Origin of the sequence: Mesorhizobium sp. M1A.F.Ca.IN.022.06.1.1, assembly GCF_003952605.1 — a bacterium.
GTDB lineage: Bacteria > Pseudomonadota > Alphaproteobacteria > Rhizobiales > Rhizobiaceae > Mesorhizobium.
Window position 1 is genome coordinate 1862198 of sequence record NZ_CP034455.1, and the last position, 57671, is coordinate 1919868.

General features: G+C 58.8%; 36 protein-coding genes and 10 pseudogenes (1 of these 46 cut by a window edge). 29 read left to right on the plus strand and 17 right to left on the minus strand.

The features are described 5' to 3' along the window. Both EJ078_RS09040 and EJ078_RS09045 read left to right on the plus strand, forming a co-directional pair. Positions 1-4, plus strand: the final stretch of a protein-coding gene (locus EJ078_RS09040) for an EscU/YscU/HrcU family type III secretion system export apparatus switch protein (RefSeq protein WP_029354843.1). The gene continues 1034 nt to the left of window position 1, outside the view; the window shows 4 of its 1038 coding nt (coding positions 1035-1038); its start codon lies beyond the left edge, outside the window; the stop codon is at positions 2-4. Between the two features lie 356 nt (positions 5-360). Then, positions 361-1161 carry an Effector protein NopP gene (locus EJ078_RS09045; protein WP_091595847.1) on the plus strand — a complete coding sequence of 267 codons (801 nt, stop codon included), beginning with the start codon at positions 361-363 and terminating at the stop codon, positions 1159-1161. A gap of 541 nt (positions 1162-1702) precedes the next feature. Here EJ078_RS09045 and EJ078_RS09050 read toward each other — a convergent pair. After that, the gene (locus tag EJ078_RS09050; RefSeq protein WP_236387762.1) at positions 1703-3817 is read right to left on the minus strand and encodes a hypothetical protein; all 2115 of its coding nucleotides are present in this window, start codon (positions 3815-3817) and stop codon (positions 1703-1705) included. 1342 nt (positions 3818-5159) lie between these two features. Between EJ078_RS09050 and EJ078_RS09055 the strand changes: the two genes are divergently transcribed. The 6 genes from EJ078_RS09055 to EJ078_RS09080 all read left to right on the plus strand — a co-directional run bounded on the left by EJ078_RS09055 (position 5160) and on the right by EJ078_RS09080 (position 11068). Further along, the gene (locus EJ078_RS09055) at positions 5160-5489 is read left to right on the plus strand and encodes a hypothetical protein (protein WP_091595908.1); all 330 of its coding nucleotides are present in this window, start codon (positions 5160-5162) and stop codon (positions 5487-5489) included. Positions 5490-5555: 66 nt separating this feature from the next. Continuing rightward, positions 5556-5804 carry a hypothetical protein gene (locus EJ078_RS30230; RefSeq protein ID WP_024505381.1) on the plus strand — a complete coding sequence of 83 codons (249 nt, stop codon included), beginning with the start codon at positions 5556-5558 and terminating at the stop codon, positions 5802-5804. 116 nt (positions 5805-5920) lie between these two features. Further along, complete coding sequence (locus tag EJ078_RS09065; RefSeq protein ID WP_029354836.1) at positions 5921-6811, plus strand: EscD/YscD/HrpQ family type III secretion system periplasmic domain-containing protein; 891 nt, start codon at positions 5921-5923, stop codon at positions 6809-6811. A gap of 232 nt (positions 6812-7043) precedes the next feature. After that, positions 7044-9107: a type III secretion system export apparatus subunit SctV gene (gene sctV, locus EJ078_RS09070; protein ID WP_208721214.1), complete on the plus strand. Its 2064-nt coding sequence runs from the start codon at positions 7044-7046 to the stop codon at positions 9105-9107. Positions 9108-9160: 53 nt separating this feature from the next. Beyond that, complete coding sequence (locus EJ078_RS09075; protein WP_082826568.1) at positions 9161-9703, plus strand: tetratricopeptide repeat protein; 543 nt, start codon at positions 9161-9163, stop codon at positions 9701-9703. Positions 9704-10597: 894 nt separating this feature from the next. Next, positions 10598-11068 (plus strand): MucR family transcriptional regulator, encoded by a 471-nt coding sequence (locus tag EJ078_RS09080; RefSeq protein ID WP_024505385.1) that lies wholly within the window; start codon positions 10598-10600, stop codon positions 11066-11068. Positions 11069-11296: 228 nt separating this feature from the next. On the opposite strand, the gene EJ078_RS09085 is transcribed toward EJ078_RS09080, so the two are convergent. Together EJ078_RS09085 and EJ078_RS09090 are read right to left on the minus strand one after the other, a co-directional pair. After that, positions 11297-11509 (minus strand): cold-shock protein, encoded by a 213-nt coding sequence (locus tag EJ078_RS09085; RefSeq protein ID WP_008874821.1) that lies wholly within the window; start codon positions 11507-11509, stop codon positions 11297-11299. 1543 nt (positions 11510-13052) lie between these two features. Next, a complete protein-coding gene (locus tag EJ078_RS09090; protein ID WP_245456829.1) occupies positions 13053-14168 on the minus strand; it encodes a DUF418 domain-containing protein in 1116 nt (371 codons plus the stop codon). A 757-nt stretch (positions 14169-14925) separates the two neighbouring features. Between EJ078_RS09090 and EJ078_RS09095 the strand changes: the two genes are divergently transcribed. The 7 genes and pseudogenes from EJ078_RS09095 to EJ078_RS09125 all read left to right on the plus strand — a co-directional run bounded on the left by EJ078_RS09095 (position 14926) and on the right by EJ078_RS09125 (position 25086). After that, the gene (locus tag EJ078_RS09095; protein WP_224570033.1) at positions 14926-15384 is read left to right on the plus strand and encodes a response regulator transcription factor; all 459 of its coding nucleotides are present in this window, start codon (positions 14926-14928) and stop codon (positions 15382-15384) included. A 244-nt stretch (positions 15385-15628) separates the two neighbouring features. After that, positions 15629-16061: pseudogene (locus EJ078_RS09100) on the plus strand (helix-turn-helix domain-containing protein); the annotation flags it as partial. 619 nt (positions 16062-16680) lie between these two features. Beyond that, positions 16681-17340 carry a response regulator transcription factor gene (locus EJ078_RS09105; protein WP_024505389.1) on the plus strand — a complete coding sequence of 220 codons (660 nt, stop codon included), beginning with the start codon at positions 16681-16683 and terminating at the stop codon, positions 17338-17340. Continuing rightward, positions 17337-18665 carry a HAMP domain-containing sensor histidine kinase gene (locus tag EJ078_RS09110; protein ID WP_208721216.1) on the plus strand — a complete coding sequence of 443 codons (1329 nt, stop codon included), beginning with the start codon at positions 17337-17339 and terminating at the stop codon, positions 18663-18665. Before EJ078_RS09105 ends, EJ078_RS09110 begins: the two co-directional genes overlap by 4 nt. A 1950-nt stretch (positions 18666-20615) precedes the next feature. Further along, a pseudogene (locus EJ078_RS09115) lies at positions 20616-21920 on the plus strand (pitrilysin family protein); the annotation flags it as partial. 549 nt (positions 21921-22469) lie between these two features. Further along, positions 22470-23195 (plus strand): annotated as a pseudogene (locus EJ078_RS30820) (pitrilysin family protein); the annotation flags it as partial. A gap of 415 nt (positions 23196-23610) precedes the next feature. Further along, positions 23611-25086, plus strand: coding sequence for an NAD-dependent succinate-semialdehyde dehydrogenase (locus EJ078_RS09125; protein ID WP_128292703.1), 1476 nt, complete (start codon positions 23611-23613; stop codon positions 25084-25086). Positions 25087-25870: 784 nt separating this feature from the next. Here EJ078_RS09125 and EJ078_RS09130 read toward each other — a convergent pair. Continuing rightward, entirely contained in the window at positions 25871-26386 is a 516-nt protein-coding gene (locus tag EJ078_RS09130) for a DUF2285 domain-containing protein (protein WP_224570032.1), read from the minus strand. Positions 26387-27179: 793 nt separating this feature from the next. On the opposite strand from EJ078_RS09130, the gene EJ078_RS09135 reads away from it, so the two are divergent. Both EJ078_RS09135 and EJ078_RS30675 read left to right on the plus strand, forming a co-directional pair. Next, the gene (locus EJ078_RS09135; RefSeq protein WP_256748481.1) at positions 27180-27635 is read left to right on the plus strand and encodes a transposase; all 456 of its coding nucleotides are present in this window, start codon (positions 27180-27182) and stop codon (positions 27633-27635) included. Positions 27636-28515: 880 nt separating this feature from the next. Further along, a complete protein-coding gene (locus EJ078_RS30675; RefSeq protein WP_135907184.1) occupies positions 28516-28644 on the plus strand; it encodes a hypothetical protein in 129 nt (42 codons plus the stop codon). Here EJ078_RS30675 and EJ078_RS09145 read toward each other — a convergent pair. The 3 genes and pseudogenes from EJ078_RS09145 to EJ078_RS30235 all read right to left on the minus strand — a co-directional run. Next, positions 28610-29239 (minus strand): hypothetical protein, encoded by a 630-nt coding sequence (locus tag EJ078_RS09145; protein ID WP_095486042.1) that lies wholly within the window; start codon positions 29237-29239, stop codon positions 28610-28612. The genes EJ078_RS30675 and EJ078_RS09145 overlap by 35 nt on opposite strands. Before the next feature lie 192 nt (positions 29240-29431). Continuing rightward, positions 29432-29745 (minus strand): annotated as a pseudogene (locus EJ078_RS09150) (ATP-binding protein); the annotation flags it as partial. Between the two features lie 10 nt (positions 29746-29755). Then, positions 29756-30289 (minus strand): annotated as a pseudogene (locus EJ078_RS30235) (IS21 family transposase); the annotation flags it as partial. A 516-nt stretch (positions 30290-30805) separates the two neighbouring features. Between EJ078_RS30235 and EJ078_RS09160 the strand changes: the two are divergent. Beyond that, positions 30806-31165: a hypothetical protein gene (locus tag EJ078_RS09160; RefSeq protein ID WP_126066776.1), complete on the plus strand. Its 360-nt coding sequence runs from the start codon at positions 30806-30808 to the stop codon at positions 31163-31165. A gap of 569 nt (positions 31166-31734) precedes the next feature. Here EJ078_RS09160 and EJ078_RS09165 read toward each other — a convergent pair. Beyond that, positions 31735-33051 carry a HipA domain-containing protein gene (locus tag EJ078_RS09165; RefSeq protein ID WP_063169281.1) on the minus strand — a complete coding sequence of 439 codons (1317 nt, stop codon included), beginning with the start codon at positions 33049-33051 and terminating at the stop codon, positions 31735-31737. After that, positions 33041-33340: a helix-turn-helix transcriptional regulator gene (locus EJ078_RS09170; RefSeq protein WP_210326673.1), complete on the minus strand. Its 300-nt coding sequence runs from the start codon at positions 33338-33340 to the stop codon at positions 33041-33043. Before EJ078_RS09170 ends, EJ078_RS09165 begins: the two co-directional genes overlap by 11 nt. A gap of 650 nt (positions 33341-33990) precedes the next feature. On the opposite strand from EJ078_RS09170, the pseudogene EJ078_RS09175 reads away from it, so the two are divergent. Then, positions 33991-34487: pseudogene (locus tag EJ078_RS09175) on the plus strand (aldehyde dehydrogenase family protein); the annotation flags it as partial. Between the two features lie 512 nt (positions 34488-34999). Here the strand turns inward: EJ078_RS09175 and EJ078_RS09180 are convergent. Next, positions 35000-35460, minus strand: a pseudogene (locus EJ078_RS09180) (OB-fold nucleic acid binding domain-containing protein); the annotation flags it as partial. 307 nt (positions 35461-35767) lie between these two features. Then, positions 35768-37699, minus strand: coding sequence for a potassium transporter Kup (locus tag EJ078_RS09185; RefSeq protein WP_063169287.1), 1932 nt, complete (start codon positions 37697-37699; stop codon positions 35768-35770). A gap of 973 nt (positions 37700-38672) precedes the next feature. Here EJ078_RS09185 and EJ078_RS09190 point away from each other — a divergent pair. The 5 genes and pseudogenes from EJ078_RS09190 (at position 38673) to EJ078_RS09205 (ending at position 45095) form a co-directional block, all read left to right on the plus strand. Then, the gene (locus EJ078_RS09190; protein WP_063169289.1) at positions 38673-38951 is read left to right on the plus strand and encodes an AlpA family phage regulatory protein; all 279 of its coding nucleotides are present in this window, start codon (positions 38673-38675) and stop codon (positions 38949-38951) included. Further along, the gene (locus tag EJ078_RS09195) at positions 38948-39580 is read left to right on the plus strand and encodes a hypothetical protein (protein WP_063169290.1); all 633 of its coding nucleotides are present in this window, start codon (positions 38948-38950) and stop codon (positions 39578-39580) included. The genes EJ078_RS09190 and EJ078_RS09195 overlap by 4 nt, the downstream gene beginning before the upstream one ends. 702 nt (positions 39581-40282) lie before the next feature. Continuing rightward, a complete protein-coding gene (locus EJ078_RS09200) occupies positions 40283-43816 on the plus strand; it encodes an autotransporter domain-containing protein (protein ID WP_082826570.1) in 3534 nt (1177 codons plus the stop codon). A gap of 243 nt (positions 43817-44059) precedes the next feature. Continuing rightward, a pseudogene (locus EJ078_RS30240) lies at positions 44060-44742 on the plus strand (integrase); the annotation flags it as partial. Positions 44743-44858: 116 nt separating this feature from the next. Then, positions 44859-45095, plus strand: coding sequence for a hypothetical protein (locus EJ078_RS09205; protein ID WP_063169293.1), 237 nt, complete (start codon positions 44859-44861; stop codon positions 45093-45095). A gap of 161 nt (positions 45096-45256) precedes the next feature. Here the strand turns inward: EJ078_RS09205 and EJ078_RS09210 are convergent. After that, positions 45257-45457 (minus strand): annotated as a pseudogene (locus EJ078_RS09210) (SMC-Scp complex subunit ScpB); the annotation flags it as partial. Positions 45458-45550: 93 nt separating this feature from the next. Further along, complete coding sequence (locus EJ078_RS09215) at positions 45551-45811, minus strand: hypothetical protein (RefSeq protein ID WP_095769041.1); 261 nt, start codon at positions 45809-45811, stop codon at positions 45551-45553. 217 nt (positions 45812-46028) lie between these two features. Between EJ078_RS09215 and EJ078_RS09220 the strand changes: the two genes are divergently transcribed. Further along, positions 46029-48191, plus strand: a complete 2163-nt coding sequence (locus EJ078_RS09220; RefSeq protein ID WP_208721218.1) for a prolyl oligopeptidase family serine peptidase — start codon at positions 46029-46031, stop codon at positions 48189-48191. 38 nt (positions 48192-48229) lie between these two features. Then, positions 48230-48928, plus strand: a complete 699-nt coding sequence (locus EJ078_RS09225; RefSeq protein WP_135929615.1) for an OmpW family protein — start codon at positions 48230-48232, stop codon at positions 48926-48928. A 741-nt stretch (positions 48929-49669) separates the two neighbouring features. Here the strand turns inward: EJ078_RS09225 and EJ078_RS09230 are convergent. Continuing rightward, a complete protein-coding gene (locus EJ078_RS09230) occupies positions 49670-49888 on the minus strand; it encodes a helix-turn-helix transcriptional regulator (RefSeq protein ID WP_029354714.1) in 219 nt (72 codons plus the stop codon). A gap of 109 nt (positions 49889-49997) precedes the next feature. Between EJ078_RS09230 and EJ078_RS09235 the strand changes: the two genes are divergently transcribed. After that, positions 49998-50264, plus strand: coding sequence for a DUF2285 domain-containing protein (locus EJ078_RS09235; protein WP_128261181.1), 267 nt, complete (start codon positions 49998-50000; stop codon positions 50262-50264). 478 nt (positions 50265-50742) lie between these two features. On the opposite strand, the gene EJ078_RS09240 is transcribed toward EJ078_RS09235, so the two are convergent. After that, positions 50743-50976 (minus strand): helix-turn-helix transcriptional regulator, encoded by a 234-nt coding sequence (locus EJ078_RS09240; RefSeq protein ID WP_029354710.1) that lies wholly within the window; start codon positions 50974-50976, stop codon positions 50743-50745. Positions 50977-51092: 116 nt separating this feature from the next. On the opposite strand from EJ078_RS09240, the gene EJ078_RS09245 reads away from it, so the two are divergent. Then, positions 51093-51374: a DUF2285 domain-containing protein gene (locus EJ078_RS09245; RefSeq protein WP_051695304.1), complete on the plus strand. Its 282-nt coding sequence runs from the start codon at positions 51093-51095 to the stop codon at positions 51372-51374. Between the two features lie 546 nt (positions 51375-51920). Here the strand turns inward: EJ078_RS09245 and EJ078_RS09250 are convergent. Then, entirely contained in the window at positions 51921-52658 is a 738-nt protein-coding gene (locus tag EJ078_RS09250) for a LuxR family transcriptional regulator (RefSeq protein ID WP_127313477.1), read from the minus strand. Between the two features lie 993 nt (positions 52659-53651). Then, a pseudogene (locus EJ078_RS30245) lies at positions 53652-54092 on the minus strand (IS481 family transposase); the annotation flags it as partial. A 723-nt stretch (positions 54093-54815) separates the two neighbouring features. Here EJ078_RS30245 and EJ078_RS09255 point away from each other — a divergent pair. Then, positions 54816-57260 (plus strand): FAD-dependent oxidoreductase, encoded by a 2445-nt coding sequence (locus EJ078_RS09255; protein ID WP_127313476.1) that lies wholly within the window; start codon positions 54816-54818, stop codon positions 57258-57260. The last annotated feature ends 411 nt before the right edge of the window (positions 57261-57671 follow it).

Genomic DNA, 57671 nt, shown 5'->3' on the forward strand with positions numbered 1-57671 from the left:
CTAGTCATTGGAAGTCCACGACTGCCCAGTTCAAAACTGACCTGGTTCCATGCTAGTGGCAAATGTCGGCTGGCCATCCGTGCCCCAGTGTCTCTGTCAGGCCAACCGCGCAACCGCGGGCCTGGGGCAATCACTCCCCTCGGATCTGCCACCCAGCAACTACGGCAAGTCCTCCGGGCATGACCTTTCAGCCTCTGCTGGCCGGTGCGTGGCGCAGTCCGAGGTTTTGAGGCCGGCAGTGCGGATTTGATTGGTGCAGCCGTTGGAATGCCCTCGTCAGCTAGTCGTCAACTAAGCGCCCTATGTTGAACAGCCGTGCTAACTTGAGCTCGGTTGCGAAACATAGGAGTACGAATCGTCATGTATGGTCGAATTGGCTCATCCGATAGTTACCGCGCGCATAATGCCGGCGAGCAATCGGATGCAGGAAGCGAAGGGTTCGCGGACACATTTGCCCGAATGCACTTATCCGGATCGGAAGGTAGCGGCGCCTCATCATCGGCGGCTCCCCAAGCATACTCCCTCAATTCCCGACCTCCTGTGGTGGAGATCAACAGGACTTCCTTCAGGAGACAGGTGAGGCAATTTCATGGTGATGAAATCACGCACATCGCCGACAATCCTCAAGAGTATTCGGAGTTCGTATCGTCACGAGCCAGGCGCACCGCGGACGTTGCTCAGCAATATGGCATCCGTCGAGATACGGAGCACGCGCGATATTTCAGTTACCAATTGGGAGACCGGAGTGCCGGACTGCTGAGAATGGAAGGCGGATTCAGCATGAACGAGTTCGAATCGGAAAGTTGGCGGGAACAATTTCCTGGTCGAACTGAGGTCACTTCCATAGTGGATCTTCAAGTCGCCCATCCGCTCGTCGAAAATGCGGGCGATATTCTGCTGGAGCATCAACTTCGGATAGACGGCGACCGACCGTTGCTGAATTGGCGTGCGGCTAATCCGGAAGCACAAGCGCGCGCGCAGACGATGGGGTTTGTTGAAGTGGATCATGGCGACCTGGTGCTTGACCCTACGCAGCATCCCGACAAATGGACGAAGAACAGTGCCGGTGAGTGGCAGCGTGCAGGCAAACCTCCACTCTATCTCCACAAAACCGAGGACAGCGACAGCAGCGATAGCGGGTCTGACGACGATTTCATGTGATTTGTCGACCCGCCGCCGAGCCTTGCAACTGGTGACGGTTGCAAGGCTGTTGGCAGTGAATGCTAATTGTCCGGCGACAGCCCCGCCTTAGCGCCAGCGCCGCCGAGCGATCCAGCCCATCTCCCAGACAATAAACTGCGGATGCGCATCGTGGGTGCTTGCGAGCGGATTGTATTCGGGCCGGAACTCCGCCTCTTGGATACGAGCTCTCCCGAATCCAATTTTCTCCACCACACCGTTGGGTCGTTGCGATGCGCCGATCCCGATCGGATCGGCTATGCCTGCTCCGCGCTCGCAGGAAGACCTTCCGCCTCGATCTTGGCGGCGCGATCTCGGCGATAAGTTGGATGGGAGGCAAGATACGCCGCCACGTCAACAGCAGGTAACGCGACATCGCAAATCGGCCCTGACGGTAGCCGATCGACTCCAATCGCCGGACCGCAACTCGCGCAGCGGCATCGCGGTTTGGCCAGGAGAAATGCTCGCTGACTCACAGCGTGGCCGGCCGCATTCTGCCCTAGACCCCAAAGTACGTGCCCTGTCATGCAGCCTGCGCCGACGGGAGCTCGGCACGCGAATGGCGTGGTTGGCGGCCAAGCCCCGAGGTCAACAAGGACTTACAGAAAGCGGGGGTGAGTTTGCCGCGATGAATTATGACCTTCTCGCGACCGGACCTAGCATCGGCTTCCTCTCGCTCTCGATTGTAGCCGCGCTGTTCGTTGGATTTAACGTGGCAAGCGGTGAATTCGGAATCAGCCAGCCCTTCCAAGTTTCTGGCCATGACGGGGCGACTCGTGTGGATGTGCACCCACATCGGGCTCGGCATCGCACCATTGACCAGCATCTTGGGCTGCAGCTTCATCTCAAACAGCTTTCCTGGCTCGCCACGCAGCGCGACCGGTGCCTCCGGCGGCATCAATTCGTCGGCATTGCACAAATGTTCCAGGTATTTTTGCGCCGGAAATGCGTAGGTCTTCATGCAATCAGTCGTAATGCCGGCTTTTCCTTCATTCAATGCGTTGGCCTGTCCCAGCACCATGTTCAGCAACCCTTTGAGCTGGTCTGTGCGTTCGTGCACTTTGGGTAGCTGGGTGGAGGTGAGTAGCAGGCGTACATTACGCCCCTGCAACCCGGCGAGACAGGTTTGCATCTCAATGGCCTGGGCTCGCAGGTACTGGGCCACATCGTCCACGACCTTACCGGCCTCCTCAGGCTTCATCTGGCGCACTTGGGAGACGACGCTTTGCTGACCGGCCAGATCGAACTGCAAAAGTTCGTCCAATCGTTTGAGCCGCTCCGTCAATACCTCCATTGACAACGCGGCGCCCCCGATTGTCGAGCCTGCCCCCGACGAACTCGCAGCCACCTCTTGCGCTCTCACCTGTGTACTCGCAACTTGATCCGAGCGCGCGAGAACCTTGGCTGCTGGCACTGTGCCGGCGTTCGCAGCGACTGGTGTTGATGGCTGCCCGGCGGCAGAAGTCCCGGCGCGAGCTGCCGACTTATGCTTTGACTTCCCTTTCCTTCGCGCTGTAGTGCCTTCTGACACTGCAGCCGTACCAGCAGTGTCAGCCGGTATCGCAGCGCCTGCCCTGGCCGGCATCGCAGCGCCCGCCTGGGCCTGTGGCGCCATGATGGCTGACGGCGGAGACTGCAGGTTCAACAAGTGCATGGCATCGTGCGCAGTGATCCATGCATCGTCCACGATCCGTTCGAACAGTTTCAATGGGAGGCCGGCATCTGGGTAGGTATGGCTTAGCTTGGTATGCACCTCGTGCAACGCCAATCCAAAATCCGAAAGCCGCTCCATGATTTTTTCTACAACCGCGCAATCATGAGCGTTGAGTGCTTTGCCATCATCCATTATGCCCTTCGCCAAAGAGAGGGCGCGAAGAGCTTCTTGAACGGCGCTTGCCATCAGCTGCACCACTCCATTTCGACCGACGAGGAGTTCCTTCAAATCTGGCTCGAACCTGCTCGCCCGCAGTTCAATCTTGGCCCGCGCAAGACCGATCCGCTCATGGACCAGCCAGATCCTGACACTCAGTACCGAGCCGGCACGCAGCCGCAGTGCGCACCGCTCGGCTTCCCGCATCACGGGCGTTCCACTGGATAGGCTAGCGGTGGCAGCGCAGGCGGATCGCTGCCGTTCGGAGCGCCATGCCTTTTTTTCCCACCACTTAATTGCCGCCGTATGGTGGTTCTCCACATTTAAAATCAACAGCTCCTGCCGGTCCGCCTGGGAGTAGGAGTAGAGTTTATCGACCATACCTGCCGCTTTCTTGGTCTTTTTGTCCAATTTCGTGATCGTCGACAGGCCAAGTTTGTCTACTTCATTCGCGGCGTCGCACACGATCTGGCAACATCTACGCACCTTGTCGTCTGGCATAATTGTCTGCGCCTCAGCCGCAGGCAGGCTAGCGCGGTACTCCAGAATTGCTGAGGCTGCATCGACGACCCGACTGATCAGCTCCACCGCCTCCTCGGGGACGTCGGTTTTCCTGGCCGCAGCCTCGCAATCAGTCAGTTGTTGAACAAGACTGTTCATTCTGAGCTGTGTCGGACTGATATCTTCATTTGACGATGAGCTGGTGCCTTCCACCTGCGCGGTTGATAGTTGGCTACCGACCGGCGCCATGGCTTCGCCCTCAGACATGGAGGGAGAACCGCGCCGCCTTGCGGCTGCGCCACGTGGCGCTACGGTTCCGCGTGGTGGCGCAGCGGCTCCACGTGGCGGTGCGTTCAGGATTTGATCTTCGCCAATCGAGGCGCCTGGCAGACTTTCGCGGGCATCGCCTGGACCGCGCGCAACTGGAAGGGAGGAGGGCCTCCTATCGGCGTCCCCAGAGCGCATCTGCTCCACAACGGAATCGAATGACTGTCCACCTTCTCCCGCAGCAAGACTTGATTGCGAAAGGGAACTGCTCGCCCGCCCCGCGCGGCTGGCTCCAGTTTCAGCCTGCGATTTCCGTGGTCGGCCAATGCCCTTCATATTGCGTCTCCGTAGTAGGCGAGAATGTGCTGCTATTGTGCTGGCGGCTGACGAGACCAGCGGCATCTTTCGGTTAACGTCACGGTCAGCCAGACCCGCGACGGCGTAATGTTCCCGCCAAAGTGCTTCTCAGTAGCAGGCCAAGATTGGCCCGAGCTCACAGGACTTTCGCATATCGATGTCCTGAGATTATCAGCGCTTCAGTCCGCCGATTTCCAGGAACAGCGAATGAAATCAGACCAACTCGGCTAGCTCCCCTTCCTAGACACGTGCCTGACGATTTTATTGAGGCGTCACTCCTCTCGTTCGCCACCGACAAAGTCACACATTTGCTTCAGAGAAGCGTGTGCGTTGCGTATCGCGCGGGAAACCATTTCGATCTATAGTTACAAAAAGTGTCGAGACGGGACCTTTGGATCCGAAGGTCAGGCACGGCCGGCCTAGATAGACCGCTTGGCTGACGATTAGCTGACGATGGGAGTTCTCACGAACAGGGCAAGAAAATCCGACCGCTTCAAGCTTTCGATATGGTGAGAAGAGGATCCGCACCGGCCTCCCAAAGCCGGCAGACCATCCCATGTTCGTACTCGCCGACCTTCTCGAAGCCAATGAGCTCACCGCGCCGGGCCGTGATGTGCAGGCGAGAGAATGGTGATGCAAAGACCGAGTTCCTGCTCGTTGCGTGCGCCCGTGGAGCCAGCAAGAATACGGTCATTGCGGTCATGCAGCACGTGGACCGTGTCTCCTGTTCGACACCACAGCATCGAGGATGCAAACGAGCTGCTGCGGCTGCCATTCGGTCGCGGCATGCGTGGACGGCGGGATTGCCCGAACAGCCGAGATCGTGGTCGACTGTTCGATGCGAGAGCAACATCCTGCAGAGCATACGTTTTTGCGCTGGCCGGTTTTTGTCAAAAGCCGTCAGGTTCTCGAAAGCTCCCGCCCTTAGCTTGATCGAGGTTAACCTTTAACACGTCGCCGCCAATGGCAAATGCCGGAGTACCTGATGATAGCAGCAATTGGGAGTGGAGTTGGCAACCTCGGGACTTCCTTGATCCGAAAGGGCCATGGGGATTCGAAATCCGAGCATTCTGGTGATGGCAAGCCGGCTGGTGGCAATGATGGCAAGCCAGCTGGTGGGAATGATGGCAAGCCAGCTGGCGGGAACGATCGGGCGGATAACCGGACCGTTTCAAATGATCAACTTCAAGACAACTCACAGTCTGCAGCACAAAGTGAAGCCTTCCAAAGTATCCTGCGATCGTTCGCGTTCCAATTCGCGAACGATGCGATGGCTGAGGCCGATGAAGCTTTGGATGACACAGAAGATGCCTGACGCGGGAAAATCCGGCGTGAGGTCATACAGGCCGTTATTGACGGCACAACTCCAACAGAAAAAGGAATGATCATGGCTGCAGTTGATAATAATAAGAAATCAGGCAATACCAATACCAGTAGCGCCGGCAATACCGATAAAACTAACAGTGGCACTCCCGGCAATACAAGCGGAGCTGATGCTACTGCTTTTCAGGCGCAAGTGCAAGAACTAACCAATGTTAGCTTGGAGGCGACGAAAAGGAGTGTCCAGTTGCGCACTCTAACGACCAATCTCCAGACCATCAAGAAGGCCGCCGACGAACGCGTTTCGTAATGTCGGAAGCGGCTTTTAGACTGCCCCTAGCGCGTCTCCTTATTGACGCGACGTAGTCCCGAAATGAGCCGCATGGCAATTGCCGTGCGGCTTCTATCCTGTTTGAGAGATGCTCTGTGGATGACGCCGTTTCCCTCCGTTTCGAAGTGCTTTCGGGGCTCTATTGCGGACTGACCGGCAAGACGGATCTTCAAACGTGTTTAATCGGCAGCGGCTTCGATGCCGATTTGGTCTTTGTCGAGCAAGGACTGGCACCGCATCATCTTCGTGTAACTCTTCTTGGCAAGTCGATCGAACTCGAGGCGCTTGCACCCGGACTCAGTATCGAGGGCAACCGGAATATCGCCGCAGGCCAGTCCGTTGTTGTGCCCCTTCCTGCCGTCCTGCTCGTAGGCGAGATGTCCATTGCTTGGTCCGTGCAGGATGCAGAGCCGCCTGGTTCGACCGGCATACCGCGCCTACCGATCGGTGTGCTCGCCATGGTCATAATCAGCTCACTCGGGATCGGCGCGCTTTCGGGCATGTTCTCCTATCTTGGCAATGCAAGTGGATCGAGCCCCAATTCACTTCGGGCTGAAGTCGCGTCCAGAACGATCAGTCACCGCGCTGACAATGAACTTACGGGGGCAGCGGCCAAAGAGCTGCAGGAGGAAGTCGATCGAGCGGGTCTTCTCGACGTCAAGATTGGCTCCGCAAAGGGTGTTGTGACCGCCGAGGGCACCGTCACGTCTGAATCGGTCATCAGCTGGCAGAAGCTTCAGCAATCGTTCGATCGTCGCACCAAGGGTACTCTAACACTGGTGAACGGAGTGCTCATCAAAGAGGAGAAGGCGCCATCCGCAATCGCGGTCGAAGCTGTGTGGCATGGGGCCCAACCGTATCTTGTCATCGACAGCGAGAAGTATTTTGTCGGGGCCATTTTAGCTGATGGATGGGTAGTCGATCGTATTGAGGACAGCCGTGTGCTGCTGAGCAGGAATGGCCGCATTGCTGCTCTCCCATATTGAAAGCTCGCAGGCCCCATCAAGCAGCACTCTATGGCCAGCCAAACATCCTGTGGCGCTCGGTGCTGACAAGCTGGCTGCGTTGGAAACATTTGCTGCCCAGCCATTTCGCGCCTGTTTGTGGCTCTCATGCAGGGTCACGCGCTGGCCAAGGCCGAGGCGCCTTCGGAGTTCGAAAGCTACGTTTCAGGGCGTAACAGCAGAGTAAGTCTCAACCGATTGCAAAGGTGTCTCGATGGCCAACGTCCTGCGTGACTTCATCAAGCGTGCGCCGGCCAGCCCGGATTTAATGGTTGCGTTGATGCTGCTTCTGGCTGTCGCGATGATGGTCATGCCTATCCCGGTCGTGGTGGTCGACGCACTGATAGGATTCAATATGGGGTTGGCCATACTGCTGATGATGGTTGCCCTGTATGTCAGTACTCCACTTGATTTTTCCTCTTTGCCCGGCGTTATTTTGATTTCCACTGTATTCCGTCTCGCGCTGACGGTCGCAACGACGCGACTGATCCTGGCCGAGGGGGAGGCCGGCAGCATTATTCATACCTTTGGCGATTTCGTCATCTCAGGCAATATCGTGGTGGGTTTCGTCATATTTCTGGTCGTCACCATGGTGCAATTCATGGTCCTCGCGAAGGGTGCCGAACGGGTGGCAGAAGTGGCGGCGCGTTTCACGCTGGATGCTCTGCCGGGCAAGCAAATGGCGGTCGACGCAGAGCTACGCAACGGCCACATCGATGCCAACGAATCCCGCCGGCGGCGCGCCGAATTGGAGAAGGAAAGCCAACTATATGGCGCGATGGACGGCGCGATGAAATTTGTGAAGGGCGATTCCATCGCCGGGCTGGTGGTTATCTGCATCAACATGCTGGGTGGAATTTCGATCGGTCTGCTCTCCAAGGGCATGTCCTTCGGCGAGGTGCTGCATCACTATACTCTGCTGACGATAGGCGATGCATTGATATCGCAGATTCCGGCCCTTCTGCTCTCCATTACTGCGGCGACCATCGTCACCCGTGTGACTGGGACGGCGAGGATCAACCTCGGTACCGAAATGGTCAGTCAGCTCACGGCCAGTACTCGAGCCTTGCGGCTGGCGGCCGGCGTCCTGGTCGTGATGGGGTTCGTTCCTGGGTTTCCCCTCCCCGTCTTTCTGATGCTGGCCGCAGTGTTCGCTGCGGTAAGCATTGTCAAGGCTGATGTGCTGGGCGCCGGCACTGCCGATGCGAAAGATGGAACTGCAGCGGAGCCTAAGCAAGCCGCGCCTGCGAAGGAATTCCCGATCGCATTTTTTTTAGCGCCAAATCTTATGCAGGCGATCGATCAAGCCGAATTGCAAAAACATATTGGGCGCGTTTCGCTCCTGGTCACAGCCGATCTGGGCATTATCGTTCCCCGCATCCCTGTCTTGGTTGACGAGCAGCTGCCTACATCGCAATTCCGGATAGATGTCGAGGGCGTGCCAGTCGAACAGGACGCGATAGATCCAAGCCAGATGACGCTCCGAGCCGATGTAGCGCACGTCGACTCGAGCGGTATCCCCCTTAGGCGTGAGCCGAAAACGGACAGACTCCCGGTTGAACATACCCCTGCAAAGGCCCTTACGGGCGCCGGCACGGAGCATAGGGCTCCCGGCGAACTCCTCGCCTTGCGCGTCCATGCAGCGTTGACCCGCTACGCACCGCGATTGGTGGGCATCCAAGAGACCCGACATTTCCTGGGCCGAATGGAGCAGGAATATTCTGAGCTTGTGAAAGAGGTGCTACGCACGACGCCGATTCCTCGGATTGCCGATGTTCTGCGCCGCCTCCTGGAGGAAGGTATCCCAATCCGCCACACCCGTCTCGTGTTGGAGGCATTGGCCGAATGGAGCGAGCGTGAGCAGAACGTTGCCCTGCTGACGGAATATGTCCGTTCTGGTTTGAAGCGACAGATCTGCCACCGCCATGCCAACACGGAGGGCATCGTGTCCGCCCTGGTCGTCGAGCGCGAGAGCGAGGATGTGATGCGTGGCGCGGTTCGAGATTCGGATGCAGGCCCCTATCTCGCACTGGAGGATCGGCAAAGCGAAGCGATGCTATCACAGATACGTCAGGTCCTTTCGAACGCAGAACCGGGTCAAACCCGCCCTATTCTGTTGACGTCGATGGATGTCCGACGTTTCGTCCGCGGCTTTCTGACGCGAAACGGGGTTGATCTCGCCGTGCTGTCTTATCAAGACCTCGCCTCCGACTTTACAATTCGCCCCGCAGGATCCGTCACACTCCCGCACGGATCGAACAGCGGATTGTTAGAGTAGTCCCACCTTTCCTAACTGAACGCCACGCGCCTCCCCGATAACTGAGAGATAACATGAATAGTAATACAGTTTCTCCATCGCCTATGTTTCTGCGCCGGAACTCACTTCTTTTTGCCGTACTCGCCATTCTGCCTTTGGGCGGTTGCGCCAGCTGGCAAAAGCCGGCTCTTTCCGTGCAGGAGACATCTTCCCCCGAGTTGCTCAGCGCCGATCAAATCGATCCGGCTATGCGCGAACGCATTTTGCGCGAAGTTGGTCAGGATGTTCAAGAGCGGGCTTTGCGGGATGAGGTGAAGCAGCACCCGGACAATGTTGATGCGGCGATACGACTTACAAATGCCTTGGTGGGCCAGAAGCGCCCGCACGAAGCGGTTGAGGTGCTCGACAGCGTCTTGGTTGCAGCCCCAGGAAACGTACGTGCATTGAATGCGAAGGGCGTGATTTTGGACATTGAGGGGCGGCATGACGCGGCACAGGCCCTGTATCGGCGAGCTCTCGAAAACGAGCCAGGCAATCAGATGGTGCAGCATAACTTCAATCTGTCGCTTGCCTTTAACGGCAAGTCCGAACAACCAAGGTTAGCACGATCGCAATAGGTGGGCACAGTGCATGCGCAGCCTGTTCCCCGGCTCGAACACGCGCTCGGCTCCCATCATAGATGGCCCCCTGAAGAGAGCCATATCTATGCAAAACAGTTGCTCCAGATCTGGCCGGCAGAGATCGGCAGGAGAGCCGGATGACATCACGCGGCCACCCGCAAGGCCACCCGCCTCGCTTCGTTGCCAGAGCGCCCTCTCCCTCGCCGGTCACCGTCTCGCAATGCGGCGACCTGGCTTAAGGCGGTCGACCGAGCGCCCGATGCAGTAGCCATGAATACGTAACGCAGCGATGGACCCGCCGGATCGTGTCGCGCTTGTGCTGGCCGTCCCTGCCATTACAGCACGGTGATTGTAGCTGGATCATATTCTAGAGGCATCGATGGTGTGGATGCCTTCGATCCAAACAATCGATTTGTTGAATTCGTCCGCCTGAGGAAATTAGCTGCGGCGATCCGACTTCCGACGCCTGCAGGCGCAAAACCAACAGCGTGAGCGCTGCGGGTCCGGAGGCAGGCTGCAAAGTGCAATCACCAGCGCTGATAAGCGGCAAGTGAAGAATGTATCGCTCGGGCAACTCCTGTGTTGTGCACGGTTGCCCCGCGAGGTGAACTGTAGCAGCTTGGCAGCTCAGCGTTCACGAAAGGAGAAAAGATTTGGGGCCAAGCAAAGACCGGCTTTTTTGATTGTCTTGCTGTATCGCTATGGTGGGGCGGGCGCGACCGCTCCCATAATTCAATACGCTGCCTTTAGCGATGGACGATGACGGGATGCGTCGCCGAGACTTCAATGGTGGAGGAGCAGCGCACCCGTCGATCCATTTGCTTTCAGCGGCAACCGCCACTATGAAGCGACACTTCGCCCAACTGTGTTTCAAGCTGCCCGGAGAAGTTTATGACAGAAGAACCCCACAAGACCGACATCCTCATCGAGCTCACTGCCGATGTTGTATCAGCCTACGTCTCCAACAACCCCGTCCCGGCGGGGGAGCTTCCTGCCCTGATCGCCCAAGTGCACGGGGCTCTAAACGGCACGGCTGGACTCATACCGGCAGAAGAGCCTGTGCCTGTAAAAAAACCTGCTGTCCCGATCAAAAAGTCGATCGAACCGGACTACATCATTAGCCTTGAAGACGGCAAGAAATTCAAATCGCTAAAGCGCCATCTGGCGACGCACTATGGTCTGACCCCAGACGAATATCGCGCCAAATGGGGTCTGCCGTCGGATTATCCCATGGTGGCGCCGAATTACGCCGCTGCGCGCTCCGCCTTGGCCAAGACCATGGGACTCGGCCGCAAACCGAAAGAGCCGGAAGCCCCAGCCACGGCGCCGGCGAAACGGACCCGCAAGAAGGTCGCAGCCTAAATCCGTATCAACAGTCGTTCGGACGCGCAGCAGCCGTTGGCCCAATCTGCGCGGAATCAAAGGGCGGGGATGAGCCCCGCCTTTCCCGTCCAAGAGCCTCATTTCCAGAGTAATTCATGATGGCTCCAGCAATCCCTGCCGCGGCATTAACTTGCATGCTCCGGCCCGGGTTTCGAGCCGTCAATGCGTTCCGGCGATGACGAACCTTGCCAAGGCTTTCCCGGACCGTTAGCCAGCCTTGCTGAGGCTGCCTGCAGAGGACTTTCCCGTGCGGCGATCCTGTTCCACCTCGTAGTTGATCTTCTGGCCCTCATTAAGGGTCGACAGGCCCGCTCGTTCAACAGCGGAAATGTGGACAAAGACATCCTGACCGCCGTTGTCAGGCTGAATAAAACCAAAACCCTTCGTGCTGTTGAACCACTTCACCGTTCCAGTCGCCATATCCATTCCTTTGTAATAAGTCGCAACTTAGGCAGGCCATTCACGCCAGCCTGATTTGTACACGAGACTTTAGGCGCATCAAAATCGGAAAATTGCAAGGCCCACTCGATCGCCTGATCTCCAGCAGCAACTGCAACATATGCGAGGCGCGTGCCAGACGAGGCGTATGCCAGACGTTTCGTCGTGCGCTGTCGCTCGAACGTTGACAGAAACAATGACACACCTTGCAAACTCGGCACATCTTGTGGACGTGCTCGGGTCGCTTCTCGACTGCGATACCCGCTCCTGACCGGGTATCGTCGGCCAAAATGAGAGTTTTTGTCATGTGCCGCCAGACCGAAAGATCAGGCGCGCAGCGACCTGCACATTCAAACCGGAACCCGCGAACCTCGATTAGCTTCTGCCTGCTCCGAAGGGCGGTAGCCTGCTCTGAGGCGGGCCACTGTCGGGTTGAAAACCAACTGTCGGGTTCGGAACCCCAGATTGTCGGCAAGGTACGCGCCGCCCACTGGTTGGCCAAAGGGGCACTGGCTCCTGATCCTGCCGCCATGCTCGCCCGATCTCAACCCGATCAAGACAGGTCTGCTCAAAACTCAAGGCGCGGCTGCGGAAGAAGGCGGCCAAAACTTTCGACGCTCTCTGCGGAACTCTCGGCGATATCTGCCAGCTGTAGGAGCCAAATCAAAAACCATTAATTGCGACAGGTGATTTTATGACATTCATTGCGAAGAGGCCAGAATGAACAGCGGAAGAGAGTAGCAGCTCTCTGGTCGCGGCGAGGTGGATCGTCGACACGATCGGCACCTGGCCCGTGCGGGGATCGCACCGCAGCCAGCACCAGAGCCAGACCTTGACCGCTTGCCTTGCTCAGGCGCCACAACAACGAGTGGCTGGAAGCAGATCCACGTGAACTCAGCGATATCGATCAGACGATGCTTACCCTCATGAAAGCCGATCCCGACGCTGTCCAGCGCCGCGAAATCCTGACCAGCATATGGCGCATCGGATGCCACCGCCTGCACACTCACCATCGACATGCCGGAACTCGGAACCAAAGGCCGCAAGCCTCGCCGGCCTCGGCAAAATGGAGCGGCCGCGCCTTCATCCGGGGCGGCCGGGCCAATGTTCGCCAGGCCCTCTACATGCCCGGCCCTTCGCCCTGCGCTTCAACCCCGACCTCAAGGCAAAATACCAGGCGCTAAAGGCGGCAGGCAAACCCGCAAAGGTCATCATCTTGTTGCGAAAGCTCCTCATCCTAGCAAACGCTCTCCTCAAGGCGCAGCGAAAATGGCCCCTAAAACCCTTGACCGAAACGGATACCTTAGCCTTTCAGGTGAGGCGGGCCGAGATAGACCAACCGCGGGTTTAACTTCGCGAGTTTAAGCTGATTATGCCGATGCAACTCTAGCGCCTGCGCGACCGTTTTAGCTTCCATCAACAAGGCGGCAGGCTGGGAGGAAGTACCCTCCCCTGCCGCGAACAAGCTTTGGACAAAGCCCCACCTTGTCCGTAATGTGATCGGGAGGCCGGGGCGCGGCGGTGCTCAGCGGATGTGACGCGCGAGATCTGCGACCCTACCCATCAGCACTTCCATCGGTCCTCGCTGGAAGATGCGCAGCCAAAGCACCGCAAAAGTGCTGATAACCACAACGAAGCCAAAGAGCGTGGACAGGCTCTCGTCTTTGAAAATGTTTATCTTCATAAGATAGGCTATTCCCGCAATGTGCAGCACATAGGCCGTCAAAGACATCGAGCCGACTGCGATTATTGGCCAGACCAGCTTTCGCAGACGCGGGAGCGCATCCACAGCGAGCATGCAAGCCGCCAAGATGATCATTGCGCAACCGGTGCTGCCCACGATCGAAAGCGTCGTTTCGCTATGAGGTGCGGCTATCCATGACGACTTGACTATAAATGACGACTTGGAAGGCTCAAAAGCGCCGTCAACGTCAGACCACCACAAGGAGGTTTCAGTCAAAGCGCGGGAACTCAGCGCGAGCAAGGATCCCCCATGGCCCAACACGGCCAGCGCGACCCCCGCCAGACCAAGGCGCCAATGCGCTGCTAGCGTATTAAGATTAAGGCGCGCGATGGCCATGCCAGCGATGAGGAAAGGAACCCAGGTCACCGCGGGATAGTAGCCGTTGACCATGAGGTTGAAGACCGGGTCGAGGAGGTTGGGGGCAACCGACAGAAGGGAGGAACGGACTTGCGGGAGAACTAATGCCGTAGCGGCAGCGATCAAGCCCAGCTGATATGCGCTGAGCCGATGGAGCGGCAATACCAACAAGAAGCAAATTCCGTAGTATTCTAGGATGACTTCGACCTGGGTACCGAGGCAGCCCAGGATTGAGCCAAGCGCGAGCAAAACAAGGGCACGAATTGCGACTCTGGCGATGGCCTGTCTACCGGCTATCCCCGACTTCGGCGCCTTGCGACCTGTAATCAGGAGGATTGAAAAACCGGCCAATACGGCAAACAGGGCCGACGGCCGCCCATGGGTTAGTTCCATCAGAAACCCGACTAGTCCTCCTTCGCCGGGGTCGGGACCGAGATGGGCGGCATACATCCCGAAGACAGCCAGGCCCCGAGCGAGGTCGATGCCGACCAGCCGATCTACTACCGACCCATTCCTAGCGTCGGCAACCGGTGCCTTCATTACCATGGTAGATTCCCTTGTTGGGTGTGTGGATCGCGGGAGCCGCGATAGGAGAGCCGGTCGGCTGCTGCCGTCGCCTCGTGAAAGGGTTCAAAACATCGCGCCATCTGGCGCATCGAGCCGGCGACAGAGCTGTTCAGCCATTAGCCTGGGGTAAGAACAACAGATCGGCTCACAAAGCCTGTGTCACGGACCTGAAAAGTGGTGTCGCGGAACCGTCGTTTTTTGCATGATGGCTAAGCCGAGAGATCCACTGCACCGACGAGAGACTCAGCGACGTTAGATATCCGATCAGTACGCCGCGGCTCCGCCGGTGACGATCACCCCGGGTGTCAAGGCCAGGGCGTAAACCTGCCATAATCTGTGGTAGTGCGCCCGCGACCAATCCGTTCGACAAAGCTCGGCGCATGGTCGAGCCAATCATATTCTTCCATGTGGCTGTTGCCTGAAAAACCGAAGACGCCGTTCGCTGGTCCAGCTCCAGACCTCGGCCTGCGTCGGTCATTAGAACCGGCGCGCCTGTTTCCCAAATCAATTTGCTGATGCAGCCGCCGGGGGTCACATTGAGCAAAAGTGCCGAGTTCAGGACGGGTTTCATAGGGGCTCTTCGTTTGGCTTTGTTAACGACCCCTTTCTTGCAAGTTGTAGCTGACAGCAGCCTGAAAGCTCCCCAAATAATTCGCTGCCGCCGGTTCAGCCTATTGTCAGCTTCGACCAATAAGATGGGAGCCTTGCCCTCATACCGGAGCTCGGCAGCATGATGCGAATACTGCTCACTGAAGACGATAAGGACCTTGGAAGTGCTATGCACGATCATTTGGTGGCTGGTGGCCACGCGGTCGACTGGGCCAAGAACCTGTCCGAAGCGCGCGATTATGCAGCTGTGGTCGGCTACGACCTTATTTTGCTCGACGTTCACCTGCCGGACGGCAATGGGATCGACTATCTGCGGGAGCTGATCAAGGAACTTGAATCGGCACCGGTCATCATTCTGACAGCCTGCGATCGGATTTCGCATCGCATCGAGGGCTTCAACGCTGGAGCCGACGACTATTTGGTCAAGCCGTTCGATCTGGGGGAACTCTCAGCGCGTATCCATGCAGTGGCACGTCGCCATGGGCATTTTCCGGAGCCGCAATTTTCGGTTGGGACGCTTTCCATACAGGCAGCCGAGCGACGCCTCTTCCGCGACGGGCAGGAGGTCTACCTGACTTGACGCGGATGGGCGGTGCTCGACTACCGTCTGCCCCAGCCCTGCACGGTCGTTTCAAAAGGGAAGATCGTGGACGCGCTTTTCGGCAGACGGCGCTGATTCATACTCTAAAAGAAAATTCGGCTTCCAGTTGCCTTGGCCATGACTTTCCTTCCCGAGAGATGGGTGACAGTTCATTCCGGATAGATGGGTTACACTTTCGGCCCTTTGCAAGGAGAGCAAGGTGCCTTGGAAGGAGTGTAACGTCATGGAAGAGCGGCTGAAGTTCGTCGCCCGGCTGCTGGACGCGAGAAGATGGCGGTGCTTTGCCGGGAGTTCGATATCTCGCGCAAGACCGGCTACAAGATCCTCACGCGCTACAACGACAGCGGCCTGGAGGGCTGACGGACCGATCGCGGCGGCCCTATCGCCACGCCAATCAGCTTCCGTTTCAAATCGAGAAGCTGATTGTGCGCCTCAAGCAAGACAAGCCGACATGGGGTGCGCCGAAGATACGCGAGCGGCTGGCCCGGCTGTATCCGGATGTGCACCGGCCCGCGATCTCGGCCGTGCATGCCGTGCTCGACCGCCACGGCATGGTCGAGCGCCGCAAGCGCAGGCGCAACAGGGCGACGGGGACACCACTTTCAAACGGCTGTCGCCCTAACGATCTTTGGTGTGCCGACTACAAGGGCGAGTTCGGCAGAGAACACGGCCGGGACAGGGGATCACAAACACTTGACCGTTCCAGACCCTGGCAGTGGCGCATCGATTGACCGTTGGCTCTGTTCGTGGGCACCGAAAATAGGGCCTTCTTGGTCCTCGGCAGAGAATATGGCCCGGACGGGGGATAACAAACACTTGACCGTTCCAGACTCTGGCAGTGGCGCATCGATTGACCGTCGACTCTGTTCGCGAGCGCCGAAAATACGGACGACCCCTATGGTCAAAGTGCACTTCTGACCTGCTAGGCACTGTTCGATAACTGGAGGCACCCGCTACGGTGCCCTCGTATTTAAGACACCTGTCAGTTTCAAGCCTGGACATTGACGCGTGGCGCGGCTGCCATTCGTTGACCGCCACGTCGAATTGCCCGCCAACCAGTGTACAGCCGCCGGTGGTCACATTGAGCAAAAGTGCCGAGATCAGGAGGGGTTTCATAAGGCCTCTTCGTTTGGCTTTGTTAACGACCCCTTTCTTGCAATTGTAGCTGACAGCAGCCTGAAAGCCCCCAGATATTCGCTGGCGCCGGTTCAGCCTACTGTCAGCTTCGATCAATAAGGCAGGAGCCTTGCCCTCATACCGGAGCTCGGCAGCCTGATGCGAATACTGCTCATTGAAGACGACGACGACCTTAGAAGTGCTGTGCACGATCATTTGGTGGCTGGTGGCCACGCGGTCGACTGGGCCGAGGGCCTGTCCGGAGCGCGCGGTCATGCAGCTGTGGCCGGCTACGACGTTATTTTGCTCGACGTTCACCTGCCGGACGGCAATGGCATCGACTATCTGCGGGAGCTGATCAAGGGGCTTGATACAACGCCGGTCATCATTCTGACAGCCCGCGATCGGATTTCGCATCGCATCGAGGGGCTCAACGCTGGCGCCGACGACTATTTGGTCAAGCCGTTCGATCTGGGGGAACTCTCGGCACGCATCCGTGCAGTGGCACGTCGCCAAGGGCATTTTCCGGAGCCGCAATTTTCGGTTGGGACGCTTTCCATACAGGCAGCCGAGCGACGCCTCTTCCGCGACGGGCAGGAGGTCCACCTGTCTGGACGCGAATGGGCGGTGCTCGACTGCCTTCTACGCCGGCCCGGTTCGGTCGTTTCAAAGGGGAGGATCGAGCACGCGCTTTATTCATTCAATTCGGAGTTCGAGAGCAACACAGTGGAGGTTTATGTCAGCCGGCTCCGCAAGAAGATCGGCGGGGATAGAATAGCAACCGTGCGTGGCTCCGGATACAGGCTCGTGGTCACATGACGAACTCGAACAGCATGACGAGAAAGCTGATATCGTGGTTAGGCGGGGCAACGCTCCCGGTTTGGATCGCCGCCCCAACCATTGCTGCGTTCATTTTTTGCAATAATGTAAACGAAAGTTCGGATGACTTGCTCCAGGGGAGCGCAGAGTACAGAGAACCAGAGCTGATCAAGGTCTTGAATGGAAAACACGTTGATCAATACAATAACCACTTGCCAACTTATAAAAAGTACTGGACCTATCGTGAGCAGGTTATTAATAAGTACGGGGTAGTGCTTATTTCTGAACCGGAAGAGGGTCAGCAGCCCTTCCCTGATGCTCCCCTGAGTAACGGCTTTTGGCGAAACGCTGATTACCGCGTCTACACAGAGGAGATCCAAGACGGCGTGTATCATCAGTTGGCCGAACCGCTTGATGGCCGCCGTACCACAATCGCGAAGGGCGCACTTTTTGTCTTCCTTCCGACACTCGTGCTCCTGCCCTTTAGCTTAGCTGTTTGGTGGATCGTGATCCGGCGCTCGCTGCGGCCAATCGAGGTACTGCGACAGCAGATCGGATCGCGCGACGGCGGCAATCTGTCACCAATGGACTTGGGCGATTTCCCGGCAGAGTTGGCTCCAATCGCGGCATCCGTCAATCGGCTTCTCGATCGTCTGCGGGCGGCTCTCGAGGCCGAACGCGAGTTCGCCGCAAACAGTGCGCATGAACTGCGCACGCCGATCGCAGGTTCAATCGCTCAGATGCAGAGATTAGTGGCCGAGCTTCCCAATGGGTCGGCCAAAATGCGTGCGCGCGGCATCGAGCAAGCGCTGTCGAGCCTTGGCCGCCTTGTCGAAAAAGTGCTTCAGCTCGCTCAAGCCGAATCGGGGGTTGGCATGGCGGATCACGCGATCGATCTTGTCCGATCGGTTCGGCTGGAAATCGATGACCTGAGGAAAAAGCCGCAATATGCCGGACGCCTGCATCTTAACGTCGACGGCTGCCCCACTTTGATGCGCAAAGTGGATGTCGATGCGTTTGGGATCCTCCTTCGTAACCTGATCGAGAATGCGCTGATACATGGACTGCCCACTGTTCCGACAACAGTTTCCGTCCAAACTGATGGAACCATCGCTATTGCAAACGCCGGACCGGTGGTGCCCCTCCCCGACCTCGAAGGGCTTACAAAGCGATTTAGTCGTGGTGCTACTCCTGCTGCGGGCTCAGGCCTTGGTCTACATATCGCTAACATGGTTATCCAGCGGATCGGTGGCAGTCTAGAGCTTGCGTCGCCCGCCCGCGGTCGCAATGATGGTTTCGAGGCGATCATACGAATTCCTCAATGACACCGGTGAATTCGACGACAGTTGGACACAGGGCGGATTGCTGGCAAGGCTGCTGACAGGGCGAACTGTACGGCAGTATGTATACGGCGTAGAAATCGTACTTCACACAACGCATTTCGGCCGCGGCAATCAATGCCGCTATCATCGTCTGAGCAGTTCGATCGAAGCGACACGACATGATCGGCAAAATCGAAGGCTCCGCCTCACCGCTCGCTCGATTTCGCCCGGGGAGAAAAAAGGCCATCCGAGAAAGTGCAAGCCGCCGCGCAAAGGCGACGTGTCCAATTGTCTGGGTGCCCCTGTGCGCCGGCCCGATCGGGTTGGCGCAGGTCCAGTAAGGACCCGGACCAACCATTCCATTTAGACGACCGGCAGGTTTTAATCGGCGTCCGGATCGCCGTCCCAAAATGCCCCAAGTATACGGCTAGAAAGGCTGCCAACGATCGAGCTTTGGTCGGAGGCGTGCTTGTCAGCGTCTTGGGTGCTTGACCGGCCTTTGCAATGGCCATCGCCATCGCAAGTATCGTGCGTGGCCAGTGAGACCGCAATTTCATCAGCCTGGAGCCGACCGTATCGGTGCTTTTTTATGATTTAGGGATTTTTCGTTTTCCTCTTGGATCATCACGGGTTTGGAGAGGATCTGGTGTTAAGTGCCATTCGGAGCGCCGGCGAACGGCCCGAAATTAATGTGGTCGAGTGATGAAGCCTCCCGAATGCGTTAAACGAGACCCTTTATGGCGGCCCTGGCTGACAACAGTCTGAAAGCTGCAAGCGGCATGCGAAAATGGGGCGATCCTGAATGACGACAGATGCTATCAACATGAAAGAGGCTCGCCCTGAAAGCTGAGCACGCTTTATGCTCAGGCTGCTGACAAGGCCAAAGCAGCGTAAGTGCGTAGTGAAATCCAAGGTCCACATGGGTCGTCGCGCGTCCCATGCGCCTGGGAAGGCGCCGGCCCGGCCAAGCTTTCCCAGCTCGTCCGCATGATGCTTCGCTGAGCGTCAATGGACGTTGGCGCGAGACCAAGGCGTCGTGCGTTGCAATCCGGACGGTCCAGGGTATCAGGAGTTTCACGGCCTCGGCCCGCTTGGCTGGCCACAGTTGAAGCTCCAACGTACCGGCTGGCACCGGGAAATTGGGCTCTGCGCTGCCTCAACGCTGATGGCACGGTCAATGCTTGCCTACCGATGGGGCCGCCCATGCCGTGATGCTGTCGGTCGACGTTCGCAAACCAGACCCTCGCGAGACCCAGCGAAGGGGCTCGCCGGTACGACGAGGGACCTTACCTCTTTATGCGCGGCATCATTATCGAGGATGACATGTTGCCTTACACGTCGTCCCTCGCGCTCGGGTCTTTGTGGGGCGGATGAAGTCCTGATCGCGGTGGCACTGCTGCATGTTTGCGTAAGACCCATCCAGTCACGATCGCGCTGTCCTTCGATGTCGCGGTGCTGATAGGCGGGCAGATCGGTGTGCGCGGCGCCCGCCAAAGGATCGTCGTCACGCCGGAGGAGGCGAGCGTCATAGCCGGCGCGCCGGCGAAAGGCGCTTTCTGTCGGATGCCCGACAATGTCGGATATCGCAAGTATCAAGGTTGGATCAAACCTTGCGAATCGGGGCTTTCTTACTTGGCACGGGGCATGCTCAGGTATCCGCAAACACCCAATGGATAACGAGCAGACTTCCCATGGCCTCACCATGCCGAAAGTTTCCCGGACGCATCCAAAGATGAGGCTCGCGTCAGGCCCAGCAACACGCTGACGGCTCATGTGGCTCGGCGTCGCGTGCCGATCCACTTTCTCCCAATAGGCGTTCGGGAGACATAGATCCTTCAAAATGAGGAACAGATCACTTTGCCAGGAACGCAGCCCATAACCCCACTCTCCCTACCAGAACTACCAAGCAAGCCCCGCACTCATGGGCTTCGCAGGACGTCCGTTGCGTCCGAGTTGGTCGGCGCGGGGCCGGCTCCGATCCCCGTCGCATGGGAGGACGGCAAGGCGAGGGATTTCGTGCTCGACAACGGCATGGAGGTGGTCGTCATTCCCAACCACCGGGCGCCGATCGTCACCCACATGGTGTGGTACAAGATCGGCAGCGCCGACGAGCCGCCGGGCAAATCCGGCATCGCCCATTTCTTCGAGCATCTGATGTTCAAGGCGACGACCAACCATGCGGGCGGCGAATTCGACCGCGCAGTGTTCGAGATCGGCGGCTCCAACAACGCCTTCACCTCCTCCGACTACACCGCCTTCTATCAGACAGTGGCGCCGTCGGCGCTCGAGCTGATGATGAGCTTCGAGGCCGACCGAATGCGAAACCTCATCCTGACCGACGATGTCGTCAAGACCGAGCGCGATGTGGTCATCGAGGAGCGCCGCTCAAGCACCGACACCAACCCGCAGGACGTTCTCCATGAGGAGATCGACGCGACGCTGTGGCAGAACCACCCCTATCGCATCCCGATCATCGGCTGGATGCAGGAGATCGAGCAGCTGAACCGCGTCGACGCCACCGTCTTCTATGAAAAGTACTACTGGCCCAACAACTCCGTGCTGATCGTGGCCGGCGATGTCGAACCGGACACGGTGCGGGCGCTGGCCGAAAAGACCTATGGCAAGGTGGCGCGCGGACCTGACCTGCCGCCGCGCATCCGGCCGGTTGAGCCCGAGCAGAACACCAGGCGCACCGTCACGCTCTCAGACGCCCGCGTCAGCGTGCCCAGTTTTTCGACGCAGTGGGTGGTGCCGTCCTACCACACCGCCAAGCCGGGCGAGGCCGAAGCGCTCGACCTGCTGGCCGAAATTCTCGGCGGCGGTAACCGCGGCCGGCTCTACCAGGCGCTCGCTGTCCAGCAAGGTATCGCTTCCAGCGCCCGCGTCTATTTCCAGGGCACTATGCTCGACGACACCAAGTTCGCCATCTATGGCGCACCGCGCGGCGATGCCAAGCTGGCTGATCTCGAAGCGGCGGCCGCTGCCGAAGTTGCCCGCATTGCCGAGGATGGTGTCAGCAACGAGGAACTAGGCAAGGCCAAGGACCACTATTTGCTCAATATGATCTTTGCGGAAGACAACCTGGACTGGCTCGCCAGCATCTACGGCTCGACGCTGGCCACCGGCGGTACCGTGAAGGATGTCGAGGAACGGCCGAATCGCATCCGCAAGGTTACCCCCGAGCAAATCAAAGCAGTTGCCGCCCGCTATCTCGCGTTCGACCGTTCGACCACGGGCTATCTCTTGCCCAAGACGGAGAATCAAGAGATGACGCTCGGCGCTCGGCCCCATGCTGCGATGAACATCCAGGAGGTGAAGTCCGAAAAGGGCATCATCGCCTGGCTGGTGGAGGACCACACAGTGGAAATCGTCAACATCGGCTTTGCCTTCAAGGGCGGCACCAAGCAGGACCCGGTCGGGAAGGAGGGGATGGCCAAACTGATGGCCGGCCTGTTCATCGAAGGCGCTGGCCATTACGACAGCGGTGCCTTCCAGGTGAAGCTCGACCATGCCGGCGCCGAAATGAGTTTGGACGCGCAAAGCGACGACATCTACGGATCGATGTGCATGCTTTCCAAAAAGCAGGACGCGGCGTTCGGCCTGCTTCGGCTCGCGCTGAACGCGCCGCGCTTCGAGCAGGGGCCGATCGATCGCGTCCGCGCCGAGATTGTCTCCCGCATCGTCGGCAGCGAGCGAGACCCTAACGCCATCGCTCAGCGCAAATGGCTGCGCGCGATCTATGGCGCGCATCCTTGTTCAAGGCTGGGAGAAGGCACAAAAGAGAGCCTGCCCGGCATCACGCCGTCCGACCTCCGCGCCTTCCACCAGGCCATTTTCGCTCGCGACGGGCTCCATATTGCCGTGGTGGGTGACATTGACGCGAACACGTTGAGGGAAAGGCTTGACCAGCTGTTTGGTGATTTGCCTGAGCAACAAACCCTCGTCCCCGTCTACGATGTCGCGCCGAAACTCGGTCAACTGGTGGAGGAGAACTACGACCTGCCGCAGACTTCGCTGACGTTGGCCTGGCCTGGCGTGAAGCCTAGCGCGCCGGATTTCTACGCGGCCGTGCTGCTGAACGACATCCTTGGCGGCTCATACTTGACTTCCCGCCTTTACGAGGAGGTACGTCAAAAACGCGGCCTTGCCTATCACGTCAGCTCTGAACTAACCCTTGACTCGCTTCTGGTTACGACAGAGACACGCTCGGACTGCGCTGCCCAAACACTGAGCATCGTGCGAGATGTGGTAAAGCAGATGGCGCAGCAAGGACCGACCGGGGCCGAGCTCAAGGCGTCGAAGAAGCACCTGATCGGCGCCTATGCCATCGACCAACTGGGCTCGACCCGCTCGATTGCAGACCGGCTCCTGGATTTGCAGATTCACAAGGCCGACGTCGACTACAACCAGCGTCGCGCCCGCAGCATCGGTCGGGTGACGCTCAAACAGGTCAAGGCGGCGGCCAAAAAGCTGCTTTCGGCCGAGCCCGCCATTTTGGTGGTCGGCCCGCCGCTGGGCGGCAAGGATGAGTAAAGAAACTCATCTCACCTTCCTTCTTCATCGGGGCTTCTCGTGGGAAGAGCGAATGTGGAGGCCCGTGGGCCAAGCAGATCATGCAGACGCGCGGAGTCGTTTTCGCCGACCTTGCGCGGCATTGGCGGTCCGGCGGCCTCTCGCCGAAATGGCGCTCCTCAGCATGTATGCCGCCTTTTTGCAGAATTCAGTCGCATGCCACCAGCAGGCATGGTGGATGAAGCAAACATCCGACTGCTTAATCCATCAATTGATGAACCGCGGGCACTCAAACTAACGAAACTGCTGTCTTTTCATCGGGCTAGCGTGGTCTACCAGCTGCTTTGCCGAGGCCCTACGACGAACCCACTGGTGCAGAATACACACTGACGGCCTGTCGACCTGGATGTTCGCTGCGTTGAGGAGGAATCCGGTATTGCCCCTGTGCCTGCCGATGATCCGCCGTCTGAAATCCCCGCACCTGTTTGGAGCCATCGACCGCCTGCCGGCACTCGGCAGACCAGTTGGCAATAAGACGTTCGAGGTCGTCAATCCGTCGACCGGCGAAGTTTTGGCAGAGCTTCCCGATATGGGCGTGGAGGAGACACGTGCTGCGGTAGACAAGGCCTATGTTGCGCAGTCGGGATGGGCCGCGTTGACGGCCCGAGAACGTAGCGACGTTCTTTGGCGATGGCATCAGCTGATCATCGACCATGCAGGCGATCTCGCCGCGATTCTGACTGCGGAAATGGGCAAGCCGCTTGCCGAAGCCATTTCAGAGGTATCGCATGCGGCGGCGTATCTGCAATGGTATGCCGAGGAGGCCAATCGCGTCTATGGCGAGACGATCTCGGCACCCTCGACAGACCGCCGAATGCTAGTGATCAAGCAGCCCATCGGCGTTGTTGGCACGATCACGCCATGGAATTTCCCGGCCTCCATGGTGGCGCGCAAAATCTCGCCGGCCTTGGCTGCGGGCTGCACAATCGTGCTCAAGCCCGCTGAACAGACGCCGCTCGTGGCTGGCGCAATGTTCGCCCTCGCCCATCAGGCCGGCTTTCCCGATGGCGTGGTCAACCTGATCTATGCGTCCGAAGGTGATCGCGTGGGCCGTGAACTCTGCACCAATTCCAAGATTCGAAAGATCAGCTTCACCGGTTCGACCGAGGTCGGACGGCTGCTGATGCGTCAGTGCTCTGACCAGATCAAGAAGGTCAGCCTTGAACTCGGCGGCAATGCACCTTTCATCATCTTCGATGATGCCGACATTGACGGTGCTGTTGACGGTGCGGTCCAGGCGAAGTTCCGCAATGCCGGCCAGACCTGCGTTTCCGCGAACCGCATTTACGTCCAATCGAGCGTTCACGATGAGTTCGTCAAGAAATTCGTGGAAAGAATCCGGCACTTGTCGGTTGGCGACGGATTCTATGCCGGAGTGGACATCGGACCGCTCATCGACAAGCATGCTCTGGCCAAGATCGAGTCTCACGTCGCAGATGCCATTGCGAAAGGCGGCACAATACGATGCGGGGGCCAGCGTATCGGCAAGAATGGCACGTTTTTCGAACCCACGGTCCTCACCGAGATTTCCAGCGTCATGGCAGTCGCGCAAGAGGAGACATTCGGGCCGCTCGCGCCGATCATTCGCTTCAACGATGCGGATCAGGTCGTGCGCGAGGCCAATGACACGATATACGGCCTCGCCGCATACTTCTATGCCTCAAACCTGAAGCGGGTCTGGCGTGTGGCAGAGGCTCTGGAATATGGCATGGTTGGCATCAACACGGGACGCATGTCCTCGGAGGCGGCACCGTTTGGCGGGATCAAACAATCCGGCATCGGGCGGGAGGGTTCCCGTCATGGCCTCGAGGACTATCTGGAAATGAAATATCTTTGCATGGGCGGGATTTGAAACCTGCTGCACTGTCTCTCCGCCCCACCGGGGGGCGGCCTGCGGTCAATGCCGCCACCTAATTGGAAGTTCCAAACGCCGTTGACCTGAAACACGGATGCCCGGCAGGAGACTGAGCTCGCTGTCGGGCCGGACATGCCTTGGGAGGGCATAAGTCAGCGCTCCTAGGGCCGATGGGCCACTCAGTTCGTGCGCCTTTTGCCGATTGCGTTGCATGTGCCGTGCCAAGCCAAAAAGCATTGATAAACCGCCGATGGATCAGCTTTTGCCCTGTTGCGCATTCTACATTGTGGGATATGCGACAATGCCCAAGCGGTTGAATCGTCGTGTTGCAGAACCCCAGACGGGTCATGACTGCTATTCTTAGGACAGTGCGCAGCAAGCCGCTACTCGCTGCACTCCAGGCACACCATTTCCATAATCAAGCGGTGGGTGCTATGTTGACCGAGCTGTCGACCAGGGAACGGTGTGAGGCCTCAGATCCCTCCATATTGTTGCACCCGCCGGTCCAACAGGACTGCAGGTCCGGCCTCAAAGGATCTTGGCTGCTATGGCGACATTGCGGTGCACGCCGCTTTCCGACCAATGATGTGCGTCCAGGTCGAGGCCGGCCCTAATGAACCACCGCCTTGGCACCCTCGCCCATCTCATTTCGGCATCGACAAGCTAGACCAGAGCGCACTTGCAAGGCGCCATGCAGTCCTGTCGGCGGGCGAACTGTTGGTGACGGGTACAGCTGCGAGCGAACGTTCATCCACCGACGCACAGCGCGGACTGTCGCTTTTCAAATTAGGAAATCTCTGTAGCCACCATTCATGAGCGCGCGGCCACGCGAGACGGCCCGACGGATGCGGTCGCGCAGATGATCGCGAGGATCCGCCCAGTCGGCATGGACGCGCCGTTGACCGATGAGAACTTCGGCGAGCTCGCGATGAGGTGCTCCGGCGAGCGAACCGTCGAGCGCACGAAGAACGAAGGACAAACGAACGCCGCGCTTTTCCGGCGCAAACAAGCGGGGGGGCAACTGTTGCCCTAGACTGAGAGCATTGAGGCACTCCAGTCCCCTCAGTCGATGCTTTAAAAGCACCGCGGGCCAGATGGCTTGCGTATGCAGGCAAACAGGGTGGAGGATATTCGCGCCCGAGACGGCGAGCTGCAGCGCGTGGTCCGCATTGCGAAGAAGAACATGCTGGCTCTTGTCGGGCGCCAGCAGGACGATTGCACGACAGGGCAATGCCGAGAGTTCGAACGGCGGTGTCGGCGACGAGGCAGGCAACCGTTCCGCAATGACCGGCAGCACATGGACGCACCAGAGCGGACACCAGAATACGACCGAAGCGCGGCCACAAGACTCCGCGAAACAGAACACCCCAGCGTGACAGGTCGCCGGCCGACGCGACCATATCGAGAAAGGATTGGAGAGACCAAGTCTTGCAATGCTGGCGCGCAGCGGTCAGATCGCGCTGGAACGCTGGATTGCGGCGTAAGAACTCCCAAGCCCACTCCCGCAGCGTCAGGCCAGCGGTGTAGTCGTATGATCTTTCATCCCGCCAATCGGCCTGATCCGCGCCAGTCAGGAGATTCATGACTGACATCCCCTGCCCGCGCCTGCGTGCGTCGAAACATTATGCCACTTCGCAAAGCATCGGCGAAGGCAGCAGACGTCGAAGACCCCGTTTCGTTGAAGCGTCAGCCATCGCCACTGTCGGCGACAGAAGATGTGCCCAAATTGCCACCAGACCGTCGAACTGGCACAGCGACGGCCAGCGCGACCTGGAATTGATCCCGTAACGGTCATCGGCTCCTGCGTCGCGATCCAGACGTCCCTTGAAGGCGCAGTAGCGCGGCAGTGGATCGCACGCTGCTTGTCGGCAAGTTGTCGTAGCGGCGGCGCCATAGGCACGGTCATCGGAGGGTCTCCTGCGGCAAGCTTTCGCCATTGGAGGCCAATCTCCCCGCTAGGGCAGCCTGTGCAGTTGCACAGGTGAAGCGGATCAATCAGGGGGAGCCATGGCGGAAACTGGATGATGGCGGCTTGAGGAGAGCGGCGTATCGAGGCGGGTGATGAAGCCTGCCAGTACCTCTCAAGGAGAGTGATACGCCATGAACGAGACTATCAACACATTGTTCGCCTTCGTCAGCCCGACGAAATCGATGATACCCTGACGGATGTACTTCGCAGCGGCGCGCGCAAATTGCTTGCGCATGCGATCGAGATGGAGGCCGAGGCGTATGCCAAGGCGGTCGACTGCCTGACGAAAGATCATATTGCGTCGCTGGCGCTCTACGATTTCCCCGCCCAACACTGGGATCATCTGCGAACGTCCAATCCCATCGAAAGCGTCTTTGCAACCGTTCGCTATCGCACGGTGCGTACCAAGGGCTCGCTATCCTCGAAAACCGCCCAGCTGATGGTCTTCAAGCTGTTGGCCGCGGCCAGGAAGTGGCGACGATTGAAAGGACAAAATCAGTTGCCGAAACTCATCGCAGGTGCCAGGTTCCTGGACGGAATCCAGGTCATCGAAACGAAGCCGCAGAGCGCCGCTTGATCAGCCTCGTCACCCAAATTCCAGCATAGCTCCATCGGAACTGCCAGCCTTCCTTGCCGATCAGGCGCATATCAGCGCTGACGATACCGAGGACGGCGATGGCGGTCACCTCCAGGCCGCCGAGTAACGACCCTCAAAACACCGCACTGGTCGAGGCCAGCCTGAACCGGTATCTTGTGCCTGCCCTCGGGAGTCGCTCTATCCACCATGTGATCGACACCGACATTGCTAACATCACCAAGAAGATCGTCGCCGGGGGTCACCCGCAAGCGGCTAACACGGCCTTCTGGTGTATGCGGGCATTTTTCAACTGGTGTCGCAAACCGCCGCAACGGCTCATCCGCGGTTTCCCCGCGAGGGATTGGAAAATCCGGATCCGGCCCCGATCGTCAAGCGCAAGCGAGTGGTGAACGATGCCGAACTGGCGGCTATATGAACGGGCTGTGAGCCCGAACCGGGCGATATCGGCTATTCGTTCGGCTCCATCGTCAAGCTGCTCATTCTGACCGGACAGAGGCGTACGGAAGTTGCCGCGATGCGTTGGTCCTCAACCTTGAAGCCGGAACATGGAACTATCGGGTGACCGCACGAAGAACGAAGAGCCTACGCTTATTCCGCTGTCCACACTGGCGGTGTCGGTCCCCCAGACGGTACCGAAGACCAATGACACGTTTTTTTCCCTGCGAGGGGCAACGAAAGAAGCCACTTCTCAGGCTACGCGAAGGGCAAGAAGGCTCTAGACGGCAAGGTCAATACTGACGGGGTGGCTTTGGAGAACTGGACCCTTCACGATCTGCGCAGGACGCTCGCGACAAATCTCGGCAGGCGGCAGGTATTGCCACACGTCATCGAGCACATACTGAATCACAAGGCGGCGTCCTTGACAGACATTGGCGAAATCTACAATCTCTATAGCAACGTCAAGGAGAAGCGCGAGGTGTTGCAGATGTGGTCAAATCACATCGAATGGCTGATCAAGCAGGCTGCGGATGACGCTCTGGCGGCGTAGCTGCTGGCATGGGCGGAAGATGCGGCGCAACAATCGTCAGAGCCTCATCGAATTGGAGATCATGCTTGACCAGCAAATGCGCGGCCAATGCTTCGATGGCCGACCAGTGATCGAGTACTAGCCGGGCCGTGCAATCTTCGATCCGCCCCCAATCGGGGCGGCGCGGCATCAGGAACCGCAACTCACCATAGATTCGCTTGGCATCCGCGTAGTCGCTGCTCCCCTCATTCCCATCGGACGCATTCATCGCCATATCGCGCGGGTCCAGATAGCCTTCGAATGCGGATTCTGCAAAAGGACCTGCCAGACACGCAACTATCTCCCGGATCGCATCATCGCGTTCCAAACATCGATCCATATCGTCCTCGAAAATCGGCTTTCGCTTCGAGGTGAATCCTTGCGCTGAATAAAAACCCGCGCCTTCGACAACACCACCGCACTCTCCGTCACCGACGTCGGGGTAAATACTAACACTTGAGAAAGCAGGGAGTTCACGGTCGTCGTCGAACGTCTGACGGTGCAAAACGATGGCGGCCACCGCGTGCCCGGCTTCGTGATGCGCCACAAGCGGCAGATATTGGGAGGCTACATTCATGCGGTGCGGCTCTCAGGTCTAGTTTGCTTTTGCGCATAGGACCGCAATTGTCGTGCCAACTGGGAAAATCGTTTCGGGCAATGCGATCGCTCCGATAGCGTTGCGTCTCCTGTCTGACATTGTTGGGAAGTCGACACGCGCCCGTCGCAATGCGGTCGACCTTCCGCGCGAGTTGGGTGACCCGTGAAGGCGGCCGACCAGGACGATGTTGCGCTGATCGGCGACGAAGGCGCGGCCGGGCGAGATCGCGCATCAGGGGGTGACCGGCGTGTCGGCGAAGTCGAAGTCGTCGATGTCCTTGGCCAGCGGCAACTTGGCGACAGCGAACTGGTATTTGATGGAGCGGGCCTGCTTCTCCGATATCTCGGCCTGCAAGAGATCACCGACAATCCTGGGCGGCTCGTGCCGTCGCTTGATGGCGACGCGCCCATGATCTCGTCATAGGCTCTGCGCATTCCGTAGAGCTTCAGCGCTCCCATCAGTTCCAGTACCTCGGTGCGTTCCATGGCTGTTTGTCCTCCTGAGACTGTCATAGCGGGTGCAGTCGGCGACCGCTCGTGAGCTAGCTTCAGCGCTTGGGGAATGGAAAGGATCGTGCCCGGCGCCGGATCGCGGCTGCGGGCCAGGATGTTGAGGATCACCGGCGCCGACGATGCACCGTGCTCGATGGCTTCCTGACAGGCGGCCTCGACCGCGCTCAATCCGTCGGTCAGCACCCAGGTGAGGATCAACACCATCTGCCGGTCGACGTCATCAACCGCCTTGAGCTGCGCCGCACCTTCTCCATTGCCGACCGCACGACCCAGCCAAGGAACGGCGCGCGCCGTGTGCCAGGGATCGTAGGCGACCTCGTTGCGGCCAAAGGAGCGAACGTGTTCTCCCACGACCACGCCATCCTCTGGCGGATGCGATCCGATCGACATAAGCATGGATCTCGATGGGCCGACCGACGGCACTCGACAGCACCGAGTATTTGTTGTTGTCGAAGCGCACCGTGCAGGTCTTCGACACCGACGGGGGAATGCAATGGAAGCCGTCGAAGCGACCGGCAGCCGCTCCCGCTGCGGCTTGGCCGCATTCGCCGACAGCAGCCGGTCCCGCGTCTCACGCCGAGCTCCCATGCGGGGATAGGGCTGGTGCTTGCGCTCGTAGCGGAACTGCGTCTCCTCAGAACGCAGGACCTTGCGCACCACCTTGCGCGAGATCTTCAGCTCACGGCAGATCGCTTTGATCGACTTCCCCTGGACCAGCGACAGCCGACGTATCTTTGCAATCGTCTCTAAAACCAACATCCAAAACACAAATGCCTCCGATCAAGCCGGAGGCATCTTGATGACCCCATCGTTAAGGGGTCCCGTTTGGACGAAAATCACCCTTTAAACAGGGTCCCCATTCCACGAAAAATCAATGCACTACCTTCCAAAGCTGCGAGAGATCGCCACCGACCGCTTTGAAGGGGCTTTCGGCGGTCTCGTCAGCGAGGTTGTGGCATGAAGAAACATCAATCCACAGCATTGGGCCGAAGCATGCCACGGGCTCATGCCGCGGGAGAGCGGGAAGATATTCTTGAAAGAAGAAGCGGTCTCCGACATCAATACCGACAGGATGGGCAGCTTTCTCACATCACTTGAGGTCGAGCGTGGCAGTTGCGACCCGCAATGCAAGGCTGGCGGCGATGCATGCCTTTGCGCGGTTCCTGATTTCGGAGCACCCCGAATATTAGGATACGCTGCAACTGGTGGTGACACTTCCCTTCAAGAGGGCGCGTGGGTGGCACCTGTCGAATATCTCGATGAGCCCGGAAATCAAGAGCGTCCTGGCGCGTATCGTCCGCCGCACGCCTTCTGGACAGCGGGATTACGCTCTGTTTTCGCTGATGTTCAATACGGATGCACGAGTTCAGGGATCCTGAATCTTCGATTGTGACCTTCGTCTGGTATCGCCCTGTCCCGCCGAGCAAAGCAACGACCGCCCCACACTGCTCACCCGGTTCGGTGTTCCATACTTGCTGCGCACACATGGCTGCGGGCGAAGGAACCACCATGGCGGAAAAAAGCATCCATCATCGCCCTTTGCGGGACACGACGGCCATCCACCTCGTCAAGGCGGGTGTTGACATCGCCACCATCAGTCGATGGCCAGGCCACTCGGGCTGAACTAACGATGCGCTACGCCCAGGCCGGTATCGATATGAAGCGGCAAGCGCTCGAACAAGGCTTCCCCGACGTGATGTCATCGGCAAAAGATCAGACGATCATCGCTTTGATGGCTGGATGTTTGGCTGGCTGCACCGCTTGTAGACGCTCAGTTATGTGGAGTTGTATCGCGGGAAGTCGCGCGTCTTGGGCTTTTGCGGTGTCAGCTCCACATCTCTCCGCAGTGCACGTTGTCACTGTTGAAGAGCCGTTTGTTCAATCTTCGTCCTGGCACGGCAAGGGTTGTCGATATTGTGGGCGTCTTGCGCTTGCCGAGCTTGTCCGAAATCCAGCGCCGGATCAGGCGTGAACACTGTTGCGTAGTTCGTCAGCCAGAGCGCGGAGAACGTCGGCGCTTCCTTCCAGCGCCGTAAAAGCGTAGGGATTGAGGAACTGTCGGCCCCAGAACAGATTGCGATCTGTGCCGGATAGCGTAGCTTCCTCGCTGACACGCGGCCAATTCTCCGCAATGCATCGGAGCTGGCCTTCAACAATCGCAAGAGCTTCCGGCGCGCTGAGCAGGAAGTGATGCGCCGCTTCAAGGCAGGACGCTATCCGGCTCATGCGGTTATTGCCGCTGATGAGCATGGCCTGGCTGGCCTCCTGGCCACTGCGGGCCTGCGGACAAATATCGTACGCAGGCGTGAGGGTGAGCTTAGCGCCGTCCCAGAATGCCGCATGGTTGCGGGCATGATCGTCGGTGTTGCCGCAAAGTATGTTGAAGACAATGCGGCTGAACAACTCGCGCAGAGTTTCCGACGGCGCGGTGAATCGGTGGCGAATGATCTCCGCCAAATCCTGGTAGCTGGCGTAACGCGCCATCATCTCATCGAGCGCGAGCATCGTCAGCGCTGAGACCATGGATTTGCGTTGCCAGCCGCCCGTGACCTTGATCCGGTCGAATCGCTCGACGAGCAACACGTCGTTGCCTGCGGCGCGAACGAGCGAGACGGATGCCGCTCTGATGCCGCACAAGGCGGCAAGCCGCATGGCTATGAATTCTCCTTTGACGACGCTGTAAAGGTCGGCAGACGAGGAAAATTTCGCGACATGCTTGACGGCGTCACCCTCGATCAGCGCCTTTGGCCTTGCGCCGCCGATCGAGCTGCCGTGATGCAGCGCCTGATCTAATTCGGGGGTGAGCGGAATACCTTTCTCTACCCGCTCCGCCGATTGGACAAGCTCTTCGAGAGTGGCATTGGCCAGTGCGCGCGGCTCGTAATGCATTGGCGAAAACTGAAAATCGAGCGCGCCGATGCGGTCCGAGCCTGATTCCAGCAAGAACGTCAGTTCTGAAATATCGAGCCGCGCGATTTCATCGCCCTTCACACCGAATTTGCGGTTTAGGATAACCCGTCGTCCCCAGGCATCAGGGGCAGCATCGCGGATGCATCCCGGCATGGTTAGGCCAGGAAGCAAAGGCAATTCGCCTGCCTTCAGGGGCAGTTCCGGGAGATAAAGCGGGATCGCGCTTCCCAGTTCACGAAAGCTCCTGCCATAGTTGAAGCTGACGAGTCCGTCATGGGCATATAGCCGCCCGGCGACAACCGGCGCGGTCTCGCCCGGCAGCCAGACCCAGACATAGGCTTCGTCGTACTTGGGGACCTTAGAACTCATCGACGATCTGCTTGCCGGCCTTGTAGACGTGCTTCGGCAGCAGCGCGATGCGATCGTCCATGCGGCCTGTGAGGGCTGTGATGCCATTGCCGTCGGCATCGAACAGCTTCACACCGACAATGGCAGCAGCTTCGAACATCAGTCCGATTTCGACTTTGGGATCGCCCTTCTCGATGCGCTGCAGGGTGCTGCGTGAAACACCGATTCTCTCGGCTAACTCCTGTGCGGTTAACCGGTGCTGCATCCGGCCAAGCCGGATGGTCTTACCGAAAAGGCCAAGCGCTTCCATCGCGTAGCGCGAATAGGTGCGTTTATACGTTGCCTTCATTCGGGTCTCTGTGACCTATGCATGATCCATATCGCCTTCTTTCGAACTTTATATAGGTAATGTCACAGAGCGACTGCCAAAGTCAAGACTCCGTATCGCAAGCGTTACCCATCCGAACGAGGAAGGCGGATATTGCCGACGGCTCCTGCACAACCGGCCAGCTCTGCGCGTCTCGGGCGAGGCGGAGATCTGGCGCTGGATCGCGGACAGCCTTGAGACGCCTCGCATGAGTCATTCATGGGCGGTCCCTGGTGCGGGGCCGCGGCGCTCGACTGCTGGCCGACATTCTCGGCGGCGGGACCCGCATCCGGCTACACCAGCACTTTTCGACCGCATACGCGCCCAGCTTCTCTCCGAAATCATTGCCAATGAGCGCGAACCTCATGCGATCGCCGAGCTGGCCTGGCGGCGCGGAATCTACGCACGCATCCGTATTCGAGACCGCCCAAGGGAGGCTGACTAGCGTAACGCCCTCCGATCTAAGCGCCTTCCACAAAGCCGCTTTCGCACGCGACGGGCTGCATGTGGCGGTCGTAGGCGACATAGATGCCAAGCCCTGAGAGTAAGGCTCTACCAGCTGTTCGGCGATTTGCCTCAGAAACTGGCGCTTGCCGGCGCGAACCAGTGGTATCGCGAGGGCGAGCACGCCGAGCGCTTTTCCTCCGCCCTCCACTGACCACAGACCCGCACGCAACGAAGCCGCGCTCGATCTTATCGTGGCGTGGCTAGGTGCAATGTTTGCTCTCGCCATCAGGCCGGCTTTCCCGATGGCGTGGTCAACCTGATCTATGCGTCCGAAGGTGATCGCGTGGGCCGTGAACTCTGCACCAATTCCAAAGATCAGCTTTACCGGTTCGAACGAGGTCGGACGGCTGCTGATGCGTCAGTGCTCTGACCAGATCAAGAAGGTCAGCCTTGAAACCGGCGGCAATGCACCTTTCATCATCTTCGATGATGCCGACATTGACGGTGCTGTTGACGGTGCGGTCCAGGCGAAGTTCCGCAATGCCGGCCAGACCTGCGTTTCCGCGAACCGCATTTACGTCCAATCGAGCGTTCACGATGAGTCCGCCGAGAAATTGTGGAGAAGGTCCGGCACTTATCAGTGGTCCGACGTCTACTCCCGGAGCGAAGCCGTCGCCAACCCAAGATCGAGTCCCACATCGCAGATGATAATTCGATGCGGGGCCGAACGATAAATATGCATGCTTTGGCCACCCCGAGGCAGGGCTCATTGAGATGATCCGACCGCCTTGGAACAAAGATGGGGTAGAGCAGATGAAGCGTTGGCAGCGTGTCTCCATTCGACGCGAGCGCTTAGGATGGGATCACGATCATTCGCATCACGCGCAGCCGCAAGGGCGATGCCATGGCTACTTTGGAATCGTTGAAGTGGTTTGAGCCGGACAGTCACAAATACACCCGTTACGCCGCGGCTCAGGAAACGGGGCGGCGTCCGGCGGTGGAGGTGCTCGCTGACTTAAAAAGGGTGCGGGCAGTCGTTGCGCTTGAGAGCGACGACATTTGGGATCCGGCACGGGGTGACCTGCTGCCAATCGGCAGTTAACAGGGTCCGACAAAAGTGTGCACAACATGCTGCTGAAGTGGCCTCCGGAAGCGCTACCGGAAGTTACGCGTCTTGAACTTGATAGGGTCGATATGGTCATACTGCATCGACGATGTCGCGCCCCTTCGGCATGCCGCGCGGATCGATGCCCGATCCGCCGTGATGAGCCTCGTCCCTCGGCCGTGCGGCAACGGAAACGGCGTCTTGCGGTTTCCCACGCTGGCCAGCCCGGCCGACAGATCGGTCAGCTCGTGGGCGACGAGGTGCACCACCTCCTCTTCCGTCGGATGCGTCCGCGGACGCCGAGCATGGCCGAAGCAAGAAGCACGCGCCGGAATTTCTCGAGAGATCTTGACCCAGACGACGACGTTTGCCGCACCCGTCTCATCCTCCAGAGGAACATGAAGCCTTTGGCCGAGCCCGGCCGCTGCCGGACCAGCACCAGGCCGGCGGCCTCGAGCCAGCTTCTGCCTCGCGCCTGCATAGCATCCTGACAGGTCACGGTGCGGCGCCGGTTAGGCGGCACGCCGATTTTGGCAACGCTAGCCTGTGAACTGAAGAATGAAGGTCGGACTTGCGGCACATCGATTAGGTTCAAATGATAAGTTGCTGCCCGGCGAGGTCGTTTCAGCGCATCTCGACTGGTGGGTCGGCAAGACAATGCGGAACGGAAATGATCGCAGGCGTAAAGGACGGCTTTCGGGGCCGGAAGCTTCAGGCCTGGAACCGGACCCCAGTTTGGCGCAAGCATCGTGGCCTCCGCCCGGTCAGGCATTCACCGGCTCGCGAAATGCCAATTGATTCTGCTTAACCGGGCATACCTAAACGGCCACTTGCGTTCCGATCTCGACCACACGTCCGGTCGGGATCTGGAAATACTCCGTCGCGTCGGCGGCCGTGCGCGCCAAGCCGATGAACAGCTTGTCCTGCCACACCGGCATGCCGGAGTTGGGTGACGCCTTGAGCGAGCGACGCGACAGGAAGAAGGACGTCGTCATGATGTCGAACTTCCAACCCTGCTTGCGGCAGATCGCCAGCGCACGCGGGATGTTAGGCTGTTCCATGTAGCCGAAGGTCAGTGTCACCCGCATGAACAGCTCATTGATCGTTTCCATCTTGATCCGCTCGCTGTCGGGCACCACGGGCTGCTGCGCCGTCACCACAGAGAGGATGACGTTCTGTTCGTGCAGCGCCTTGTAGTGCTTCAGGCTGTGCATCAACGCGGTCGGCGCACTGGCGGGATCGCTGGTCAGGAACACGGCCGTACCGGACACCAGCTGCGGTTTCTTCTTCAACAGATTGCCCGCAAGGAAATCGAGCGGAATCTGGTTCCTGCGCGTCTTGTCAAATAGATACCTGCTGCCTCTTATCCAAGTCCACATGGTCATCACGATCACTGCGGCAATGGCAAGCGAGGCCCAGCCGCCTTCGAATACCTTGACGATGTTAGCTGCAAAGAAGCCGGTATCGATGAAGACGAACACCGCCATTAAGGCTATCGCGACGCCGAGCGGCCATTTCCAGATGCGCGTCATCACAACAAAAAGCAGTATGTTCGTCACCAGCATATTGCCGGTCACCGAAATACCGTAGGCCGAGGCCAGCCGGCTGGATTCGCCGAAGCCGACCACCAGCAGCATCACCACCAGCGCCAGCATCAGGTTGATGCGCGGCAGATAGATCTGGCCCGACTGTTTTTCCGACGTGTGCTGGATGACGAAACGCGGCAGCATGTTGAGCTGTACCGCTTGCCTGGTCAGCGAAAAGGCGCCGGAGATCACCGCCTGGCAGGCGATCACGGTCGCCGCCGTGGCAAGCACGACCATCGGAATAAGCGTCCAGCCCTGGTTCATCTCGAAGAACGGATGACCGACAACGCCGCCATTTGCCAGCACGAAGGCGCCTTGCCCGACATAATTGAGCAACAGACAAGGGAACACGATCGCCAGCCAGGCGAGCACGATCGGCTTGCGGCCGAAATGGCCGAGGTCGGCGTAGAGCGCCTCGGCTCCGGTGACGGCGAGGAAGACTGCACCAACCGTAACGAAGGCGACGTCAGGCGAGTTGACCAGGAACGACACGATGTAATGCGGGCTGATTGCCAGCAGGATTTCCGGGTCGTCCATGATGTGGTTGAGCCCGGAAAGGCCGATGGCCAGGAACCACAGCGCGGTAACGGGTCCGAACACCAATCCTACGCCGCCGGTGCCAAACCGCTGTACCGCAAACACGATCGCCAGGATGGCCAGTGTCAGCGGCACCACATAGGGCTGGAACGTCGGCGTGACGACATTCATACCTTCGACCGCCGACAGTACCGAGATTGCCGGCGTAATGACGGCGTCGCCAAAAAAAAGCGCCGCGCCGACGATGCCGATGCCGATGCCGATGCCGAGGATCACCGCAGAGCAGGTCGGGAAACTGTTGCGCGCCAGCGCCATAAGCGACAGCACTCCGCCCTCGCCTCGATTGTCGGCGCGGAGCACGAACATGATGTATTTGATCGTCACGGTGATCGTCAGGGACCAGATGATCAGCGAGAGTACGCCGAGGATGTCGCCACGGCTGGCGACGTTGCCACCCGCTGATGCATGCAACGCCTCGCGAAATGCATAGATCGGGCTGGTGCCTATATCGCCATAAACGACACCTAGTGCGCCCAACATCAGCGCCTTGGTGCTGTGCTGCTCGACCTCAGAATGGCTCGATTGTTCGACAGGTTCTGCCTCGTTACCAGCATTGGTAAGGGCCATGGACGACACTCCGATAAGCGCGCGGTGCTCTACGCTTGCTGCACTGCAATATCAAGTTCCGTCACGTAATGTCTGCCGTCTCGCCTGTCGTTGCTCGCCTTGGTAGACTCGCCAGCCCGCAGCCCTACCGAGCAGCAATAGCGCCCCGGCAGAACCCTCAATCGCCCAGATCAATGAATGGTTATCGCCCACAGTGCCCCCCGCGATGCGGCCGATGGCGACCAGGGTGTCGTGGGCGCACAAGGATGGCGCTTTCCTGATGACGCCGTGCTCCAGGTGTGATCGCACCGTTGCTGCGCAAGCCATTTACTTGCTCGTCCCAGCGAGGACCGTGGCCAACTGGAACGCAGGGCCACGCCGCTCACCGGCCGCACTTTGCGGCGCAGATAACGATTCGATCTCCGCGGCGAGATTCTGGTTGAAGAAGCCACCAAGCTTGTCGAAGGACACACGGTCGTAATATCGACATGCCAGTATCCGCAACCCAGAAAAGCTCCTTGGGCTCCGCTGCGCGCGCCACGAACAACCCGATCTTCTCTGCGAAGAGGACGCCGTAATCCTTCAGGTTGAAGCCAAACCGGGGGCGGCCGTGACGTATGGGCGAAGGGCTAGGAGGCGGGTTCGGTGAGGAACGGCATTGATGTCCACGCCGTCTCCTGGAAAGACAGAGGAATGCGGTGTCACCGACTGGCGCCGGAGGTTGATCCGGTGATTAGGAGGAGCACTCGTTGTCGGATTCTCGACGATGTCGGACATCTGACACAACGCTGCCAGAGCGATCACGTTGTTCCGAAACGATTTTCCCAGTTGGCACGACAATTGCGGTCCTATGCGCAAAAGCACTGCGATGCCGCACCGACTGGAAGAACTCATCAATGATCACGCTTTTCGAACATGTGGGCGCCGCTACCAACACTAAGCGTTCCCGATCAAACGGAAGCCTCTATCCCTTCTTTCTGAAGGCTGTCCGGACATGAACGCATTTGATGTCCGTCCAACGCTGGATGCTCCCGACGACGATCTCTATCTTTGGCTTGAAGATGTGGAAGGCGAGCGGGCACTTGCCTGGGCCGCCGGCCAGTCGGCAAAGACCCTGAAGCACTTCAGTGGAACGCAGTTCGAGCGCGACCGCGCGACTCTGAAGGCAGGCCTGTTCCCTAAGCGGCGTCGCATCTCCCCCGGCCGAGTCGCATGGCTTGAATCCGATATCAGGGCTTGGATGGAAACTAGATCTGAGAGCCGCACCGCATGAATGTAGCCTCCCAATATCTTCTCCCGTCTGTGGCGCATCACGAAGCCGGGCACGCGGTGGCCGCCATCGTTTTGCACCGTCAGATGTTCGACGACGACCGTGAACTCCCTGCTTTCTCAAGTGTTAGTATTTACCCCGACGCCGGTGACGGAGAGTGCGGTGGTTTTGTCGAAGGCACGGTTTTCTATTCAGCGCAAGGATTCACCTCGGAGCTAAAGCCGATTTTCGAGAACGATATGGATCGACATTTCCAACGCGATGAAGCGATCCAAGAGATAGTTGCGTGTCTGGCAGGTCCTTTTGCAGAATCCGCATTCGAAGGCTATCTGGACCCGCGCGATATGGCGATGAATGCGTCCGATGGGAATGAGGGGAGCAGCGACTACGCGGATGCCAAGCGAATCTATGGTGAGTTGCGGTTCCTGATGCCGCGCCGCCCCCGTTGGAGGCGGATCGAAGATCGCACGGCCCGGCTAGTACTCGATCACTGGTCAGCCATCGAAGCATTGGCCGCGCATTTGCTGGTCAAGCATGATCTCCAATTCGATGAGGCTCTGACGATTGTTGCGCCGCATCTTCCGCCCATGCCAGCAGCTACGCCGCCAGAGCGTCATCCGCAGCCTGCTTGATCAGCCATTCGATGTGATTTGACCACATCTGCAACACCTCGCGCTTCTCCTTGACGTTGCTATAGAGATCGTAGATTTCGCCAATGTCTCCGGTGCGGGCTCACAGCCCGTCCATATAGCCGCCAGTCTGCTGCCTTCGAGTGGCCCATGTTGGCCGCGGCCAGGAAGTGGCGACGATTGAAAGGACAAAATCAGTTGCCGAAACTCATCGCAGGTGACGGTCTGGTGGCAATTTGGGCACATCTTGTGTCTCGTCGCCAGTAAACACGGATGCCCGGCAGGAGCTGAGCTCGCTGCCGGCGGAAATCGTAGAGCGCCAGCGACGCATTCTGATCTTTCGTCAGGCAGTCGACCGCCTTGGCATACGCCTCGGCCTCCATCTCGATCGACCTGAACCAGTATCTTGTGCGCCATCCGGACGATCTGGGAAAGCTTGGCCGGGCCGGCGCCTTCCCAGGCGCACGGGAAGCGCGACGACCCATGTGGACCTTGGATTTCACTCCGCACTTACGCTGCTTTGGCCTTGTCAGCAGCCTGAGCATAAAGCGTGCTCAGCTTTCAGGCCGAGCACTCATCCATTGTTGACAGCACCTGTCGTCATTCAGGATCGCCCCATTCTCGCAGGCCGCTTGCAGCTTTCAGGCTGTTGTCAGCCAGGGCCGCCATAAAGGGTCTCGTTAAACAATTCAGGAGGCCGTTCCAATGAACAATCAGTTTGCGAGACTTTTTCGAGGACCAGGTATGCAGGCTTGTTTCAGGACAAAGAACTTTCTGGCGGCAACCACCGCGATGACGACGGTATTCCTGCCGGCTGTGTCTCTCGGGGTGGGTCTGGTAGCATTTCCAACTGGAGAAGCGTTGGCCGACGACCCGATTTCGATCCCGCTGGAGTATGTCGGGGAAGGCCATGACCGCCTGGGCATCTGGGCCAAGATCAACAATGGCAACGCGCAGCGATACGTATTCGACACGGGCTCGGACCAGCTCAACACGCAGATCGGGTCAGAGGTGACCGGGGTCCGCCCGATTGCCGACACGCCTTACGTATATACGTACGGGGACGGAACGTATGGTAATAAGCTTCAGAACGTGGAAATTGATAAATTTACATATGTCGATCCAGATCAAAAGATAACAATCGACGGGCCGTCTGTAAGCGATAAGAAATACCGGGCTGCTCGCATTCTCGATTTTGTCTATACCCATGCGTATTGCAAGGACAACAATCTTAAGTGCACGCCGGGATCCGTGACGGATGGACTTAAAGATATGTATGGTCAGGATCTCCAAGAACCTTATCACGCCGATAAGGAGCAGCGGGCGAAAATGACCGCTGGCAAGATGGCAGACGAAGGCGGCGATTTCGCAGGTACATTCGGGGCCGGCGATTTTCTTGGCAAGACAAGTGTCTGGGGCATGATGGGCAGTGTCACCAGGTCTGGCTACGTGGTCTCCGCCAATGTGAATCCGGATTCCGAGAGCGACCAAACGCCTGGCTGTTCCCCCTGCACGATTGTCAACCTCAATCCAAGCCTCCGGGCCCAATATACTAATGCCATGCCATGGGGAGAACCCGAGGAAAAAGATCAGGATTCTTATCAGAATTTTCCTGGCTCTGGCGCCAATGCCTCGACCGAATACGAAGGCAGCTACAATCTGCAGTACACGGTTAAGGATGGAGCCCCACCAATCACCGACCCCAACAAGACCGCGGTATTGCTCGACACCGGCACACCGGGCGGTGGCAGTCTGGAGATCAGTGATGCGATGCTGAAGCAATTTCAGGATGCGGGCGTCAAACTTAAAAATGTTCGGAGAAATGAGCAACGCGAGATCGTAAGCGCATCGGGCAACATCCCGAGCGTTACAATCGCAGGAACGGATGGCGATCCGGTAAGGCTGGACAATATCGACTTCACCTACACCAGCGGCACGACGGAACAACCCAATGACCAGACCAGTTTTGTTGCCGGTCTTGACTTCTTCAAAAACAGATCGGTCATTTTCGATCTGGAGAAGAAGTATACCGCTTATACGTCACATTTCGTCACTGCCAGCAACTTCTCTACCGATTCATCCGCACCCGAAGGGACCGGTCTGAGCAGGATCACGACGAGCATGGGGAATGAGGGCGGGTTCGGCATAGCGGGTGTCGTCTCCGGCTCCGGATCGCTGACGCTTGATACAAAGACGGTGGTCCGGATGACGAATGTCAACACCTACACCGGCGAGACGAATATTGCTCAGGATGCCTATCTCTCGCTTGCGGGGCTCGGCAACATCCAACGGTCAGCGAAAGTCGTTGCAGACGGCACGTTCGATATCTCCGAACATGGAAATGGCAGCGACTATTGGGGAATCTCCGACGCCTACAACGATGCCCGTATTCGTAGCCTGAGTGGCAGCGGAACGGTCGAACTGGGCAAGCGTACCCTGGTGCTAACGGATTCGAACGACACGTTCGCCGGCAGCATCAACGACCTCGACGTTGATAACAATAATATGGGCGGCAAACTATTCGTTGCCGGTGGCGTGCAAACGCTGAGCGGAAAGAACAATTTTTCCGGCATGACGACGGTCGGTTCCGGCGCGGGATTGCTGCTTGCCGATACAGGTGTGCTTTCCCATGATGCGACCACGTCCGGCTTTCTCGGGAATGACGGGCAGATCGGGGGCACGGCTATCGCAAACAGCGGCGGTGTCGTCGCAGGCGGCGGCACCTACGGTGCGGTCACCATTTCCGAGGGCGGCACGGTCGCTCCTGGCAGTGCGACCGATCCGAGCAGGATCGTCACCACACTGACTGTCACGGGCGATTTCGCGCAGCAGTCCGGATCGATCTATCAGGTCGACCTCGCAAGGTCGTCCGATCTCATCGATGTTGGCGGAGCAGCGGCGATCGACAGCGGCGCGCAGATCGAGCTGCTGCGGCAGGGAACGCTATCGGTCGATGCCCGATATACTCTGCTCTCCGCAGCAGGCGGCGTAAGCGGCACCTATGGCGGGCTGACGGGGGCTCTGGCGACAGACGCGACGCCCTTCGTCGATTTCCAGCTCGTCTACGATGCCAACAATGTCTATCTCGATATCAGCCGCACATCGACGGCGTTTGCCGATGTAGCCAGCACCTTCAATCAACGCTCGGTCGCCGCAGCGGCTCAGGCGCTTGGAAGCGGTAATCCGATCCAGGACAACATCCTGTTCCTGACGGCGCCGGAAGCCCGCAACGCTTTCGATATGCTATCAGGCGAGGTTCATGCTTCCATTCATAGCGGCCTCATCGAGGACAGTCATTCTGTACGCGATGCCGCGAGCGAACGGATCCGTGCGGCGTTCGACGGCGTCGGTGCCTCCAGCGTTCCGGTGATGACTTATGGGCTGGGTGGTCTGGAACTGGCCCCGGCAACGAGTGAGAATTTCGCCGTATGGGGCCGTGGCTTCGGCGCCTGGGGTCATCTCGACAGCGACGGCAATGCCGCCGGTCTCGATCACTCGACAGGCGGCTTTCTGGCTGGCGGTGACGCGGCTGTCGGCGAAAGCTGGCGGCTCGGCCTCATCAGCGGCTACAGCCATACCTCCTTGGAGGCGGACGATCGCGCGTCGTCGGGCTCGAGCGAGAATTACCATCTCGGTCTTTTTGCCGGCACGCAGAACGGCAATCTCGGTTTTCGTTCCGGCCTTGCCTATACCTGGCACAGCATCGAGACCGGCAGGTCCGTGGTCTTTCCAGGCTTCGCCGACAGCCTTTCGGCCGATTACGACGCCGGCACGTTCCAGGCCTTTGGCGAGCTCGGCTACCGTATCAATACGGCTTCGGCTTCCTTCGAGCCCTACGCTAATCTCGCTTATGTGAATTTTGACGCCGATGGCTTCACCGAGAATGGCGGCGCAGCCGCCTTGTCGAGCGGGGATCGCTCGAGCGACACGGCGTTTACCACGCTAGGTCTGCGTGCGTCGACGGTACTGACCCTCGGCACCGTGACTGCTACCGCGCGCGGCGGTCTTGGCTGGCGCCACGCCTTCGGCGACGTCAGGCCGGATACCGCTCTTGCCTTTGCTGGCGGTTCCTCCTTCGCCATCAAGGGCGTGCCGATCGCAAAGAACGCAGCTCTGCTCGAAGCTGGGCTTGACGTAAACATCACCGAGAACGCGACGTTCGGCATCGCCTATCAGGGACAGATCGCCTCGGATGCCCAGACACACGGGTTCAGCGCCAAGCTCGGCGTCCGTTTCTAAATCACCCGCAAAAGAGATTGGTTATGAAGTCAGTGAGTGCATTTTCTTTTACCGTCGTTCTCGGCTCAGCGACGGTGATGTCTGTGTCCGCCGCGCGAACGGACGATGCCTGCTACAACAAGGCACAAAGCCTATGATGACGCAATGTTCAATCGACGACCTGAAGCCAGTCGATGGCGAGCTTGACAAGCTCTACAAGGAGATGGAGACCCGGCTCAAAGAGTCCCGGCGCATGTCCAGGAACTGGTCGAGACCGCGAGGGGCTACAACGCCACCTCGGAGAACACGCGCGACGCCTACCCCAAGGATTGGCGGCATTTTCCTCCTGGTGCCGGCGCGCTGGCTTCGATCCCCTGCCTCCGGGCTCGAAGGTGATCAGGCTCAATATCAGCGCCTGTGCCTCGGGCACCGCCGCCGGCGATCCGAAGCGTGGCGCCCCTGCCCTTTAGTTTGCGACCATCGAGCGGCGGCTTTCCGGCCTCGCCTGGAACTTTACCCAGCGCGGCCGGCCGTTGGACCGCGCGGAGCGGCATATCTATAAGGTTCTTGCCGGCATTCGCCGCAAGCACGCAAAGCCACCGCGGCAGAAAGAGGCGGTCCTGGCGACGATCTGCTGGCGATGATCGCCACGCTCGGCCACGACCTCAGGGCCTGCGCGACCGCGCTATTTTGCTCCTGGGCTGTGGCGGCGGCCTGCGGCGCTCCGAGATCGTCGGTCTCGACGTCATGCGCGACGACAACAGCGATGGCGCCAGCTGGATCGAGATTTTTGACGGCAAGGGCTGCTGGTCACCCTGCGCGGCAAGACCGGCTGGCGCGAGGTCGAGGTCGGCCGCGGCTCCAGCGACCACACCTACCCCGTAGTCGCGCTCGAGAGCTGGATCCGCTTTGGCCGCATCGCACGTGGACCCCTGTTCCGCCGCATCTTGTCGATCAGGTCGATATAATACGAAAAAGCCGCCGCCATTCGGGACGGGCGTCGGCTATCATGTCCAGCCATTATGCGGCGAGCGGATAGCTTTCGCCGGACCAGGCAGAGAACTTGGCGGCAAAAGCCTTCATCTCGTCGACCGCGAATGTGGTGCGCGGTTGCGAACTCGACTTGCTGGGCGAGAGGGACCTCGCCGAGAAAGGCGCTGACATGAGCGGGATGCTGCTTGGCCAAATCGAGATCCGCAAAGCAATCGGCCAGCGCCGCGTCGTCCAGCTGTACGCTGCAGGGCGCGTTCACGTCGTCAAGACGGATGCCAAATGCTTGCTCATAATGGCCGCAAGGTAATCGTTTCGGGTCGGAGACACAAGTTGCCGCCTCCTTCGCCGTAGAGTGGCCCGATACAATCACGATCGATATTGCCACCTCTTATCGATAGTGATCGCATAGTTCCCTGATTCGACTCTCAACCGCTCATATCAAGCGATTACTTCCATGTATCTGCTGCGCTAGCCCGTCCTGGCCTTGGAGTGTCGCTCCTCACCTCCTCCACCACTCACCAGCCCGATGGGAGTATCGCCCGCCAGCAGCTTCTCCTTGCTGAGCAGCGCGGCAACCTCAATCGCCTCGAAATCGGGCAAATCCCGCAGTGTGTCGAGGCCGAAGTGCAACAGGAAGGTCTTGGTCGTGACGTAGGTGTAAGGCGTGCCAAATTCAGCGGGCAGGCAGACGTTGACCCACAACAATCAAGGGGACGGTGCAGGCCAAGATTGCGGCAGGGCTTGGGCCCCCCACCCTTCTCCTCAGAACTCCGCTGCTTCCAGCTGGCGGCTGAAACTCACAGGCGCAGCCAGCTTGGTCTCTAACAGCATCGATCGCATCATGGTGTCTGCCATGAATCCGTGTGCGTGAAGCGCTCCAGAGCGAAGATGTTGGGCGTCAACCAGGTTCACTCCAATGAGCTTCACTTCTCGAGTTCTGCACAGTGTCCACGACTGGCGCCGGAGGTTGATCCGGTGATTAGGAGGAGCACTCGTTGTCGGATTCTCGACGATGTCGGACATGTGACACAACGCTTCCAGAGCGATCGCATTGTTCCGAAACGATTTTCCCAGTTGGCACGAAGGTTGCGGCCCTATGCGCAAAAGCACTGCGATGCCGCACCGACTGGAAGAACTCATCAATGATCACGCTTTTCGAACATGTGGGCGCCGCTACCGACACTGAGCGTTCCCGAGCCGACGGAAGCCTCTATCCCTTCTTTCTGAAGGCTGTCCGGACATGAACGCATTTGATGTCCGTCCAACGCTTGATGCTCCCGACGACGATCCCTATGTCTGGCTTGAAGATGTAGAGGGCGAGCGGGCACTTGCCTGGGCCGCCGGCCAATCGGCAAGGACTCTGAAGCACTTCGGTGGAACGCAGTTCGAGCGCGACCGCGCGGCTCTGACAGCCATTTTCGACAATCGCGACAATCTTCCCCTGATCGCGCGCCGTAGTCAGTACCTCTACAATTACTGGCGAGATGACGGTAATCCACGCGGACTGTGGCGCCGGACCACCCTTGCCGCCTACATGAAGGCGGATCCCCAATGGGAGCTACTGCTCGATCTGGATGCTCTCGCGGCTAGCGACGGAGAGGACTGGATCTGGGACGGCGCGTCCATCGAGCCGGAGAGACGGGAAAGAGCCGTTCTGCGCCTGTCGCGCGGCGGCAGCGACGCGGTCGTGCATCGCGAATTCGACCTGATTTCTCTGAGCTTTGTCGCCGACGGCTTCAACCTCCCCGAGGCCAAAGGCTACGTTAATTGGCTGGACCCTGACACGCTTCTGCTTTCCAGTGCGCTTGGTAATGGCATGGCCACCCGCTCCGGCTATGCGCGCACAGTTCGACTGTGGAAGCGTGACGCGGATCCCCTCACCACGCCGGCAATCTTCGAGGCCGGGTTCGAAAGCTTCCAAGTGTCTGGTCATTCGGACCGCACCGGCCGCAGCGAGCGCCTTTGGTTCATCGAGCAGCCGGCCTTCTTCGAGAAGATCAGCTGGATCGGCGATAGGAGCGGGCCGAGGAGGCAGATCGATCTTCCTCGCGACGCGTCGTGGCGGGTCTTCGGCGACTGGCTGGCGGTAAGGCCGCGCAAGCCCTGGACGGTGGGAGGCACCACCCATCCCGCCGACGCGCTGATCGTCATCTCGCTTTCCACTTTCCTCGCCGGCGGACGCCGTTTTGAGACCCTGTTTCAACCAGGGGAAAGGCGCTCCATGCAGTCATTCTTCTGGAATGACGGGAAGCTCATTATCTCTTACCTCGTCAATCTCGCACCGCGTTTCGAGATGTTCACTCCCGGCCACCAGGAATGGACGCGCCGAGTCCTGAACACCCTGCCCGCCGAAGGTACTGTCGACGTCTGGTCATTCGATGCGGCAGTTCACGAGACCAATGGAGAGGTCCTGATCTGTGCTCAGGATCCGATCACGCCGCCGCAGCTCTTGCTGTTCGATCTGAATGCCGCGCCGTCTCTCAGCGCTTCAGCAATCCTGAAGCGCAGCCCGGAGAATTTCGATGCATCCGGACTGGTGGTCACGCGCCACGACGCAATCTCTATCGATCATGAGCTGATCCCCTATACGCAGGTTGGTCCGGCGAACGGGAACGGAGATGCTCCGATTCACCTTTCCGCTTATGGCGGGTTCGGCGTATCACTCCTGCCCTACTACAACTCCCCGCTGGGCAAGCTGTGGCTCGAGCGCGGCGGCACGTGTGTGGAGGCGAACATCCGCGGCGGCGGCGAGTTCGGCACCCGCTGGCATGATGCCGGGCGCAGGGAGGGCAAGCGTCTGGCCCATGACGATTTCGCCGCCGTTGCCGCCGACCTCGTGCGAAGGGGCATCACCCTGCCGAGGCGGATTGCCGCCGAGGGCGGCTCAAACGGCGGCCTGCTGATCGCCAACATGCTGACCCGCTATCCTGAGCATTTCGGGGCTCTGTTCTGCACAATTCCGCTTATCGACATGCGTCGCTACACCAAGCTCTTAGCGGGCGCGAGCTGGATCGACGAATATGGCGATCCGGACAAGGCTCACGATTGGGCTTTCCTGAAGGAAATCTCCGCCTATCACGCCGCGGCGCCGGGACAGCCCTATCCGCCTATCCTGATCGCCACCACGAAACGCGACGACCGCGTCCATCCGGGCCATGCGCGCAAGATGGCCGCAAAACTGCAGGCTCTTGGCTATCCCGCTTACTTCTACGAGGCCAGCGCAGGCGGGCACGGCTACGGCAAGGACAATCGGGAGCAAGCCGCATTCATCAGTCTAGGCACCAATTTTCTCCGCAGCGCAATCGACTTCAACGATCACCTTCCGGAGATGGCGGTACGCGTTGCAACGCAAGAGGAGCATTTGAGCTCCATCAACAATTCATTCGAGCAGGAGACGAAATAGTGCAGTGCATCCTTTCTGAACATCAAGGAGTGAATATCATGGCGAGAACGCGAATGGGCGTAGCGCGGGCAATAGCAGCGGCGGTGGCCCTGATCATCGTGGGACAGCAGGCCGTCGCCGCGGAGCCTGCGCAAGCAGAGACCGTCCTGGCGGAGACGGGAGCCTCGGTCACCGAAGCGCCAAGCCCTTGGCAGGTCCGCCTGCGGGGGTTGGGCGTCGTTACGAAAGATCTGGGCTACGTTGATACGCTTCCCGGCTCCGGTCTTTCCTATTCGAACACGGTGACGCCGGAACTCGATATCTCGTATTTCTTCACCGACAACATCGCCGCCGAACTCATACTCGGTACCACCTATGCCAACATCGCGGGCCAAGGGACGATCGGTGGGTTGGGCAGCATCGGCAAAGTTTGGCTGCTGCCGCCGACGCTCACGTTGCAGTACCATTTTACCGATTTCGGCGCGTTCAAGCCCTATGTCGGCGCCGGCGTGAACTACACGGTTTTCTATAACCAGGACACCGGCAGCGCCGACGCTCTCAAGGTGAAGAATACGTTCGGCACGGCGCTGCAGGTCGGTTTCGACTACATGGTGGACGAGCACTGGGGCGTCAACTTCGACGTGAAGAAGCTTTTCCTGAAGCCGGACTTCGACGTCACGGTGGCCGGCGCGAAGCTGACGGGGAAGGCGGAGCTCGATCCCTGGCTGATAGGCGCAGGTGTCACCTACCGCTTTTGAATATCAGAGTGAAGTCTGCTTCCCGACTGCCGGTTTAAAGTGAAGGGCGCCTCGCGCGCCCTTTTTTTACGGTCGACACTGCAGGGCAAGACCTCATGAAGCTATTGTCGGGCGGGGTTCTCTTCTGGCGGACCAAGAAGGTGCACTGGCCAACCGGCCTTGCGCCTGAGATGGAGTGCTTAGAAGCGCTTTGGATCGGGACGGGCTTTGGTATTATGGGTGGAATGCTTCAGCCAGACCATTTGCCAGCATCGTCTCCCGGACGTCATGTCTGAGCTTCGTGTCAGCGCAAGGCGAACACGCGGCTCCTAGATGCCGACACGATGGCTGGTTCAGCCATGCTGCGACAGTTGCCTGTTTTTTCAGTTCCTTTGCTGTTCGCGCGCTAACCGTAACGCTCCATACCAGTCTCGCGTGCCTGTCCCCGTGGGTGGGCGGCAGAAAGCGATTAGGCCCGCTGAAAGCGGCGGACCGCATCCGAAGGACCGTAACGAAGAGAAGGACCTGAAGCGAGAGCGAAGGTTGCGGGAGGCCGCGGCGGGCCTAAAAGGGGATGCCGACCAACCCCCACGCCCCAGGAAAGGCTGACAAAAACCGCAACGGCCGACTGTCCAATAGGGTGCGCCCGTGCCAGGCGAGCCAAATGGCAGGGGCTGCCGGGGGGCCCTAAGAAAAGCGGATGGGGTTCACGAGCACCCGGCGCGCGCCGTCAGGCCGCCAGGTACTTGGAGGGCAGGTGCATCAGGCCTGTTTGTCGGGCCGAACCAGATCCATGTGGCTGACGCCGAGGGCCAATGCCAGTTCATAGATCGTGATAATTGTCGGATTTCTTCGGCCTTTCTCCAAGCCGCTGATGTACTGCTGACTGAACCCGGAAATCTCCGCAAGCTGCTCCTGCGTCAGACGCTTCCTTTGCCTGATCCTCTGCACATTCCGTCCGACCAACTTGCGCATATCCATGCACGCAAGCCAGCGGATCAGGCGGCTTGAGTTTATCAACTATAATATGTAATCCACATTTAGCAGGCAGAGGGCTTCGCGGGTCCATTGGCCGGAGATAGAATTAGCGATGTTACAGCCCAAATCGAACACGCCGTTTGCCGACGAGGTCCCCTGGTCGGACCGCATTACAGCCTACGACAAGGACCACTTTACAACCTATATGAGGCTCCTGGACGCCTCAGCCGACAACGCCACTGAAGAGGAAATGGCCCGTGTGATCCTCGGCATTGATCCGGCACGCGAACCGGAGCGCGCACGGAACGTTCTTCGCAGTCATCTCGACCGTGCAAACTGGGTGGTGACGAGCGGCTACAAGGATTTGTTCGCCAGTTGACGAAATGGGCGGTGCGGTCGCTTCGCTTCAAGCAACGAAGTCGCGTAACCACCATGCATCGACGCATCACCACAGCGCGAAAGCGCTCGAAGATGATCGCGAGGACTTCCAGTCGGCGCGGATGGCCCAGCGCTTCGCAGTCTCATCGTTTTGTCCTCCGCTCGCCAATGGCTGCTTCCCAGGAAGCGGTGCGGCGGCGAGTCATGACAGGAACGGGCCCGCCGTCTGAGCCGCACCGCATCCGAAGGACCGGATGGACAACCTACTGAAAGCTCACAGCTAGCTAAGGGTTGCGGGACGCCGCGGCGGGCCTAGAAGGATGCGGCGCCACCTGCTGGGAAAGGCACAACAGAAAGAATTACGAGAGTCTAACGACGCACTAGGAGGCGCAGCGGAATGGTCGAGACGCCCTGAGCCAAGAAAAGCGGGGATCGACCCACCGGCACCCGGCACGCGCGGTGATGGGCGCGGGCGCCCACTACGTCCGCAGGCTCAACAGAATCTCACACGGATCAGCGTCGAGGGCCGCAGTTACGTCGAGAAACTCAATGATATCGAGACGCCGCTCTCCACCCTCATATTTCGCCACGAAAGATTGCGGACGACCAAGCTTCTCAGCCACCTGCGCCTGCGTCAGTCCTTTGACCTTGCGCAGTGAGATCAACTGGGCCAGAAACCGCTGGTGGCGGGGAGATCGAAGAGATTTGGGCATTTAGGTGAACCGGTCAGGTAAAGACCGGCTCAGCGACTAATCCCCGTTTCGGATTATCCCATTTTGGGATATTCTGCCTTGGATCCAGCGATCAACATGCGAGGTTCGCGGCAGACATGAATCGATCAACGGCAACAGGTAAGACTCAAAGCTCAACACTGCTCGACGAAGTCCCTTGGTCTGACCGTCTTACCGCCTACGACAGGGCGCACTTTACCACCTATATGAGGCTCCTGGACGCCTCAGCCGATGAGGCGCCCGAAGAGGAAATGGCCCATCTGATCCTCGGCATTGATCCGGCACTTGAACCGGAGCGCGCCAGGAAGGCGCTTCGTAGTCATCTCGACCGTGCGAACTGGATGGTGACGAGCGGCTACAAGGAATTGTTCGCCAGCTGACAAATGCGCAGTGCTCGGTCATACAAGTAGGCAGTTCCTGTGGCAGCCAGTGGTCAGGCTGATCGGGACCTGCACCACAGACGCGCCGGCAAAATGGACCCGGTGGCGAGCACAATTCAGTTCCCAGGAAATCGGGTTTTGGCAATTGTCCGAGCGTCTGACGTGATAGAAGGTTCCGCTCTGTCTGGATGGGTAATAGCCCGGAGCAGCGCTGCATATCGTGCCGGCGCTCGACGCAGAATGGTCCACCTCTTCGCTTTCAAGCCGGATAACCGAAAGCCATCGCCCTAAGTCAACGGTTAGAGATTACCGGCAGGCAGGTATGCAAGCGGGCCATCGTCGGAAACTATATAACCGCACGACTAGCTCGTCAGCGACGAAACACCCGCTCGAGCACCGATAGACTAAGATCACCGGCGCGGACTGGAAGAATACGGCTGCATCGCCCTGACCGAGCCGGCGGAACAGAAGATCTCGGCATCCAGTCAACGCTCGATACAAACCGCGCGATCGAATGGCCCGAGCACAAGCGGATCAAAAAGCTTCTCAGAGAATTGAGGACCCTTCGGACCCCAAAAGGGCTATAGCCTGATTTTGGGTTCGCACGCCTAGCTTCTTCTTGGCATTGTCCAAATGAAAAGCGATCGTGCGTGACTTGATGCCCAAGATGCGGCCGGTCACCCAGGCTGAATTACCCCGCGCTGCCCACCGCAGGCACTCATATTCGCGGGATGTCAGCGAAATCCCATCCACTGTTCGATCGCTCGGCAGTTTGCGGCGAACGCAACGATGAAAGCAGGCCGCCATCAGCTGAAGAGCTTGTTCGTACCGCTCAGCGACCCGAAGAAATACTGGACGAGGCTCATCGGCGGCAAAAGTAACCGCAGCGATGCGGCCGCGGAGATCGACAATCGGGATCGTCAAACCGCAGCAGATGCTGAATTGAGCCGCCTCATCGAATAGCTGCTGTTGAGCCGGCGACATTTTATCGCCCCCGAAATTCGATCCCCAGTGAAACGGGCAGCCGCCATTTCGAGCACGCAAGACCACAGGATCGAGTTTCTCATACTGATTTTCCAGATACTGTCTGGTCCAGCCGGGTGGATAGTTCGAAATTAGCCTCGGTTTGCCGGAAGGCCGTGCTGGCAAGGAGAGGTAGGCAAAGGAGATTAGGTCAAGTCGTCCGGCCGCCTCAGCCATGGCATCCCGGAAATCTGCCTCATCGATACTCTGTGACAGTCTTTCAAGGAATGTCTCGAAAACAAGTGGCAGGTCCCTCGTCATCGTCGCGCTCGATTCTTCCTCTTTCTGCACGCCTTCCGGCTGCGTCGTGTATTTCCCGACAAACGCGATTGACTTCGCGGGCGTCGCTGGGCTGACCAGGCTCCAGAATGCTGCCACACTTTCGATCTTCGCCGGTCATCCCAATCATGCTGGGCTCGCCCGATGGGCGTCTGGCAGACGCCTCTTGATCTTTCAACAGCTCAATCAGAGAATCTCCATGCATTAAATCATGACCGCCCCTGCACCGTCCAAATCAGGAGAAATCATCCTGCGCTGACCAAAAGCCATCATTGACCCAGCTTTTGCAGGAATTTTGGTCGGCATTAGCATAACAATTCGGATAGCCGCTCATCCCCCACCCAGGGCGCCATGATCCGGAACGAAGTGTTGCGATGCTTTCTTTTCTTTGATAGGCAAATCGTCTCAACAATGTTAAAATGCCTTTTCCTTGTGAACGGGATGGCGTGTGAGTATCGTCCTTTTATATACCTGACGTGATAAAATTCACCGCAATGATTATTCTGCTCTTTGTGATGTGAAGGAAGATATCTTCGGCGTTGCCGCGCTTTGGAACCGGCGACCGTGGCCCGCTGCAATGATGTAAAGGGCGAGTCTAAGCTCAATCTGCATCGGAACGTGCAGATGACCTTTACTAGACCCTCGATTCCGGACGGGCCATAATGATTCTGATTACGTGGGTCAAAAAGGGCGCCCTGCCGGCGGGGAGGTACACCCGCAGGGCGCGCCGCACAGAGGTCCTGGTCGTTGGGCAACAGGACAGCGGCGGCAGAACTGATTCGGTTACAGCTTGCGATCGAAATCCGGAACATGGTGGGCGGGTTGGGTGGAATTTGTTGGTTGAGCCAAGGAGATCGCTCGCTTATATCAGCTTCACTGGACCGATTTGCACGATTCATCGTCCATTCGCGCAGGGAATCGGCGTTTTACCCCCCCAATGCGTAGACCCAGACGTTTGCAGGCTGCCCGCAAAGCCTTTGACCGGTAGCAGGAGCCACTGTCGGTTATCACGGGCTCGACCCGGATGCCCAGCTTGGCATAATAGGCGACGGCGGCCTCCAGGAGGCAGCGGCGCTCGCCTTGCGCTCATCCGGCATGACCTGCACGAAGGTGACGCGAGAGGCGCCGTCAATGCAGACGTGGACGAACTCCCAGCCAATGCCGAGATGCCGGTTGACCGTGCCTGTCCGCCGTCTAGTGATGCGATGCCCCACCTAGACTAGCCGATGCGGCCAAGTTTGTTGAGGTCGGGATGAATGAGTTTGCCCGATGCTCCCGTTCATAGCGGCGAACGGGTTCGGGTTCCAAGGCGCTCAGCTCCTTGAGGCCCAACCGGTGTAGAACGCGGCTGACAATTGCCGGCGAGACACCCGCCTCGGCAGCGATCTGCTTCCCCGTCCAGCGCTGGGGACGCAGCCGCTCGATCGTCTGCACACGGATCTGTGACGATGTCGGACATGAGACACAAATCCCGTCAGAGCGACTCATTGTTCTGAAATGATTTTCTCATTTGGCACGACACGTGCTGTCCCAATCTACCAAAGCACTGCCGCGCCGCACGGACCAATCCCATGATCACGTTCGCCGAACATGCGTTCGCCCCCGCGACACCGAGCGTTCCCGAGCCGACGCAAGAAGGTGCGTTTGCTTTCCAATCGGCATCGAGTAACGCCGGCACGTCGAACGTCCCGAGCTTGGCTACGGCTAGACGATACCGGAAAGTTCGTGACCACAAACGCAACTTCCAGAGCAATCCGTTCTACTCATTCGCCGAAGACAGCCGCACTTGGATCGGAAAGAATTTAGTTGCGATGGCGCTCGCCCGACCAAGCGCGCGCCATCGGATCAGGACAGGTGCTTTCCGCCGTTACATGCCCGACCAAGACTATTCTGGTCCTGGCGCCATACGGCCGCGGTCCGTCGCCCGCCAGCCCGCCATGCGGCTCTGGCCGGGCACTCTTCGCGAGGGCGACAAGGGATAGCGACCTGCGGTGGCCTCGTGGTCTCGCCAGGCTCACCATTCATCCCGAACAACTGGACGGCGCGCCCCCCTGGCTCTGGCGAGGGTGCCGAAAAGAAACTGAACAGGAGCTTACAATGATAGTCGCACCAGAATTTTGCCGGGTTGAGGTATCGGAAATGAAGCCACTGCCTTCCAAAGCACGAGCCGTCATAATCGGAGGGGGCGTGTCGGGGTGCTCCGTCGCATATCACTTAGTGAAGCTAGGATGGACGGACGTGATCCTGCTCGAGCGTAAGCAACTTACGTGCGGCACGACCTGGCACGCCGCCGGATTACTCAGCGAGCTTCGCGGGTCTAGCGACATGACGAAATTGACCAAGTACTCAATGCAACTCTACTTGAGCCTGGAGGAAGAGACAGGGATTGCAACCGGACTTCGCCGCGTCGGCTCATTGTCTATCGCAGTTACCCAAGAGCGCAAGCACGAGCTCTACAGGCAACTCTCTCTCGCACCCGCCTACGGCGTGGAGGCGCGAAAGATCTCTGTGCGAGAACTCGAGGGAATGTACCCTCATATCGATGTGTCTGATGTCACTGCTGCGCTTCATTTCCCTAATGATGGACAATGTGATCCAGGCAACGTCGCGATGGCGCTGGCCAAAGGCGCACGCCAGCGTGGCGCCGCAATCTTTGAGGGAGTGAAGGTAGCCGGTGTTCAGGCGAGGAACGGACGGGTGTCGGGCGTGACATGGGAGAAGGATGGTGAGCGAGGGGTAATTGAAACAGATAACGTAGTAAACTGCGCGGGGATGTGGGCACGGGAATTCGGCGCCAGAAGTGACGTCGCGGTTCCATTGCATGCGTGCGAACATTTCTACATGATTACAGAGCCAATAGATGGGCTAAATCGACTGCCGGTCCTACGAGTTCTCGACGAATATACGTACTACAAGGAGGATGCAGGGAAAATTCTCTTTGGGGCAGTCGAACCGAAGGCGAAGCCGTGGGGGATGAACGGCATCCCGGAAAGCTTCTGCTTCGATCAGTTGTCCGAGGACTTTGCGCATTTCGAACCCATTGTTGAGAAGGCTCTCAAGCGAGTTCCGATGCTGGCAACAGCCGGTATTCGTACTTTCTTCAACGGCCCGGAAAGCTTCACTCCGGACGACCAATACCACCTCGGTGAAGCTCCTGGTGTTAGGGGCTATTGGGTCGCATGTGGTTACAACAGTACAGGAATAGCTGCCTCAGGGGGTGCGGGCTTAGCGCTGGCGCAGTGGATGAATGACGATGAGCCGCCCTTCGACTTGTCGGGCGTGGACATCCGTCGGATGGAGTCCTTACAGAAAAACCGTTTGTATTTGAGAGAGCGGGTTTCGGAGGTAGTGGGACTCTCGTTTGGCGACCACTTCCCCGCTCGTCAGATGACAACAGCACGCGGCATTCGACGCTCGCCAATTCATGAACATCTCAAGGCACGTGGGGCGGTGTTCGGTGAGATGGTGGGCTGGGAGCGAGCCAACTGGTTTGCCAGGAAGGGCCAGGAGCGTGAATACCGATACTCCTGGTATCGCCAAAACTGGTTCGATAATCAGCGCGAAGAGCACCTGGCGATACGCGAACGCGTTGGTATCTTCGACTTAACCTCATTCGGAAAAATCCGAGTGGAGGGCCGAGACGCTACCACGTTCCTCCAGCGACTTTGCTCCAATGATGTCGACGTGCCGGTTGGCCGGATCGTCTATACGCAAATGCTGAACGAGCGAGGCGGGATCGAGAGCGATCTGACCGTGAGTCGTCTCACGGAGACTGCTTTCCTGCTGGTCGTGTCAGCCCTCACATTACAAACCAATCTCTGTTGGCTTAGGCGGCATCTAGGCGACGAGTTCGTTGTTATCGTCGATGTGTCGGCGTCGGAAAGCATCCTGGCAGTGATGGGACCGAAATCGCGCGAACTGCTCGGCAAAGTGAGTCCGAATGACTTCTCCAACGAGAACAACCCTTACAGCACCTGGCAGGAGATTGAGATCGGGATGGGTCTGGCGCGGGCCCATAGAGTGGCCTCTGTCGGCGAGCTGGGCTGGGAGATCTACATTTCGACTGACCAAGCCGCACATGTGTTCGAAGTAATCGAGGCGGCGGGTGCCGATGTCGGACTCAAGCTGTGTGGGCTCCATGCCCTCGGCTCGTGCCGCATGGAGAAGGCATGTCGGCACCTCCCCGACGATGTTGGCAGCGGGGAACACGTGCTCGAAGCGGGGCTGGGCTTCGCTGTCGAGACGGCAAAGCCTGGATATATTGGCCGCGATGCGGTGCTGAGAAAACTTGAGGCGGGACTCGACCGTCGGTTGGTTCAGTTCCGCCTTAAAGACCCTGCCCCTCTACTTCATAAGAACGAAGTCGTTTTCCGAGACGGTCGGATCGCCGGAACAATCACTTCCGGAGACTACGGGCACACGCTCGGTGGAGCTATCGGCCTTGGGTATGTACCGTGCAAGGACGAAAGCGAGGCAGCTCTGCTCTCCTCTTCATACGAGATTGAGATCGCCGGCGAATGCTTTGCCGCGGAAGTCTCCCTCAAACCGATGTATGACCCGAAGGGCGAGCGGATGCGGGCTTGATTTACCAATTGGAGCCGTTCGGCATGCACGAACGTATCCTAAGTATCGAAGCTCGCAGGCCGCGCCTAATAAACGGCCTTCTGGACCTCGAAGGCGCGGTTCACGAGCCAATTGGTGCGGATGCCACGTGTTCGACTGGATTCAGCTCGAGCGCGAACGCAGGGGATGGGCGTAATCTCCGGGCGAATCGAAATGCTGGCCTCCCCGTTCAATGCGATCAAGAAGCACTGTTATAATGTCACTCTTCTACTCGCCGAACGGGCGCCAAGTTGCCAAGAGGTATCGTTTACCGAGAGCGCGGTCGTCTCGGGGCGACATGAGGCCGCCAGATAAGGGCTTTGCGAGGGATGAGCTTTGAGCAGCAATCGCGGGCCCTGTGACAGAAAGGAGGCAACTGAGACAGCAGAATGA

Bases quoted from the DNA above. Each gene is read 5' to 3' on its own strand.
- EJ078_RS09250 (WP_127313477.1), bottom strand. From the start codon at position 52,658: ATGACGAGGGACCTGCCACTTGTTTTCGAGACATTCCTTGAAAGACTG.
- sctV (WP_208721214.1), top strand. From the start codon at position 7,044: ATGGCCAACGTCCTGCGTGACTTCATCAAGCGTGCGCCGGCCAGCCCG.
- EJ078_RS09245 (WP_051695304.1), top strand. From the start codon at position 51,093: ATGAATCGATCAACGGCAACAGGTAAGACTCAAAGCTCAACACTGCTC.
- EJ078_RS09220 (WP_208721218.1), top strand. From the start codon at position 46,029: ATGAACGCATTTGATGTCCGTCCAACGCTTGATGCTCCCGACGACGAT.
- EJ078_RS09255 (WP_127313476.1), top strand. From the start codon at position 54,816: ATGAAGCCACTGCCTTCCAAAGCACGAGCCGTCATAATCGGAGGGGGC.
- EJ078_RS09105 (WP_024505389.1), top strand. From the start codon at position 16,681: ATGCGAATACTGCTCATTGAAGACGACGACGACCTTAGAAGTGCTGTG.
- EJ078_RS09080 (WP_024505385.1), top strand. From the start codon at position 10,598: ATGACAGAAGAACCCCACAAGACCGACATCCTCATCGAGCTCACTGCC.
- EJ078_RS09225 (WP_135929615.1), top strand. From the start codon at position 48,230: ATGGCGAGAACGCGAATGGGCGTAGCGCGGGCAATAGCAGCGGCGGTG.
- EJ078_RS09215 (WP_095769041.1), bottom strand. From the start codon at position 45,811: ATGTCCGACATCGTCGAGAATCCGACAACGAGTGCTCCTCCTAATCAC.
- EJ078_RS09165 (WP_063169281.1), bottom strand. From the start codon at position 33,051: ATGAGTTCTAAGGTCCCCAAGTACGACGAAGCCTATGTCTGGGTCTGG.
- EJ078_RS09170 (WP_210326673.1), bottom strand. From the start codon at position 33,340: ATGGAAGCGCTTGGCCTTTTCGGTAAGACCATCCGGCTTGGCCGGATG.
- EJ078_RS30230 (WP_024505381.1), top strand. From the start codon at position 5,556: ATGATCATGGCTGCAGTTGATAATAATAAGAAATCAGGCAATACCAAT.
- EJ078_RS09200 (WP_082826570.1), top strand. From the start codon at position 40,283: ATGAACAATCAGTTTGCGAGACTTTTTCGAGGACCAGGTATGCAGGCT.
- EJ078_RS09195 (WP_063169290.1), top strand. From the start codon at position 38,948: ATGAATGTAGCCTCCCAATATCTTCTCCCGTCTGTGGCGCATCACGAA.
- EJ078_RS09230 (WP_029354714.1), bottom strand. From the start codon at position 49,888: ATGGATATGCGCAAGTTGGTCGGACGGAATGTGCAGAGGATCAGGCAA.
- EJ078_RS09145 (WP_095486042.1), bottom strand. From the start codon at position 29,239: ATGAATGTAGCCTCCCAATATCTGCCGCTTGTGGCGCATCACGAAGCC.
- EJ078_RS09110 (WP_208721216.1), top strand. From the start codon at position 17,337: ATGACGAACTCGAACAGCATGACGAGAAAGCTGATATCGTGGTTAGGC.
- EJ078_RS09085 (WP_008874821.1), bottom strand. From the start codon at position 11,509: ATGGCGACTGGAACGGTGAAGTGGTTCAACAGCACGAAGGGTTTTGGT.
- EJ078_RS09090 (WP_245456829.1), bottom strand. From the start codon at position 14,168: ATGAAGGCACCGGTTGCCGACGCTAGGAATGGGTCGGTAGTAGATCGG.
- EJ078_RS09045 (WP_091595847.1), top strand. From the start codon at position 361: ATGTATGGTCGAATTGGCTCATCCGATAGTTACCGCGCGCATAATGCC.
- EJ078_RS09050 (WP_236387762.1), bottom strand. From the start codon at position 3,817: ATGTCTGAGGGCGAAGCCATGGCGCCGGTCGGTAGCCAACTATCAACC.
- EJ078_RS09240 (WP_029354710.1), bottom strand. From the start codon at position 50,976: ATGCCCAAATCTCTTCGATCTCCCCGCCACCAGCGGTTTCTGGCCCAG.
- EJ078_RS09075 (WP_082826568.1), top strand. From the start codon at position 9,161: ATGAATAGTAATACAGTTTCTCCATCGCCTATGTTTCTGCGCCGGAAC.
- EJ078_RS09095 (WP_224570033.1), top strand. From the start codon at position 14,926: ATGATGCGAATACTGCTCACTGAAGACGATAAGGACCTTGGAAGTGCT.
- EJ078_RS09055 (WP_091595908.1), top strand. From the start codon at position 5,160: ATGATAGCAGCAATTGGGAGTGGAGTTGGCAACCTCGGGACTTCCTTG.
- EJ078_RS09190 (WP_063169289.1), top strand. From the start codon at position 38,673: ATGAACGCATTTGATGTCCGTCCAACGCTGGATGCTCCCGACGACGAT.
- EJ078_RS09235 (WP_128261181.1), top strand. From the start codon at position 49,998: ATGTTACAGCCCAAATCGAACACGCCGTTTGCCGACGAGGTCCCCTGG.
- EJ078_RS09185 (WP_063169287.1), bottom strand. From the start codon at position 37,699: ATGGCCCTTACCAATGCTGGTAACGAGGCAGAACCTGTCGAACAATCG.